The organism is Amycolatopsis sp. MtRt-6, assembly GCF_017308975.1.
Taxonomy (GTDB): domain Bacteria; phylum Actinomycetota; class Actinomycetes; order Mycobacteriales; family Pseudonocardiaceae; genus Amycolatopsis.
This window is the reverse complement of sequence record NZ_JADWPD010000029.1, coordinates 1-57,671: the sequence shown is the minus strand read 5'-3', so window position 1 is coordinate 57,671 and position 57,671 is coordinate 1. Positions and strand designations below refer to the sequence as shown.

Below are 57,671 nucleotides of genomic sequence, written 5' to 3'. Positions count from 1 at the left end.
GTTGGATGAGGACATCCGAGCAGAGGCATCCGAGTATTACGGGGTGGGTGGCATGAGCGAAGCGTGGCACGTCGCGTGCGTCGACGAAGCCTTCCGCGTGCTGACGGCCGAACCGGGGTTCGGCGAGCTGTTCGGCGCGTCGGCGTTCGAGCTGCGGCACCGGGGACTCCTCGACTTCCTGCACCCGGACTTCGCCGAAGGGCCGCGCCGCGCCTTGACCGCGCTCGCCGCGGGCGGCCGGCTCGAAGCGGCCGAACGCGTGGTGCTGCGCGGTCCGGGTGGCACGGTGGTCGCCGCCGAGCTGACCGCGCTGGCGCTGGCAGGCTCGCGGCGGGTCGTCGTGGCCGTCCGGCAGGCGGCGGACCGGCCGCAGCGGGCCCGGCAGCCGCTTTTGACGCCGCTCGAGGCCCTGGTCCTGGAGGGGCTCGCCGCGGGCGTTCCGACGACCGAGCTGGCGCGGCGGGCCCACCTGAGCCGTCAGGGCGTGGAATACCACGTCGGCGCGCTGGTCCGCCGGTTCGCGGTGCCCAACCGGACCGCACTGGTCGCCAAGGCCCACGCGACCGGCCTGTACACGGCGGAGGTGTGGCCACCGCGCGTGGACCCGCGGCTGCTGGACGGCTCGCGCAAAGCCACCGGTTCCTGATCAGCTCCCGGGCAGGAACCAGGCCGCCGAATCTGCCGCCGGACTCCCGAGCACGGCCGCACCCCAGTCGTCCGGTGCGGTGAACGGCGTGCTCCCGGTATTGACCGCGCACACCAACCTCCCGCGCCGGAAGGCCAGAACCGCGTCGTCGCCCGTGTCGAGCCACTCCACCGGGCCCGGCGCGCCGAGCCCGAGGTGCCGCCGCGCCTGGATCGCCCGGCGGTAGAAGTGCAGAGTCGACGCTTCGTCCGCCTCCTGGACGTCGACGGCGTACCGGCCGAACCACTCCGGTTGCGGCAGCCACGGCACCCCCGTGCCGAACCCGAACGCCGGGGCGTCCGCGGTCCACGGCAGCGGGACGCGGCAGCCGTCGCGGCCTTTCTCGCGGCCGCCCGTGCGGTGGAACACCGGGTCCTGGCGCGCTTCGGCGGGCAGGTCGAGGACTTCCGGCAGGCCCAGTTCTTCGCCCTGGTACAGGAAAACCGAACCGGGCAGGGCCAGCAGCAGGAGCAGCGCCGCGCGGGCCCGCCGTTCGCCGAGCTCGACGTCGACCTCGCCGCGGGGGCGCATCAGGGCCGCGAACGCGTCGTTGCTGGCGGGGGCCGGCTCGGGGCGGGTGATGCCGTAGCGGGTCACCGCCCGGTGGACGTCGTGGTTGGCCAGCGTCCACGCCCCCGGGGCGCCGGTCGCCGCGGTCCGGGCGGTGGCGCGCTCGACGGCCGCGCGCAGCGCCCGCGCGTCCCACGGCTGGACCAGCAGGTCGAACGAGAAGGCCTGGTGCAGCTCGTCCGGGCGCAGGTAGCCGTCCAGGTCGGCCGGGTCCGGCACCCAGACCTCGCCGACGAGCAGCAGGTCGCGGTCCGGGCCGTAGCCGGCCGCGAGCGCGTGCCAGCGGCGGAAGATCTCGTGCACCTCCGGCTGGTTCCAGCTGTGCGCGTTGTAGCCGCCGCCCGCCCAGTCGCGCAGGGCGGCGTCCTTGATCATCCCGTGGCAGACGTCGATGCGGAACCCGTCGACGCCGCGGTCGAACCAGAACCGCAGCACGTCGTCGAAGTACGCCAGGACCTCGGCGTTGCGCCAGTCGAAGTCCGGCTGCTCGCGGGCGAACAGGTGCAGGTACCACTGCCCGGGTGTGCCGTCGGGCTCGGTGACGCGGGTCCAGGCCGGGCCGCCGAAGACCGACTGCCAGTTGTTGGGCGGCTCGTCGCCCCGGCCGTCGCGGAAGACGAACCGCGCGCGCTCGGGGGAGCCCGGGCCGGCGGCCAGTGCCGCGGTGAACCACGGGTGCCGCTCCGAGCAGTGGTTGGGGACGAGGTCCATGAGGATCCGCAGGCCGCGGGCGTGGGCCTCGGCGACCAGGCGGTCGAACGTCTCGAGCGTGCCGTATTGCGGGTTGACGGCGTGGTAGTCGGCGATGTCGTAGCCGTGGTCCGCCTGCGGCGACGGGTAGCACGGGTTGAGCCAGACCGCGTCGGCGCCGAGGGCGGCGATGTGGCCGAGCCGCCGGATCACCCCGCCGAGGTCACCGACGCCGTCGCCGTCGCTGTCGGCGAACGACCGGACGTAGAGCTGGTACACCACCGCGTCGTCCCAGAAGGAGCGCGGGCGGGGAGAAGTCCGGGACACCCCGCGATCTTCGCACGCGCGTACCCCGGCATTCGGAGGAGCTATTCCCGCGACTTGCGCGTAGTGCCCGGCCGCGGCGCGGGGGACAATACGCAGTTGCCGCTTTCCCCGACCACTGGAGGCCCCATGTTCCCCCGACGCGGCCGGTCCGCCGCCGGCGCGATCCTGCTGGCGGGCGCGGCACTGGCCGGCTGCGCGCGGACCGAAGGCCTGACGATCAACCTGTACATCTCCCCGGAGGACCACCTCCAGACGGTCGTCGACCGGTGCACCGCGCAGGCCGCCGGGCGCTACCGGATCGTCTACAACAAGCTGCCGCGCGGCGCCGACGGCCAGCGCGAGCAGATGGCGCGCCGGCTGGCCGCCCGCGACGACTCGATGGACGTCCTCGGCCTCGACGTCACCTGGGTGCCGGAGTTCGCCGAAGCCGGCTGGGTCGACCCGTGGACCGGCGCGGCCGAAGCGCAGGCGACCCAGGGCGTGCTGCCCGGGCCGCTGGCCACCGCCCGCTGGAACGGCCGGCTCTACGGTGCCACGAAGAACACCAACGTCCAGCTGCTCTGGTACGACGACCGGATCACGGCCACGCCGCCGAAGACCTTCGACGAGCTGATCCGCACGGCGGAGCAGCTCAAGGCCGCGGGCAAGCCGTACCAGGTGCTGTTCACCGGCGCGCAGTACGAGGGCCTGGTCGTCTTCTACAACACGCTGGTCGCGTCCGCGGGCGGGCACATCCTGTCCGACGACGGCAAGTCCGTGGTGATGGACGACGGCGCCGTCCGCGCGCTGCAACTGCTGAAGACCCTGACCACCGCCGGCATCACCGATCCGTCGCTGACGAACTCGAAGGAGGACGACGTCCGGCAGGCCTTCCAGCGCGGCAGCGGCGCGTTCGAGCTGAACTGGCCCTACGTCTACGCGTCCTACGCCCAGGAGAAGCCCCAGGACCTGGCGCACCTCAAGTGGGCGCGCTACCCGTCGGTCGAGCCCGGCCGGCCCAGCCGCGTCACCATCGGCGGCTTCAACCTGGCGATCAGCTCGTACTCGCGGCACAAGCCGGAAGCGTTCGAGGCGGCGCTGTGCCTGCGCAACGCGGCGAACCAGAAGTACCAGGCCCTCGTCGACGGCATCCCGCCGAGCATCGCCGCCGTCTACGACGACACCCGGCCGCTGGACCCGGCGAAGCCGGCCGACGCGGGCACGAACCCGACGATGGCCGACCAGTACCCGATGAAGGCCGACATCCGGGCCGCGCTCGCCGACGCCGCGGTGCGCCCGCTGACCCCGGCGTACCAGAACCTGTCGACGGTGATCTCGAACGTGCTGTCGCCGCCGTCGGAGCTCGATCCGGCGGCCACCGCGCAGCAGCTGCGGGAGGCGCTCACCGACGCCCTGAACTCCCGCGGCATCATCCCGTGAGGCAGCGGGTCCTGCGACCGCCCGCTCCGGCCGGTCGCAGGACCCACCGTGTCACAGCGTGCCGAGCACGTTCAGCAGCTGGACGGCCGACATGCGGTCGCCGCCGGCCGGGCCTTCGGCGACCGGCGAAGCGGTCTGGTCGAACCCGTGCCGGAAGACGTGCACGGCGGCCTTCCACGCGTAGGTGAACGCGGTGACGCCGACGTAGACGGTGTCGAACTCCGCGGCGCAGGCCAGCGGCAGGACGGCCTCGGGAACTTCGAGCGGCTGCAAGGTGCCGGTGTCACGGGAGAAATGTGTGCTCGCGGCGGCTTCGACAACAGTCATCGGATTCGTCCGTTCTCGGTGGTTCGGCAGGTATGCCAAGGAATTTCCCCGGCCGTGCCGACCGGGGTAAGGCCATGATGACCGCCGTTCTCCGGAAGGCAACAGAATCGGCGGGTTGCGGTCGGAAATCCCCGAATGTTCGGACAACCGCGGAATGTCAACCACCCTGGTGTGTCGGTTGCCCGAATCCTCCGTCAATCGGTGGATGACCCGTTCCCGGCCGGTCGCTTATCTTGACCGAGGCTACGCGGTGCGTGGTACGGGAGCAGAGGAGAAGAGATGGAAGTGATCGAGGCCATGCAGGACCCGGTGACCCCGGGGATGGAGCCTCTTTCCTTTGGGGCGCAGGCGGTGGATCCCACTGCCTGCACCTGGGCGGTCGCCGCGGCGACCTTTTTCGGGGCTGCCGTCGGGGCGGGGGTGGGGTGGGTCAACTGCCACTACCACGGTTGCGTGCAGCAGGCCGACGACCTCGAAGTCCCGGAAGGGGTGGCGGGACTCCCCGTCGCGGAACTGCTCGGCATGCGCAACCAAGCCGCAGGCAAGGCCTGAACCGAACCGATGGAGGATGAGATGAGCAGGATTTCGACGGCTTCGTTCGCCGGATCGCTCGAGCCGCTGGAGTACGGCGGCCGGGAAGTCACCATCGCCTGCACCCCCGCCGCGGTGGACCTGGCCGCGGTCGGCCTCGGCGCGGCCGGCTTCGGCTACTTCGCGGCGAAAGCGTTCTACCACAAGCACGCCGGCCACTTCGACGACCGCGAGGACCTCCTCGACAGCGGCGTGGCGCACGACGAGCTGCTGTCCTCTTCGGACCTGCTGTCGGTCCGGGTGAGCGAGCTCACCCGCGGCTGATCCCGGCACGGCAGGGGGCGGAGGCACCCCTCCGCCCCCTGCCGTCGGGATCAGCCCGCAACCCGGAATTCCGTAGCGGCGAGCACATTCTGGCCGGCCTTGGTGACCACGGCGGGCACCAGCTCGCCCAGCCGCCCGGGCCCGTTCGCCGCAATAAGGCCGAGCCGGCCGAGGGTACGCGCGGTCGCCTGGTCACAGCAGGGGATACCGTCGACGTAGAGATCGGGCTCGCACCCGAGCGACAGCTGCGCCCGGCCATCGCGAACGGCCTTGAGCATGTTCACGGCGCGGCGGGTGAGCGAGCCGCTGTCCGGACGGGTGTCGTGATCCATGGTCGCTCCCGCTCTGATTCGCCGGAATGATCAGGAAACGGTAGAACGCGGTGGCGGGAATCACCATGCGCGGATGGGGAAACGCGGGTTCGCCACCGGCGGGTCACCGGAACGCGGGGTCGTTGTGCTTGCGGGCAAGGTGAAGGTGGCGGGGTCGGTGGGTGGTGCGGCCGGGAGCGGTCCAGTTCCCGGGCGGCCCGCGGCGGTACGCCCACCGGCAAACGTACGCGGAGAGCGCCACGATCGGAGCGGAAGATCATTCCGGTTCCGGTTGGTGCTGGGGCGACGGCGTTGTTCAGCGCCGGTACGCGGGTGATCGGCGGTTGTCCAGCCGGCGAATCGGCGGGAGCACAGGTCGATCACGTGGCCGGATACAGCCGGCGAAGAAGGCTGTCGCTCGGTTGCGGCGGTTCTCCCGTCGTAAGCGGGTCGGCTCGTTCGTTCGTCGTTGGTCAGGCCATCCCCGTAGCGCTGCGGGGTGGTGCGGAAGTCGGGCCCCTCATCCCCGGTGCGACGCTCGGCCAAAGCGTCAAGCAGGGCGCTGGCGCGGAAGGGCGGCGACCTGCTTGTGCCCGGCCTCCTCCGCGAAAGCCAGCAGGTTGGCCTCGGCACTCACGCAATGCTCGGGCGGAACCTGAGCCACAACCCGCGCTGCTCGATCTCCACCAGCAGGGCCCCGAGTTCGGCTTCGGCGGAGCGCATGCGCGCGACCAGCTCACCGAGGCAGTCGGCGAGAGCCACCGCCTCGGAGGAGAGAGCCGCGTTGCTGGTCATGTCTCCAAGCTAACGGCCATCGAACACGCCGATTTCCCACGCCACGGCGAAGCCGTGCCTGAAACCCGGCCAAAAGAAAGAGGCCCGCGGAGAAAGAATCTCCACGGGCCCCAGGGCAAGGATCAGCCCAGGACAGAGATCACATCCGCCTTGATCAGGCCGAGGATCGAGTTCAGGGTGACAACCTGCACCTTCACGTCCTTCTTCAGATCCCCGATGACCTTCGTCAGCGGAGTCCACTCGACCACGACCTTCCGACCGGAGCCGTCCAGGACGATGGTGACGTACTTGCCGTGGACGGCGACGACCTTGCCGGTCAGGGTCACGCTGCCGAGGCCCGGCACCGTGACGTCGGAGGCGGTCTGCGTGCCCGCAACCGCCGCGCCCGCCGTGCCCGTCGCGCCGAGCAGGCCCGCGCACACCAGCGCGGTCGCGGCGACGGCGGTCGTGATCTTCGTCAGAGTACGCATCTTCATTTCCCACGCGGCCTTTCGGTCGTTCCGATCCGGGCGAGTGGTTTCGCCCGTGCCGCGAAGATTAGGGGAGAACAACCGCCTCGCCGTATCCGCGAACGCCGAACGTCGATCCGGGATTTCCCTTGCCGGGCAAGGTGATCACGGGGTCGCGGTGCGGCCGGCGAGCCGGTAGCCCGCGCCGTGCGCGGTGCGGATCAGCACGTGGTGGCGGTCGCCCAGTTTCCGGCGCAGCCGGCCGACGTAGAACCGGACCTTCCGGCTGTCGCCGCCGCCGAGTGCGCGTTCGAGCAGCCAGCCCGGGCTGACGCGGTTCGGGTTGAGCATGAGCATCCGCAACAGCCGGAACTCGGTCGGCGTCAGGTGGACCGCTTCCCCCCGAAGGCGCACCTGGCCGGTCCGCAGGTTCATTTCGAGCCCTTGGACGCGCACCACGGGCTCCTGCGACGGAGTGCGCTCGATCACGTCGGTCATGATTCCTCGAATGGGTCAGGGGAATTCTTCGGCGCAGAGTGTGTATGACGCCGAAGACCGGGGACAAGGGCCGGGCGGCTGCGCATTCCACTGAAATCTCTTTCGGTGGATCCCGAGGTCCCCCGGACTCGGACGTGGGTCACACCGGGTGGTGGGCGGCGGGCGAAAAAGCCGCTCCGACCTGGGTGGTATCCGGTCTGTCCGGTTTGGTCCGGGTTGTTGAGGGATTCCCCTGCAAGCGTTGCTCGGTGCCGATCTTCGTCGATACGCTCACCGTGCGTGACGGCTTGGGGATGGGGCGTCGCCGAACGCGGTGAAGACACGGTCGAACAGGGTGGGGATCGCATGACGGTGCTGGACGACCGGCCGGACGGCCGGACGCAGCCACAGGACGGCTTCGTCGTCGACGGCATGGCGGTGCCGTCGGCCGACCTGCTCGACGGCGTCACGCCGCCGGCCGCCCGGTCCGTGGCGACGGCGCTGCTGGACGACGTGGCCGCGGTCTACCGCCGCGTCATCGAAGAAGACGCCACGGTCACGCCCGCGCAGCGCGCCCGCGTCCGGATCGCCGGCGAGGCGTTCGCGGAGGCGGGCGGGGCCCCCGGCGCGGCTGCCGACCTGCTCGGCCGGTTCGCGGCCCAGGTGACCGACGTCGTCGCCCGGCACCGGCCGCGCCGGGTCGTGTCCGTCGTGCAGGTCGCGCACCTGCTGGTCCAGGACCTGCTCGCGGGTGCCGGCCGGCCGGCGCCCGCCGCGCCGGCGCGGGATGCCCGGTGCGCCCTCGTCCAGCGCCTCCTCCGGCAGGAGCAGCTCACGCCGGCGCAGCTGGCCGGCCTGGAGGACGCCTACGTCGTGGTCGCGGCCCGGTTCCCGCGGGCAGTGCCGCACGACCGGCTGGCCGCGGTGCTCGACGAGCACCACGAAGACGGCCTGCTGGGCGCGCCGGGCGGCGACGGGGTCGTCGTGCTCGTCCCGGACCGGCTCGAACGGCGGATCTCCCCGTTGCTCGAGGCGCTGGCCGGCCGGTTCGACCAGCTGCCGTGGACGACGACCGTGCCCGCCACCCGGGCCGCGCTCGCCGCCGGCTGCAAGGAGGCGGTGGACGTCCTGGCGCTGGCCGCGGCGACCGGCCGCCCGGCCGGGGCGTACAGCCTCGACGACGTCCTGCTGGAGTACGCGGTGCTGCGGGACCCGGTGACGTCGGCGCGGTTGCGGGGGCTGATTTCCCCGCTGGCGGGCAACGAAGTCCTGTTCGGCACGCTCGAAGCGCTGATCCGCGCCGACTTCAACCGGACCGTGGCCGCGCGCGAGCTGTTCATCCACCGGTCCACTTTGGACTACCGGATCCGGCGCATCGAAGAGGTCACCGGGCAGAACCCGCTCACCGGCCGCGGCGCCTACGTGCTGTCGGCGGCGGTCGTCGTGCACGCCGTCTCCGGCTAGCTAGCCGGAGACGGCGAGCACGCCCGGGTTTTCCGTTCAGCTGCCCACCGGCACCCCGGCGGCCTGGAAGTCGCGGGCGGCGGGGTCGTACAGGTGGACCTGGGCCCGGCCGACGTCGAAGTACATCCCGGTCAGCCGCAGTCGTCCGGCCTGCTCGGCTTCGGCGACGAGCGGGTACTCGCGCAGATGGTCCAGCTGCTGCAACACGTTCTGCAGCGCGAGCCGGTCGCCTTCGCGGGCGGGGACGGTGCCGTCCACCGTGACCGGGCCCGACCTGCGGGCGCTCGGACCGGCGTGCGTCAGCCAGTCGGTGAGCGGACCGGGCGGTGGTCCGGCGGCCAGCGCGGCCATCGCTCCGCACGACGAATGCCCGCAGACGACGATCTCGCCCACCGCCAGCACACCCACCGCGTACTCGATCGACGCGTTCATCGACGCGTCGGCCTGTCCCGGCGGGACGAGGTTGCCGATGTTGCGGATGGTGAACAGGTCGCCCGGTCCGCTGGTGGTGATCAGGTTCGGCACGATCCGGGAGTCGCCGCAGGTGATGAACAGCGTGCGGGGCCGCTGGCCGTCCGCCAGTCCCGACAACGTGTCGCGCAACAGCGGTGCCGTGCGGCGCTGGAACTCCGCCGCGCCGCGGTGGGTGGGCTGGGCGGGGACTTCGGCGGCCTGCCAGGCCGACCACGGGGCCAGCCAGCGGGGCACGAACCCGGCACCGGCGCGACGGCTGCGCGTCGGGCGGCCTTCCTTGCCGTTGGCGAACCAGGGGTGGCCGATCTCGTCGACCTCCACCGTGCCGCCGGCGGCCTCGTGGGCGTGCTGCCAGGTGTGCAGGCTCTCGAACGCCGCGTGGTCGAGGTAGTCGACGACGAGGTCGAGCCGCACCCGCGCGCCGGCGGGGACGGTGGCGAGCACGCGGCTCAGCCGGGGCACGGACAGGAACGTGAGCACGCCTTCGACGACGACGTGCCAGAGCTCGCCGTCCGGCCCGGTGCTTTCCCGTTCGATGTGGATGCCGGACCAGAGCGTGCGGCGCAGCATGAGCACGACCGCCAGCCCGATGCCGGCCAGCACGCCGGTGAGCAGGTCGAACACGACGACCCCGCCGAGGGTCAGCAGGTACACCGGCAGGTCGCCGTGGGCCAGCACGGTCTTCAGGTGCCCGGGGTTGACCAGCTTGACCCCGACGTGGACGAGGAGACCGGCCAGCGCCGCGAGCGGGATGTCCTGGATCACCCCGGCGAGGGCGACGACGAACACCAGCACCCACACCCCGTGCAGCACGGCCGACGCCCGGCTCTTCGCGCCGGCGGCGACGTTGGTGGAGCTGCGGACGATGACCCCGGTGACCGGCAGGCCGCCGAGCGCGCCGGACACCATGTTCGCCGCGCCCTGCCCGACGAGCTCCCGGTTCAGGTTGGCGCGCGGCCCGGTGTGCAGCCGGTCCACCGCGACCGCCGACAGCAGGCTTTCCACCGACGCGATCACCGCGATGGTGAGCACCGCGACGGCGAACGCGCCCCAGCCGCCGCCGGGCAGCTGCGGGGTGAAGCGGATGTTCAGCAGGTCCGCGGGCAGCTCCACCCGCGGCAGGGTCATCCCGGCGAGCACGGACACCGCGGTGGCGACCGTGATCGCGGCCAGTGGACCGGGCACCCGCCGCAGCGCCTGCGGGAGCCGCGGCCACACCAGCAGGATCGCGATGACGAGCAGCCCGATCACGGTCGCCGCGTCGTGCCGGGCGACGATCTGGGCCGGCAGCTCGGCGATGTTCGCCAGTGCCGAGGAGTGGGGTTTGCCGCCGAGGATGACGTGGACCTGCCCGAGCACGATCGTCACGCCGATCCCGGCGAGCATGCCGTGCACGATGGCGGGCGAGATGGCCAGCGCGGCGCGCGCGACCCGGGAGGCGCCGAGCAGAATCTGCACCGCGCCGGCGGCCACGGTGATCGCGCAGGTGACGGCCCAGCCGAACGTCTGGATGGTTTCGGCCATCACCACCGTCAGGCCCGCGGCGGGCCCGCTGACCTGGAGCGCGGAGCCGCCGAGTATCCCGGCGACTGTCCCGCCGACGACGGCGGCGATCAGCCCGGCGACCACCGGGGCGCCCGAAGCGAGCGCGATCCCCAGCGAAAGGGGTACGGCGACGAGGAAAACGACCAACGAGGCTGGCAGGTCGTGGCGGAGCACGGCGAGTCGTCTCATGCGCACCATGCAACCGGACCAGCGGGTGTTTTGTCTTCTTTTGTGCGATTGTTGCGGGCAAATTCCGCGCTTTTCTCAAAAGAGCTCGGCGAAATTCAGCCGTAGCGGGACACGTCGGCGAAGAAACCGGGAACCGGCGTCAGCGCCGCTCCCGCGGCGAGCCGGTCGTGCACGTGCTTGCCCACGGCCAGATCCAGGATGCCCAGCCCGAACGGCGAGAACACCACCGGCCGGTCCGCGGGCAGCTCCACCGCGCCCGTCATGACGTCGAACAGCGTACCGTGCAGGAAATCGCGGTTTCCGGTCCGCTGCTCGGCCAGGTGGACGGAGGTGTCCGCCTTCAGGCAGTGCTCGACGTCGTCGACGATGTTGGCCGAGGCGAGCACGATCTCCGGCGCCAGATCGCGCAGGGAAACGTGCAGGACGACGGGGTTGTGCGCGAACCACGCCGGGTCCGTCACGTGCGGAACCCCCGCCACGGTGGCGAACACGACCAGGTCCGACGCCTTGATCAGCGCCTCGGCGTGCGCGTGCCGGACCACCTTCGCCGCCGTGCCGGTCCGGGCGAGGTAGCCCGCGAAACCGTCGGCCGACGACGCCGAAAGGTCGTGCAGCCCGATTTCGCCGAATTCCCAGCCGTTCGTGGCGAGGTAGGTGTGGATGTACCGGGCGATCAGCCCGGTGCCGAAGAAACCGACCCGCGCCGGCCGGCCGCGGTCGCGGGTCAGCCAGTCCGCGGCCAGCGCGGCCGACGCCGCCGTCCGCGACGCGCTGACGATCGAAGCCTCCATGACCGCGAAGGGGTAGCCGGTGTGCCGGTCGTTGAGGATCAGCACGGCGGAGGCCCGCGGGATACCGGCCCCGACGTTGCCCGGGAAGCTGGCGATCCACTTGAGACCGTCCACAGCGGACTCACCGCCGAGCGACGCGGGCAGCGCGATGATGCGGTCGGCCGCCCGGTCCGGGAACCGCAGGAAGTAGGACGGCGGGTTCACCGTGTCGCCGGCGCCGTGCGTGCGGTAGGCCCGCTCGACGACGGCGGTGACCGTCCGCTCGTCGCCGTCGAGCACCCGGCGCACCTCGGTGCCGGTGACGACGGTGAACGGCGGGATCGAGGGCGTTCCTGACACGACCGGTCCCTTCTACGCGGCGGAGCGGCGGAGCTCGGCCAGGCGGTGCATGGCCGAAGCGGTGGCCAGCAGGCGCAGCCCGCGGACCGTGCACGGCGAGTGCCCGGTGAGCTGGCCGATGCGCTGCAGCCGATAGTCCACGGTGCTGCGGTGCACGATCAGCCGTTCCGCCGCCTTGCCCCGGTTGCCGTCCTCGGCCAGCAGGACCTGCAGCGTCTCCCACAGCACCGGCTGGGCCAGCAGCGGCTGGATCACCTTCAGCAGGGCGTTGGACACCACCGGTTCGTGCGCGGCGGCGAACTCGAGCAGCACGTCGTCGAGGACGTGCACCGCGGGCGCGAACTCCAGCGACGTCGCCTCGGCGAGGATGTCGTCCGCCACCGACCGGCACGCGGACACGCTGCGGCTCCCGGGCCACACCAGTGCGGCGCGGGCGGTCCCGCCCAGCGCGTCCAGCACCTTGCCGGTGCGCTGGACGGCGTCCGCCTTGTCCCGCGCGGGCAGCAGGACGTGCCCGCCGCCGTCGGCCAGCAGGGTCAGGGTGTCCTCGCCCGCGTGGGTGCGGAACGCCTCGTCCACCACGGCCGGGTCCAGCTCGGCGGTGGCCACCGCGACGACGGCGTAGGTCCGGTCCGCCGCCGGGGCCACCGCGCCGCTCAGCAGGAGCTCCGCCTGCTTGCGCCGGGTGGGCTCCTCCTGGTCCGGCGCGGTCGTGCCGGCCTCGGCGAAGCCGCGGGTCAGCTCGACCAGGATCCGGTTGCCGAGCTCGCTGATCCGCTGGGCCGCGAGGCAGCGGGTGCCGCTGTCGCGCAGGTCCGGCCGGTTCAGCGCCTTGTCCACCAGGTCGGCGGTGAGCTTCTGCACCGCCTCCAGCAGCCGTTCGAGGCCGCGCCCGGACTCGGCCCACGCGTGGCCGACCCGGCGGGCCGCCAGCACGTCGAGGACGAAGCCGTCCGACAGCACGTCCGAAAACAGCGGGAGCACGTGCCGCACCACGGTTTTGCGGGGCGTCTGCACGTCTGTTCCGTGGCTCACCGCCGGCGCGGCGAACGGCCCAGCGGTCACCGGGGAAATCGTCTTGTTCACACTCATCCGGCCCTCACCCTTGTCGTCGTTTCGGCCTGACCCCGTGACATCTTCACCAGATCGGGTGGGTAGGTAGCTCAAAGTTTCCTCAGATTCGGGTTTTCCCTCGTCAGGTGGCCACGAACGCGCGGCGCGCGGAATCCGGTTCCGCGTTGTGCGGATTTCGACGCCGGAACACCCGTGTCAAACTCGGGTCAGGCGCGAGAACGCTCGGATTGGACGGTGCCGTGATCTGCCTCGGAACCATGAACTTCGGGACGGCGACCGCCCGCGCCGCGGCGTTCCGGATCCTGGACGTCTTCACCGAGCGGGGTGGGCGGGCCTTAGACACGGCGAACTGCTACGCCAGCTGGGACGGCACCGGCGACGAAAGCGAGCTCACGATCGGGGCCTGGCTCCGCGCGCGCGGCGGCCGCGACCGGATCCGGCTCGCCACCAAGGTCGGGGGCCGCCCGGTGCCCGGTGGCGCCCTGATGGACTTCGAAGGGCTGGCGCCGGCAGCGGTCCGGTCCGCGGTCGAGGACAGCCTGCGCCGCCTGGGCACCGACCACGTCGACGTCTGCTTCGCCCACCTCATGGACCCGGCGGTCCCGCTGGCGGACACGCTCGGCGCGTTCGAGGAGCTGGTCGAGGCGGGCAAGGTCCGCGAAATCGGGCTGAGCAACCAGGATCTCGCTTCCCTGCGGAGCGCGGGCACCCGGATCACGTGGCTCCAGCAGCGGCACAGCTACCTGCAGCCCTTCCCGGGAGCGCCGTTCGGTCCCCAGCAGCTGCTGACCCCGGAAATGGCCGCGTACGCGCGCGAAACCGGGTTGAGCGTCCAGGGGTATTCGCCGCTGCTGTCCGGTGCCTACACCCGGACCGACCGCGCGTTCTGGCCGCACTACGACCACCCCGGCACCGAGCCGCGGCTCGCCGCGCTGCGGAAGGTGGCGGGCGACCTCGGGGCGTCGGCGAACCAGGTGGTGCTGGCCTGGATGCTCGCCGGCACCCCCGCCGTCGAGCCGGTGATCGGCGTGAGCTCCGAAGCGCAGCTCGCCGAGTGCCTCGGTGCCGGCGAGCTGGTCCTGAGTGACGAGCACCTGCGTTGTCTCGAAGCCGCCTGAACGGAAAGGCCGGGGGGACGATGACGCGGCCGGATGTGGTCCTGGGGGTCGAGATCGGGACGGCGGTGATCACCGTCGCCGTCCTCGGCGAGGACCTGGACCTGCGGGAAACCGTCGCGTGGCCGCTGCCGCGGACCACGCACCACCCGGTCGACCCGGTGCAGGACCCCTGGCTGGTGCTGGACACCCTGGCCTCGGCGGTCCGCGAGGCGGCCGGGATCTGCGAGGTCTTCGGCAACCGCGTGCGCGGGCTGTCGCTGACGTCCCGCCTGCCCACCCTGCTGGCCCTGGACGCCGCGCACCTGCCGCTCACGCCGGTGCTCACCGCCACCGACGGCCGTTCCGTCGGCACCACGCGCCGGCTCGTCGCCGAACAGGGGAGCGCCCTGCACCGCCTGACCGGGGTGCCGCTGACCCCGGCGTCCCCGGTGGTCAAGCTGGCCTGGCTCGCCGGGCACGACCCCGGGCTGTTCGGGCACGCGGCGCACTGGGCCGGGCTGAAGGGCTTCCTGCTGTCGCGCCTCACCGGCCGGCTGGTGACCGACGTTTCGACGTCGTCGGCCGCCGGGTGGGTCGAGTCGGCCACCCTGGACTGGGCGCAGCCGGCGCTGGACGTGGCGGGCGTGCGCCGCGAGCAGCTGCCGGACCTGGTGGAGGTCACCACGGTGCTGCGGCTGACGGCCGCGGCGGGCGAGCTGCTCGGCCTGCCGCCCGGGACCCCGGTGGCCGTCGGCGCGTCCGGGGCGGCCACCGCGCAGCTCGGCGTCGGGGCGATGGACCGCGGGTGCGCCGCGCTGTCGATGGGGGCCGCGGCGGACCTGTGCGTGCTCGAGGACCGGCCGGTGGTGCCGGAGTCGGAGCTGGTGTCGTGCCACGCGTTCGCCGACGGGCTGTGGATCTCGCGGGGGACGTTCAGCAACGGGGACGCGGTGGCGCGCTGGGCGGCGGAGTCCTTCGGCGGCGTCGACATCGACGACCTGCTGGCCGAAGCCGAGCTGGTGCCGATCGGCGCGGAGGGCCTGATCGGGATCCCGCAGCCGGCGGCCGACGCGACGTCGTGGGGCAACCCGGACTTCCAGGCCGCCCTGGTCGGCCTGCGGGTCGAGCACGGCAGGGCGGCGATGACCCGGGCGATGGCGGAGGGGGTCGCCCGCGAGCTGGCGACGGTGCGCGCCGCGTTCGGGCCGGGAGCCATCACCCGGGTGCGCGCGGCCGGCTCGGCCCTGCGGTCGCCGTTGTGGGCCTCGCTGCTGGCGGCCGCGCTCGACGTGCCCCTGGAGGTCGTCGGCACGGACGAGGCCCCGGCGGTGGGCGCGGCACTCATGGCCTGGCGCGGGCTGGGTCGCCTGGGGTGCCTGTGCGACCGCCCGGACGTCCGCCTGCCGGCCCGCGAGGTGCTACCGGACCCCCTCGCCGCCGCGCACTTCGCCGCCACGCGCCGGCTGGGCGAGCAGCTCAGCAGGCTGCTGACCCAGCTCCGGACGGCTTCCTGAGCCGCCCCGCCCGCGCACGTACCGAACGGCCGGCCGGCGTGCCGGTCTGCCGCGACCAACGAGACCTAAACCGGCGAATCGGCGCCGGCGGGGAGCTCGGTCATCGCCATCGCCGGGAGGCTGACCCGGATCCAGCAGCCGGTGTCGGTGGGCAGCACGCGGATCGTGCCGTCGTGGTGGTGCACCAGCTCGGCCACGATGCTCAGGCCGAGCCCGCTGCCCGGCGTGCGCTGGGGGCCGGCGCGGAAGAACGGCTCGAAGACCCGCTCGTGCAGGGCGGGGTCGATGCCGGGGCCGTCGTCGAGGATGTCGATCACGTGCTCCGTGCCCGTCGTGGACAGCCACACCTGCGCCTTGGTGCCCTTCGGCGTGTGGGCCCTGATGTTGGCGAGCAGGTTCGTCACGATCTGGCGCAGCCGGAACGCGTCGCCGACGACGGGGTACTCGCGGCGGGGGTCGATGTCGTGCCGCAGCTCCCACTCGGGGGCGGCCGCCTGCGCGTCGTGCACCGCGTCGACGCACAGGGGGCCGAGGTCGACCGGTTCCGCCTCGGACGGGCGGCCCCGGTCGAGTTCCGCGAGCAGCAGCAGCTCGTCGATGAGCGCGGTCATCCGCTTCGTTTCCCCGCCCACGCGGCGCATGGCGGCGTGGAACTTCTCCGGCTCGTCCAGCGCGCCGAGCTGGGCCAGCTGCGCGTAGCCGGAGATCGCCGACAGCGGGGTGCGCAGCTCGTGCCCGGCCGCCGCGACGAACCGGCGCAACCGCAGCTCGGCGCACTCGCGCAGGTCGAACGAATCCTGCAGCCGGGACACCATGGTGTTGAACGACCGGGTGAGGCTGTAGGCCTCGAACGTCGAGTCGGCGACTTCGGCGCGTTGCGACAGGTCTCCGTCGGCGATCGACCGGGCCGTGCCGACGACGGACTCCAGTGGCCGCAGCCACCTCTTGCTCAGCTGGAGCAGGACGAGGGCGAGCACGGTCAGCACGATCAGCGCGACCAGGCAGCCGGCGAACACGATCCGGCGCGCGATCTGGTCGTAGTCCTCAGAGGACACCGCGCCGACGACGTAGCTGCCGTCCGGCAGCTGCCGGGCCATCCCGAGGAACGTCGAGCCGGGCAGCGGGACGATGGCGCCGTCGGCGGCCATGGAACGCAGGAGGCCGGCCGGCGGGGTGGGCACCTTGGCCGGCTGCGCGCCCCAGTACTGTTCGAGCTGCCCGGACGATGTGACGATCATGGCCGCGCACACGCCGCGCTGCGCCGGCCGCGGGGCCAGCTTGCGGGCTTCGGGCGGGATCGCCAGGTACTCGGAAAGCCCGGTCAGGTACTCGGTCACCTGCTTCTCCAGGCGGGACCGCATGAACGAGTGCACGCCGACGATCGTGATCACCAGCGCGGCGGCCAGCCCGATCGACGTCGCGGTCAGCACGGTCACCACCAGCTTGGTGCGCAGTGACCTCGGCGGCCGCTCGGCAGTCGTCACGGCGGGCCTTTCCGTCCAGGACAAAGTGTGTCCAGTGTAGACGTTCGGCCGACCGGGTGAACCACTCCGCGATGCGCGGATGTTCTTCCGCGGAACACCGAACACCGTGCCGCGCTTCGTGTTTTCGTGGAATCGGTTGCCGTTTGTTCGGAATGTCGACGAATGCGAATAGGTATTCCGGTGGATGTGACGTTTCCCGCCGGCGGGATAGTGTCGCGTTGTCGAGCAGGCGAGGAGCTCGGCTGCTTCCCCGAACAAAGCCCCTTTCGGCAGAACGTAAGGTGAATCGAATGACCCAGATCGAGTCCTTCGCCAACTCCGGCGGCTCGCCCGAGCCGCTGGAGGTGCTGACCCCGGCGATGGCGGTCGTCTGCACGCCCGCCGTCTTCGCCGGCGCCTTCGTCGGCATCGGCGTGAACTACGCCATCGACAAGGCGGTCGACTGGTACGTCGCGCGCCACGGCGGCGGCCACTTCGTCCCCGCCGTCGGCGGACCGGCCGGGGCCGGCGAGTCCTCGAGCGACGAGCTGCTCGACCTGCTCGCCGCGCGGTTCTGACCGGTTCCCGGGCAGGAATGGGAACACGGGCGAAACCCCGTGGTTCCGAGCCGATTGTCAATCATCGAAGAATGTGGAGAACGCAATGAACTCGGTCGAGTCCTTCGTCAACGTCGGTGACTCCCTCCAGCCGCTGGAGATGGTGGTCGGCGCCGCGCCGGTGTCCTGCTTCTGGGCCGCCTTCAACGGTGCCGGTGCCGCCTTCATCGCCAACTGGGCGGTGCAGAAGGGGGTCGACTACTACCGGGCCCACCACAACGGCGGTTCGTTCGCCGAGGGCGAGGCCCCGGCCGTCCCCGGCCAGGCGTCCGTGCTGTCGGGCGACGACCTCGTGGCACTGCGCGACGGCCGGTTCTGACCGGTACCGGCGCGAACGGACGGGCCCGGTGTGACGCCGGGCCCGTCTTCGTTCTCCGGTTCAGGCGCTGATCAGGTAGCCGAAGTTGCGCACCGTGCGGATCAGCTCCTGGCCGAGCTTGCGCCGCAGGTAGTACACGTAGGTTTCGACGACCCCGAAGTCGCCGGGGGCGCCGTGGCCCCACACCGCGGCCAGGATGTCCGCCTTGGACACGGGCTTGCCGGGGTTCGCCATGAGGTGGCACAGCAGGTCGAACTCCGTCGCCGACAGCTGGACCGGCGTCCCGTCCTTCCACACCTCGCGCGTCGCGCGGTCGAGCTCGAGCCTGCCGACCTGCAGCCGGGCGCCGGACGGTGCCGGGTGCGCGCTGCGGCGCAGCAGGACCTCCACCCGGGCGACCAGTTCCTTGATGTCGAACGGCTTGGCGACGTAGTCGTCGCCGCCCAGGGTGAGCCCGTGCACCTTGTCGTCGGTGGACTGGCGGGCGCTGAGGAACATGACCGGCGCCGTGACGTCGGCGGCGCGCAGCCGCCGGTAGACCTCGAACCCGTCGAAGTCCGGCAGCATCACGTCGAGCAGCACGACGTCCGGCGCGGCGGCGGCCGCGGCCCGCAGCGCCTCCCGGCCGGTGCCGGCCGTGACGACGTCGTAGCCGAGGAACTGGAACGTGGTGAACAGGATCGCGGCGATGCTCACCTCGTCGTCGGCCACCAGCAACCGGCCGCGCGGCGGTGCGGGAATCGCCGGTTCCGGGGACCATCCGGGCACCGGGGTCACCTCCTTCGGCCGTGCTCGCGGAAACCCGGGCGGAATCGGGAGTTCATCTTCGGCCGCGGGTCCCGCGCGAGACGTGAGAAGTATTCGGGAAATTGTGCGGGCCGGCCGTGGCGGCAATATGAATACTGCTCATGAATTGCCGCCGGCCCGGGGTTTCGGGGTGCCCGGCCGGTCGGCCTGCGCCGCCACGGCGTGCGCGGTCAAGGCCGCGCTGAGGACGTTGATCCCGCGGACGCTGCCGGGGTGCAGACCGGTCAGCTGCTCGATGCGCTGGATGCGGTAATCGAGCGTGCTGCGGTGGATGATGAGCCGTTCCGCGGCCTGGCTGCGGTTGCCGTCGGTCGCCACCAGGACCTTGAGCGTCTCGAGCAGGGCGGGGTGCTGCAGCAGCGGCTCGATGATCCGCACCAGGTTGTCGCTGACCGTCGGCTCGCGGGCGACGGCGAACTCGACGAGCAGGTCCTCCAGCAGGTAGACGCCGGGCTCGTGGTCGGCGGCCAGCGCGAGGGACAGCACCTTGCCCGCTTCCTGGCGGCCCCAGGCGACTTCGCCGCGCGGACGCCACGACACCGACATCCACACCCGGCCGGGCAACCCGGCGTGCGCGCGCCGGGCGAGCTGTGCCGCGCGGGCTTCGTCGCCGGCCGGCAGTAGCGCGAAGCCGCCCGCCGGGCCGAGTGCGGTCAGTGCCCCGTCCGGGGCGACCTGGTCGAACGTGCCGGTCAGCACGGCCGTGTCGAGCGGTTCGCCGCAGTGCACGGCGACCACCGCGTAGGCGGGGGCGAGGTCGTAGTCGTCGTCGGCTTCGGTGCGGATGCCGCGGAGCAGTTCCTGCGCGCGTTGCGACCGGCCCTTGGCGAGGGTGCCGCGGTGCTTCCGCGTCGTGGTGTGGTGGGCCCCGGCGAGCAGTTCGGCGACGAGCCTGCTGCCGGCCGCCGACACCGTCCGCGGCGAGGCGGCCGGGCGCGTGCCCGCCCCGGACATCACGACGTGGAGCACCCGGGAGGTCAGTTCGCTGACCATCCCGACGATGGGGGTGACGTCGGTGGTGGCGTCGGCGATCTTCGCGACGTGCTGGCGGATCCGGGTGGCCGTTTCCTCCGACCACCGGTCGTCGCCGTCCGCGGCCGACGTCATCAGCGGGATGACGGACCGCAGCAGCGAGTGCAGTGCCGCGTCGAGTGGTTCCGGTACGTCGCGCAGGATCGGCGCGACGTCCGCCCAGAGGGTTGCGGCGAGATCGGCTGGGGCGACGAGGCCCGGCTCGGGGCGCAGCGTTGTGGTCATGACATGACCCCCGGTTCTGACCTGTGGATTCGCGGATGGGTGTGCCGAATCTAGCGGGGGCCGATCGGCGGGGTAATCAGAGTCATCGGGAAAGGTTTCAGCGATTTGCGTAAGCGCCCCGCTCGTGCTGGAAATGGCTGTGCTTCTGGGCAAGAAGTGTGCCCGAATTCACCGGTGGCCGTGCGGTAGGTCAATTGAACCATTTCGAAAGTGGTGTGGTCCAGGGGATTCGTCGGCAAGTGCCCGAGGTGCGGGGTTCCGCGGCCACGTTCCGGCAATCGCCCGTACCGGACATTTCGTTCGGTAGCTCCGCGGTCCGCGGACGGCCGTCCGGCGAACGCGGCTCCGGCTGATTCCGGTGACTCGATTTCGTCGAAGAATGTTCCGGTGTCCGCGCAATGAACGGTCGGTCTCGAACCGATAACGTGGAGTGGATTTCGGCTCGTGGAGAAAGGCAGCAGGATGACCAGCACGTCGATCCGCGCCGAGGCGGCCTTCATGCCCGAAGGGACGTCCTGGGCGCGGACGGCCTTCCCGGCGGTCGCCGGGCTCCCGGCCGAGCTGCGGGCGGAGGTCGTGACCGCGATCGAGGAGCAGCCCCGGGAGACGCGGGCCGTCGTGCGGCGGCTGCTCGGCGCCACGGTCGCCGCCCTCGTTTCGGCCGACCAGCGGGCGTGGACGTCGGCCCGCGAGGCCGAGGAGACGGCCCGGGCCGGCAGCGCGCTGGCTGCCGCGGGCGTGCGGCCGGACCCGTTGCTCGTGCTCGTCGGCCGGCTGACGGCCTGGGCGGTCGAGCGCGCGGCCGGGACGCGACCGGTGTCCTCGGGCCGCCTCAAGGACGTCGTGCGGATCGGGCACGCCGTGACTCGCGGCCTGGCCGGCGGGTTCCATCGGCACGCCCGGTCACCGGCGGCGGCCCCGCTCGACGGCGAACAGCTCGCGGCGGCCCTGCTGTCCGGGCAGCGGGTACCGGGCGCGGCGGCCTCCTACCAGGTGCTCGCGGTGCGGTGCGGCCACGGCGTCCTCGACCGGCTGCCCACCCTGGGCGGGGTGGCTTTGGCGCGGGGGAGCGCGGGCTTCCTGCTTGTGCCGGAGGCGGGCCCGGGCCGGGGCCCGGAGCTGGCGGCCGGGCTGCGGGCCGCGCTCCCGGCGGCGTGGGTGGCGCCGTACTGGGCGCGGACGGCCGAGGTCCCGGCGGCCGCGGCCACCGCCGGTGACGTCGTGGCGCTGGCGGCGGGTTCGGGCGCGCCCGCCGGGGTCCACCGGCTGGAGGACTTCGCGGTCGAGTACGCGGCGCTGCGCCACCCGGCGATCGAGGCGGAGCTGCGCCGGCTGATCGAGCCGGTGCTCGCCGGGCCCGGGCTCGCCGGCACCCTGCGGGCGTTCGTCCGGGCCGACGGCAACCGCACCCGTGCGGCCGCGGAGCTGATCGTGCACCGCAGCACCCTCGACTACCGGCTGAAGCGGATCGGGCAGCTGACCGGGTACGACCCGGTGAAGCCGGCGGGCCTGCAGGTGCTGGCGATCGCGATGACGACGGCGCACGCGAGGGCGGTCCGGGCGCAGTTCGCGGCCGTGACGGGTCCGCGGTGACCGGTCCGGCATGATCGGGCACCGCCGCCGCCCGCGGTCGCCGCACCGTCGTCTGGTGCGCACCGGGGTACTGGTCGCGCTCGTCACCGTGTGCGCGATGAACCTTCTCGCCGTCGGCGGGCTGGTGGTCTACCAGCAGATCCGCAACCGCGAGCTGATCGACGCGAGCCGGATGTACCAGGTCGCCCGGCTCGGGGGTGGCGAAGCGACCCCGAATCCGGCCGACGGCGACGAGGAGGGCGTCGTCCTCCTCGTGCGGCCCGACGGCGCGGTGGCCGAGCGGATCGGCGTCCGCGCCGCCGGGTTCCCGGTGCCCGGCCCGGCGGCGTTGCGCGTGGCCGCCGCCGACGGGGAGCATCGGTTCTTCGGCCGCTTCTACGGCGTCGTCGACCGGGTCGGCGGCGGCGCGTTCGTGATCACGGCCCGCGCGCTGAGCGGGCAGATCGCGGTCGCGGTGCGGACGGCGGGCGCGATGCTCGCCGCCGGCGCGGTGGTGTGCGTGCTGGTGGCGGTGGTCGCGACCGCGCTGCTCCGGCGGACGTCGCGGGCGCCGGAGCCGGTCGCCCGGCTGTCCGAAACGGACGATCGGCTGCGGTGGTTCGTCTCCGACGCCGGCCACGAGCTCCGGACGCCACTGACCGTGATCATCGGCTACGCCCAGCTGCTGCGGCTGGGAGTGCTGGCCGACCGCGACGCCCGCGAACACGCGCTGGGGGAGGTCGAGCGGGAGGCACGGCGGCTGACCGCGCTGGCCGACCACCTGCTGCTGCTCGCGCGGATCGACGAAGGCCGTCCGGAGCACCCCGGCCCGGTCGAGCTGGACGCGCTGTGCCGGGAAGCGGTCGAAGCGAGCCGGGCGGCCCACCCCGGGCACCCGGTGCGCTACCGCTGCGAGGGCGAACCGCCCGTGGTGACGGGCGCCGAGCCGTGGCTGCGGGAGGCGGTGTCCTGCCTGCTGGCCAACGTCGGCAGGCACACGCCGGCCGGGACGCGCGCGGAAGTCGTGCTGCGCACCGAGGGAACGGACGCCGTGCTCGACGTCGTCGACGACGGGCCGGGGATCGCCGAGGCGGACCGCTCGCGCGTCTTCGAGCGGTTCTTCCGCTGCGACGAGGCGCGACAGCGGCCGCCGGAGGAGCGCGGTGCCGGCCTGGGGCTGAGCATCGTGCACTCCGTGGTCACCGCCTGCGCCGGGACGGTCTCGGTCCGGCCGGGCGAGCGCGGCACCTGGATCCGCGTCCGGCTCCCCGCCGAACGCCGGGAGACTTCCGCAGACCGTACATTGAAATGAAAATCATTATCATCTAGGGTGGCCGGGTGATCTCGGGAAGCGGGCACGCGGCGGGCGAACGCGCCGTCGCAGGTGCCGATCTGGACGGCCTCGCGGCCTTGGTGGACCGGCTCGACGCGGTGGCGCTGCTGGCGATCGTGTTCACGCTGGGGCGCCACGGCCTGACCGGCGCCCACGACCTCGACGAGGTCTACGCGGCCACGCGGGTCGCCCCGCGGCACCGGCGGATCGTCCGGCGCTGGCTGCGGGCACTGGTCGCCCACGACCTCGCGACGGTCGAAGCCGGCCGGTACCGGCTGCGTCGTCCGGTCACCGCCGCCGAGGTCGAGCGGGCTCGCGCCGAGCTGGACACCGCCGCGCGCGGGCTCGAGCACGGGGCCGGCCTCGCCCGGTTCTTCCAGCTCAGCGTGTCCTACCTGCCGGAGCTGCTGCGCGACGAGATTTCCCTGCAGGCCCTGCTGTTCGCCGACGCCGACCTCGACGTCGCCGACGACGTCTACCAGCGCAATGTGGCCAGCCGGTACGCCAACGCGGCGGCCGCCGAGGTCGTCGCGTCGCTGGCGCGGCCGGGGCTGCGCGTGCTGGAGATCGGCGCCGGCGTCGGGGGCACGAGCGCGGTGGTGCTGCCCGCGCTCGCCGCCTGCCGGCCGGATTACCTCTTCACCGACGTCTCGCGGTTCTTCCTGTCCTCGGCGAAGGACCGCTTCGCCGCCTACGACTGGGTCCGCTACGGCCTCTTCGACGTCAACGGCGACTTCGCCGCCCAAGGCCACGCCCCGGAATCCTTCGACGTGGTGCTCGCGGCGAACGTGCTGCACAACGCCCGGCACGCGACCGAAGCGCTGGCCGGGCTGCGGAAGCTGATCGCGCCCGGCGGCGCGCTGGTCTTCGTCGACACCACCGTCGAGCACCACCAGCTGATGACCTCCATGCAGTTCCTCATGTCGCCGCCGGCCACCGACCCGGACGCGGACTTCACCGACTTCCGCCGGGGCACCGACCGCATCTTCCCCAGCCGCGAGGAGTGGCTGGACTCCTTGCGGGCAGCGGGTTTCCACGCCGATTGCCTGCCGCCGCCCGGACACCCGCTCGGCCGGATCGGGCAGTACCTGTTCGTCGGCCGTGTCTGACGTTTCCCCTTCGTTGCCAAGGAATGGTTGATGACTGATCCCCTCGCCGTCGTCGGATTCGCCTGCCGGTACCCCGGTGCCCCCGACGCGGACGGTTTCTGGCGCCTGCTCGCCGAGGGCCGCGAAGCGCTGACCCGGTTCGACGACGCGGACCTCGCGGCGCGCGGGGTGCCGGAGACGTTGCGGCGCAACCCGGCCTACGTCCCGGTCGGCGGCCTGATCGACGACCAGGACCGGTTCGACCCGGCGCCGTTCGGCCTGTCCGGCGCCGAGGCCGAGCTGCTCGACCCGCAGCAGCGCGTGTTCCTCGAAACGGCGTGGCACGCCCTCGAACACGCCGGGCACGCCGGCGGCCGGGACGCGGGAGTCGTCGGCACCTTCGCCGGGGCCGCGCTCTCGGCCTACCTGGCGACGAACCTCGCGCACCGGTTCGACCCGCTCGGCGGCGCCGACCCGGCGGGCAGCCTGCAGCTGCACACCGGCAACGTCGCGGACTACCTGCCGCTGCGCACCGCGCACCGGTTCGGGTTCACCGGCCCGGCGATCGCGGTCGGCGCCACGTGCGCGACCTCCCTGGTCGCCGTGCACGTCGCCGCGCAGTCGCTGCTGGCCGGGGAGTGCGACACCGCGCTCGCCGGCGGGGTTTCGCTGCGGGTACCGCAGGGCCGCGGCTACCTGCACGTGCCGGACGGGCCCTTCTCGGCCGACGGCGTCACGCGGCCGTACTCCGCGGCCGCTCGCGGAACCGTGTTCACCCAGGGCGCGGGCGTCGTCGTGCTGCGGCGGCTCGCGGACGCGCTGGCGTCGGGCGACCACGTGCACGCCGTGCTCCTGGGCTCCGCGGTCGCCAACGACGGCGCCCGCCGGGCCGGGTTCACCGCACCGTCGGCGGAAGGGCAGGCCCGCACCATCGCCGAGGCCCTCGCCGTGGCGGGCGTCGACCCCACTGACGTGTCCTATGTGGAGGGACATGGCACGGGAACCGTACTGGGGGACCCGATCGAGGTGCAGGCGCTGCGGCGGGTGTTCGGCCCGGCCGGCGCGCCGTGGTGCGGGCTCGGCTCGGTGAAGGGCACCATCGGGCACGCCGACTCCGCGGCCGGCGTCGCCGGGCTCATCAAGACCGTCCTGGCACTGGCCCACCGCACGATCCCGGCGTCACTGCACGCCACGCCGGTCAACCCCGAGCTGGGGCTCGACGGCTCGCCGTTCCGGATCGTCACCGAGACCGAGCCGTGGACCGCCGACGGCCCGCGGCGGGCCGGGGTCAGCTCGTTCGGCATCGGCGGGACGAACTGCCACGTCGTCCTCGGCGAGGCGCCGGCACCGGTGGCGGCCGTCCCGGACCCGCGCGCCCAGCTGGTCGTCGTCTCGGCGGCCACGGCCGAAGCCTGCCGGGCGACCGCCGCGGCGCTGGCCGGCGGGCTCGCCGGCGACCCCGCCGACGTCGCCCACACCCTCGCCGTGGGACGCAAGGAGTTCCCGGTCCGGGCCGCCGTCGCGGTCGCGCCGGGCGAGGACCTCGCGGCGGCGCTGCGGGCCGCGCCGGTGACCTCGCCGGGCTCCCGCGCGCCCCGGATCGTGTTCGGCTTCCCCGGCGGCGGCGCGCAGTACGCGGGCATGGCCGCCGGGCTGCACCGCGACGAACCGGTGTTCGCCGAGGCGGTCGACGAGCTGGCCGCGTTCTTCCCCGCCGAGGTCCGGGCCGTGCTGCTCGACCCGGCGCACGGCGCGGCCCGCGACCCCGGCCTCGGGCTGCCCGCGCTGTTCACCGCGTCCGTCGCGATGGCGCGGCTGCTGGAAAGCTGGGGCGTGCGACCGGACGCCGTGCTGGGCCACAGCGTCGGCGAGTACGCCGCGGCGGTCGTCGCCGGGGTGCTGACGGCCGCGGACGCCGCCCGGCTGGTCGCCGAACGGTCGCGGCTGATGACCGGGCTCGACGGCGGCGGCATGCTGGCCGTCCCGCTCGGCGAGGCCGAGGTGCTCGGCCTGCTCGCCCGGCACCCGGGACTGGACCTCGCCGCCGTCAACGCCGCGGACGCCTGCGCGGTGTCCGGCGCCCGCGCGGACGTCGAGCGGCTGCACGCCGAGCTGGCGGCCGGCGGCGTGCGCGCGCGGTGGGTCGGCGTCGACGTCGCCGCCCATTCCCGGCTCGTCGAACCCGCCATGCCCGCGTTGCGCGCGGTGGCGGCCCGGCTTGCGCCGCGGCCGGCGGAGATTCCGCTGATCACGACGTTGCCCGGCAGCGACCCTGCCGACCCGGAGCACTGGGTGCGGCACCTGCGCGGGACCGTCCGGTTCGCATCGGCACTCGACACCGCATGCGGTGCGGACGCCGTGCTCGTGCAGGTCGGGCCGGGCGGGATGCTCGCGTCGCTGGCCGCGCGCCGCGGGCCGTCGGTCACGACGTTCCCGCGTCCGGACGAAGGCGGCGACGGCCGGGCCGCGGCACTCGACGCGCTCGGCCGCTTGTGGGCCCTCGGCGTCGACGTCTCGCCGGCCGCCCCGCACCGGCCGGGCCGCCGCCGCGTGCCGCTGCCCGGCTACGCGTTCCAGCGCGAACGGTACTGGGTCGAGCCGGCGCCGCGGGTGACCGACTTCGCGAGCCCGGGCGAGCCCCTGCAACTGCCGGTCTGGCGGCAGCTGCCGCCGCTGGCCGCGGCGGCGCCGAGCGTGCGGGTGGTCGGCGACGGCCCGTGGGCGGACGCGGTGCGCGCCGCTTCGGGCGACGGTGACCCGGTCGCCGTGGTCGTGGCCCCGCCGGCAGGGTCCAGGGCGACACCGGCGACCGGGGACGAGATGTGGCGGCTCGCCGAGGTCGTCGTCGGCTATCGGGAGCTGGGCGACCTGCCGGTGCTGCAGCTGACCGTGCACGGCGAGGCCGTCATCGGCACCGAGGACGTCGACCCGGTCGCGGCCGGGGTGCGCGGCCTGCCGCGGGTGCTCGGCCAGGAAACCGGCGTCCGGTGGCGCACCCTGGACGTCACGCCGGAACCCGACGCGCGGGCGGTGCTCGCCGAGGTCGCGGACCTGCTGGCCGGGGACAGCGCGCAGGAGCTGGCGGTGCGGGGCGGGAAGCGGTGGCTGCGGCAGTGGGAGCCGTGGCGGCCCGGCCCGGCGGGGTCGCTGCCGGCCGAACCGGTGGTCGTGGTGACGGGCGGGCTCGGCAACGTCGGCCGGGCGCTGGCCCGGCGGCTGCTGGACGACGGGCCGGCGCACGTCGTGCTGGCGTCGCGCAACCCGCGTCCGGTGCCCGGCGTGCGGGTCGAGGCCGTCGACGTGACCGACGCGGCGGCGCTGGCCGAGCTGGTGGACCGGGTGATCGAGGAGCACGGCCGGATCGACCTGCTCGTGCACGCCCCGGTCGTCGTCGAGCTGGCCACTCTGTCCGAAGTGGACGAAGAGACGGCACTGCGCTCGCTGGCGCCCAAGGTCGCGGGCGTGGTGGCGCTGCGGTCGGCGGTCGAGGGCCGGCCGGTGCGGCGGGTGCTGCTGATGTCCTCGGCGGCGGGCACGATCGGCGGCTTCGGCCTCGGCGCGTATGTGGCGGCGAGCCGGTTCGTGGACGGGTTCGCCCACGCGATGCGCGGCTCGGCGGCGACGTGGCTCGCGGTGGACTGGGACCGCTGGCGGTTCGGCACCGAGGCCGAGCGCGAATCGGCGGCGGAGCTGACGATGCGCCACGCACTGGACAGCACGGACGCGCTCGCCGCGCTGCTGCGCCTGGCGACGGTGGACTCTCCGGCGCAGGTGGCGGTGTCGCCGGCGGAGCTCAACAGCCGGTCGCGGGCGCTGGCGAGCCGGACGGTCCGCGCGTCGGCCGGGGGCGCGGCGGTGGCCAACGCGGCCGAGCGCCTGGTGGCCCAGGTGTGGAGCGAGGCACTGGGGCAGAAGGTGACCAGCCGCGAGGACGACTTCTTCGCGCTGGGCGGGCACTCGCTGCTGGCGACGAGGGTGCTCGCCCGCCTGCGCGACGACCACGGGATCACGCTGCGGCTGCGCGACCTGCTGGCCCGGCCGACGGTCGCGGGCCTGGCGGAGCTGGTCGCGGCGGCGGGGGACGAGGCCGGCTCTGCGGCGATCGCCCGCGCGGCCGAGGTGGGGTCGGCGGAGATCGTGCCGGCCGCCGACGGCGCGACGTCCGAAGAACCCGCCGCGGCGGTCGTGGGCCCGGCCGGCGGGCCGTTCCCGCTCACCCGCGTCCAGCACGCCTACTGGGTCGGCCGCTCGGCCGGGTACGGGCTCGGCGAGGTCGCCTGCCACTTCTACCTCGAACACCTGGCGCCCGGCCTCGACGTCGAACGCTACGAACGGGCCTGGAACCGCGTCATCGCGCGGCACGAGATGCTGCGGTCGGTCGTCACCGCCGACGGCGAAAACCTGGTGCTGCCCGAGGTGCCGGGCTATCGCGTGCCGGTCCACGACGTCACCGAAGCCGGCCTGGCCGAGCTGCGCGAACGGCTTTCGCGGCGGGTCGCCGACCCCGGCCGCTGGCCGCTGATCGAGGCGCACGTCGCGCGGCTGCCGGGTGGGGAACAGCGCGTGCTGCTGTCGGTCGACGTGCTGGTGTGCGACTCCGCGAGCTACCTGATCGTCGACCGCGAACTGCGGGCGCTCTACGCCGACCCGGACGCCGAGCTGCCCGTACCGGCGACGACGTTCGCCGAGTGCGTGGCCGCCCTCGAACAGCGGCGGGGGAGTGCCGGGCACCGCCGGGCCGCGGAGTACTGGCGGGCCCGCGAACTGCCGGCGGCACCGCCGTTGCCGGTCCGCGACGCGGGCGAGCGGCCGCGGTTCGGCCGGCGCCGCGCGATCCTTTCCCGGGACCGCTGGGCCGGCATCCGCGAGCGCGCGGCGGCCGCGGGCGTCACGCCGACCGCCGTCCTGCTGGCGGCGTACTCCGACGTGCTCGCCGAGTGGTCCGGCAGCGACCACTTCTGCTTGACGCTCACCGTGTTCGACCGCCCGGCCGGCCACGACGGGATCGTCGGGGAGTTCTCGTCGCTGCTGCTGTTCGAAGCCGACCGGCGCGGGCTGGCGGGGTTCGCCGCGCGGGCCGCCGCGGCGCAGGCCCGGCTGTTCGACGACCTCGACCACAGCGCGTTCTCGGGGCTGGAGGTGCTGGCCGAGCAAGCCCGCCGCACCGGTCGGCAGCGGAACGTCCCGGTGGTGTTCACGGGAATGCTCGGCCTGGACACCCTCGGCGGCGAGCCGCACGACACGGAGTGGCTCGGCCCGGTGGTGCACGGGGTCAGCCAGACACCGCAGGTGTGGCTCGACCACCAGGCCTACGAGCGGCACGGCGAGCTGATCCTGCAGTGGGACGTCGCGGAGACGTCCCTGGACGCGGCCGAGGCGGACCGCGCGTTCGCCGGGTACGTGGCCTGGCTGGAGAAGCTGGCCGACACGGACTGGACCACAGCCGAACCCGGCGAGGCCGACCCCAGCGCCCCAATGTGGCCTTCGGTGCGTTCAACGCAACCAAGGCCACATTGGGGCGCTTCGCCGGGCGAGGCCGAGGCCGAGTCCCTCGAACGGGCCCTCGCCGCGATCTGGGGCGAGCTGCTCGATCTCGACCCGGCCGGCATCGACCCGGACACCTCCTTCCTCGCCGCGGGCGGTGACTCCCTGCTCGCCGTGCGGATGGCGTCCTTCATCCGGCAGCGGCTCACGGTCGTCCTCGCGCCCGCCGAAATCCGGGCCGAGGCCACCCTCGCCGAGCTTGCCGCCGTCGTGCGGGTCCGCTCGGCCGACGGTCCCGCGCCGCGCGCGCTCGCCACCCGCGTCCAACGCCGGCTGGACGCGGCCGAACCGTTCGGTCTCCTCCCGCTCCAGCAGGCCTACTTCGTCGGCCAGCAGGGCGGCTGGGAGCTGTCCTACGACTCCGCGCACGTCTGCACCGACGTCGCCCTGTCCGAAGTGGACGCCGAACGCGCTCCCGCCGCGCTCGCCGATGCCCTGCGCCGCGTCACCGCGCACCAGCCGATGCTGCGGGCGCGGATCCTGCCCGACGGCACCCAGCGTCTCCAGCCGGACGCCGAGATCCACCTCGACGTCGTCGACCTGCGAGACAGCCCCGACGGCGAACACAGCGAACTCCGGACCATCCGCGACCGGATGGGCACCCACGGGCCGGACCCGGTGACCGGCCCGGGCCTGCACATGTGCCTGGTCCTGCTGCCCGGCGGCCGGGGCCGGCTGTTCACCTCCTTCAGCCTGCTCGTCATGGACGGCTGGTCGGCCGCGGTCTTCGAACGCGAGCTGCTGACCTACGTGGCCGAGCCCAACACCGTCCTGCCGCCCCTGCTCGTCGACTTCGGCGACTACGCGGCGGCGCTCGCCGAGATCCGCGCGGGCGACGAATGGGCCGCGGACCGCGACTGGTGGTGGCAGCGCCTCGACACGCTGCCCGCCGCCCCCGACGTGCCGCTGCGCACCGAACCACGGGCCGTCTCGGCGAGCCTCATGGCCGCCCGCGAAAAGCGGCTGCCCGAGTGGGAAGCGTTGCGTGCCGAGTGCGCCCGGCGCGAGCTGACCCCGACGGCGGTGCTGCTCGCGGCCTACGCGGTCGCGCTGGCGCGGGCCGCCGGGCAGAGCCGGTTCCTGCTCAACAGCCTGCAGGCCAACCGGCTGCCGCTGCACCCGGACGTCGACCGCACGATCGGCGCGTTCTCCTCGACCGCGCTGCTCGGCATCGACCTCGGCGACGGCGGCGCGTTCACCGACCTGGCGCGCGGCGTGCACGGCGAGCTCACGCAGTCGCTGGCGCACAACCTGGTCAGCGGCGTGGAGGTGGCCCGCGAACTCGCCCGGCGGCGCGGCAGCACCCGGCCGGTGGCGCCGTTCGTCTTCCAGAGCACCCTCGGCATGGCCGCCGCCGTCGGCGGGGAGCGCCCGGAGACCGCCGGGCCGCTGGGCCGCGTCGACGTCTCCGACTACGTCCAGCACATCCGGACCCCGCAGGTGTACTTCGAGCTGCGGGTGTTCGAGCTGGCCGGCGAGCTGGTGCTCAACGTCGCCGTCGTGGAGGACCTCTTCGGCGCCGACCTGGTGGACCGCGTGTTCCTCGACGTCGTGACGCGGGTGCGCGAGCTCGCCGCCGGCCGGGGCTGGGACGAGCACGTGAGCCTGTCCGGTGCCGCCGCGGTCGCCGCCGTCGAAGCCCGCGGTGGCCGCGAGGCCGGCGCCCCGGCGGGGGAGACGGAGCAGGCGATCGCCCGGCTCTGGACCGACCTCCTCGGAGTGTCCTCAGTGGACCGATCGGACGACTTCTTCGCCCTGGGCGGGGATTCCCTGCTGGCGGTCCGGATGCTCGGCAGGCTGGCCGGGCCGCCGGTGCCGCCGCGGGAGTTCCTCGCCGACCCGACCGTCGCCGGGCTGGCCCGCGTGCTGCGCGCCGACGACGCCGTCGCCGTCCCGCTCAAGCCGGGCACCGGCACGCCGCTGTTCCTCCTGCACCCCTCCGGCGGCGACATCCTCTGCTACACCGAACTGGCCCGGCGGCTCGACGCGCCGAACCCGGTCGTGGCGCTCACCGACCCCGGCCTGGTGGACGGCGCGGGGCCGGCGGACATCCCGGAAATGGTGCGGCGGTACCGGCGGGTCGTCCGGCGCCACCAGCCGCACGGCCCGTACCTGCTCGGCGGGTGGTCGATGGGCGGGACGGTCGGCCACGAGCTCGCCCGCGCCCTGCGGGCCGACGGCGAGGAAGTCGCGCTGCTGCTGATGATCGACGCCAACAGCCCGGAACGCATCGTCGCCCTCGAAGGCCTCGACGCCGGCGAGAGCGAGGAGGAGACCCGGCTGCGCTACCTGCGTTCGGTCGAGTCGTTCCTCGGGTTCGACTACGGCGACGGGCTCGGCGCCGACGCGCTGCGGCGGCGCCTCGAGGCCGACGGGCTGACCGTCGACGAACGGCGGTTCGAGGTGTTCGCCCGGCACCTGCGGGCCCTCGCCGACCACCACGCCGGCCCGCTCGACGAGACCGTGCCCGTGCTGCTCCTGCGCGCGGGCGTGGTGTCCCCGCGCAACAGCCGGATCGGCATGGGCGTCGACGACTCCTTCGACGAACCGGAGCTCGGCTGGCGGCCGTACGTCGAGGGCGAGCTGACGGTCGGGGAAATCGACGCCCACCACTACACGATCCTGCACGACCCCGCCGTGACCGAAGTCGCGGCGAGCATTTCCGCCGCGCTCGAGAAGACAGGACTCTGACTTGCTGCCCAACTGGCTCTACACCCAGAACCTCCTCCCGGCCGGGGTCGTCGCGGACGCGGCCAACCCCGCCGTGCCGCGGAAGGAGGTGCTCGAACAACTACTCGGCAGCCCGCTCAACGGTGCTCCGCGGCGCGGCGGAAACTGGGAGCAGACCGGCCGTGCGCTGGCCGCGCTCGGCACTGTGTGCCCGGAGACGGCCGTCGCGTTCGCCGGTCACCTGGCCGAGCAGCACCGCGAGGCCCGGTCGGCGCCAGAGCCCTACCTGGTCCAGGCCGCGCTGCTCGCGTCGGCGGCCGTCGGGATCGCCACGACGGCAGTGCGCGCGAAGCCGGACGGGGCCGCGGCCACCGCCGTGCTCACCGCCCAGGCGGGCATCCTGCGGGTGCTGAGCATGCTCGACGTGCTCGGCCGGTCCGGAAAGGACACCGGGGGCACGATCTCGGCGAGCTTCCACACGGTGGTGCGGGGTTCCGCGCGGCTGCTCGAAACGAACGTCGCGGACGTCCGGGTCGCGACCGACCACCCGGTGCTGCGCGACGAGCCGTGGCAGGAGCGGGTGACGGCGTCGCTGACCGGCGACTGGTCCGGGTTCGGGGGTGCCGCGTGAGCCGGGAGTTCTCACGCCGGGCCGCGCTGGCGCTGACCGGCGCGTTCGCGCTGGCGGCGTGCGGGAAGTCCACCGCGGCGCCGTCGGGTGGCGGCACCCTGCGGTACGGCACGGTCGCCGCGGGCGGCGCCACCGCGGTCGCCGATCCGCACGGCACGCTGTTCAACGAGTCCGACTGGGTTCGGATGGCCGCGCTCTACGACGTGCTGTGCGTGCCGGGGGAGAACGGCGCGGTGGCGCCGCGGCTGGCGACGGCGTGGAGCTCGTCGCCGGACGCCACCCGCTGGCGCTTCCAGCTGCGCACCGACGCGGCGTTCACCGACGGCCGCCCGGTCCGCGCCCGCGACGTGCTGTACTCGCTGCGCCGCATCGCGAGCAAGGCGGCGGCGAACGGCGCCCGGCTCGGCACCGTCGACATCGGACGGTCCACAGCGGACGGCAACGTCCTCGAACTCGTGACGAGCCAGCCGGATGCCGAGCTGCCGCGGACGCTGGCCGGGGTGACGTTCGTCGTCCCCGAGGGCACCGAGACGTTCGACAACCCGGTGGGGTCCGGGCCGTTCAAGCTCGCGCGGGCCGACGCCCAGGGCATCGCGCTGGTCCGCAACGACGGCTGGTGGGGGCCGCGGCCCGCGCTCGACGGGCTGGAGATCCGCGGGTTCGCCGACCCGCAGGCGCTTTCGGTCGCGGTGGTGTCGGGCGTGATCGACGTCGCCGCGAACGTCAGCCCGGCGACGGCCAAGGCCGCCGAGCGCACCGGGCGGCTCGCCGTGACGTCGCGGCCGGCCGCGCTCACGTACCCGCTGCTGATGCGGCTGGACAAGGCACCGTTCGACAGGCCGCAGGCGCGGCAGGCGGTGAAGCTGGCGGTCGACCGGCAGGCGCTGGTCGACACGGTCCTGCTCGGCTACGGCGCGGTGGGCAACGACGCGCCGGCCCCGGCCGACCCGTCGTACCCCCGCGACCTCGCCGCCCCGGCACGGGACGTCGCCAAGGCGCGGGCGCTCGCGGGTGGGCTTTCGGTCGTGCTGCACACCACCACCGCGTACCCGGGAATGGTGTCGACGGCCACCGCCGTGGCCGGCCAGCTGCGGGAGACGGGCATCACGGTCGAGGTGCGTCAGCACCCGCCCGAGACGTACTGGACGCAGGTCTACACGGTGGAGCCGTTCTGCGTCGGCTACACGACCGACCTGCCGTTCCCGGTCTGGGCCCGCCAGACCGCGCTCAGCACCGCCGGCTACAACGAAACCGGCTGGAAGGACCCGGCGACGGACCGCGACTTCGCGACGGCGATGGCCACGACGGACCCGGCCCGGCGCGCCGGCCTGCTGCGCGGCATCCAGCAGCGCATGGCGGCCGAGGGCGGCTGGGTGGTGTGGGGCAGCGGCGCGTCGCTGACGGTCGCGGCGCCGCAGGTGCGGAACCTGCCGGCCGGGACGGGCTTCGCCCGCGTCTTCCTGGACGGCGTGTGGCTGCAGCGCTGACCCGGGCCGCGGTCACCCTGGCCGCGGTGCTGACCTGCGTCTTCCTGCTCACGGCGTTGTTGCCGCAGGACGCGGCGCAGGTCCTGGCGGGACACCAGGCGGACCCGGCGCGGGTGGCGCGGCTGCGCGCGGAGCTGGGCCTGGACCGGCCGCTGTGGGAGCGGTTCGGTTCCTGGCTGGCCGGGCTTCTCCACGGCGACTTCGGCCGGTCCCTTGTGGACGGCCGCCCGGTCGGGCCGCTGCTGGCGGAGCGGCTCGGGGCGAGCGCGCTGATCGTGGTCCCGGCCTGGGTGCTGGCGGTGGTGCTCGGGGTGCTGGGCGCGGTCGTGGTGGCCCGCCGGGCGGCGGCTTCGGCGGCGGTGGCGGCGTTCGCGTCGGTGCCGGAGGTGGTGCTGGTGAGCGGGCTGGTCCTGGTGTTCGCGACGGGCCTCGGCTGGCTGCCGGCGGTGTCACTGCTGCCGGTGGGCGGCTCGGCGTGGGAGGAGCCGCCGGTGCTGGTGCTGCCGGTACTGGCGCTGGCGCTGCCGTCGGCGGCCTGGCTGGCCAGATCGATCCGCGGCCCGGCGGCGGACGTCATCGCCCGCCCGTTCGTGGTGGACGCCGAGTTGCGCGGAGTGCCGCCGGCGAGAGTGGTGGTGCGGCACGTGCTGCCGCACCTGGCGGGCCCGGCGGCCCAGGGGGCGGCGATCCTGACGGGCGCGCTCCTGGCCGGCACGACGGTCGTGGAGTCACTGCTGGCGTACCCGGGTTTCGGGCAGCTGCTGGCCACGGCGGTGGCGACCCGAGACGTGCCGGTGGTGCAGGCGGTGGCCCTGGTGGACGCGGTGGTGGTGCTCGTGGCGCTGTTCGTGGCGGACCGGATAGCGAAGGCGGGCGCGCGGTGAAGCGCCGCTGGCCCCTCACCGTTCTCCTCGTTCTCGTCGCCGCCGTCTTCGCCGGCGGCTTTCTCCCCGGCACCGCCGCCACCGTCGGACCTCCGTGGAGCCCGGCCGGCGCGGGACTGCTCGGCACCGATGTCCTCGGCCGGGACGTCCTCTCCCGGACCCTCGCCGGCGGGGCCGGGCTGCTCGCCCTTGCCCTGCCGTCCGGGGTGCTGACCACCGCCCTCGGCACCCTCGCCGGGCTCGCCGCCGCCTCGAGCGCTGCCGGGGAACGGCTTCTCGCGCTGCTCAGCGGTGCCGTCTTCATGGTTCCCGCCCTGCTGCTCGTCCTCGTCGGTGCCGTCGTGCTTCCGTACTGGGCCGCCGTGCCGGCCGTCGTCCTGCTGCTCGGCGTGCCGATGTCCGCGCGCGTCGTCCACGCCACCGCGCGGCCGCTGCGGCGGGCCGGGTTCGTCGAGGCCGCCGTCGCCCACGGGGAAAGCCCGCCGCGGGAACTGCTGCCCGCCGTCACCGGGACCGTGCTCGCCGATCTGGGCCTGCGGATCGGGACCGCGCTGCAGCTCGCCGTCGCCGTCACCGTGCTCGGGTTCGGCCCGCCGCCACCCGCCGCCGACTGGGCCTCGATGCTGCGGGAAAACCTGCCCGGCGCCGACCTCAACCCGTGGTCGGTGCTGGCTCCGGCGGGCGCCCTCGCCGCGCTGGCCGTCGCGGTGACCCTCGGCCTCGACCTCGCCGGCCGCCGCCGCACCCGGAAACCCGATGTCGTCCACAACGGACTGTCCACCAAAGACGGTCTGGTGCTGGAAGGTACCTGGCGCGGCGGAGATCGGGAGCTGCACCTGGACGTCCGCGTCGGAGACGGCACCGTGCTCGGCGTGACCGGCGCCTCCGGCGCGGGCAAGACCAGCCTGCTGCGCCTGCTGCTCGGCGACCTGCCGCCGGCCACGACGTCCTGGCACGGCTCGCTCGTCCACCGCGGCACGGCCATCCGCCCGGGGACCGCACGGGCCCGGCGGTGGCGCCGCAGGCACGTCGGCTTCCTCGGCCAGGACCCCGCGCTGGACCCGTTGCGGCGCATCGGCTCCAGCGTCGCCGACGGGCTGCGACGCCGCGACTCCCGCGCCGTGCGGGAGCTGCTGGACCGGATGGGCCTGCCCGACGGCGTCGCCCGCCGGTACCCGCACCAGATCTCCGGCGGCGAGGCGCAGCGGGTCGCGCTGGCGCGGGCGCTGGCCGGGGACCCGGAGCTCCTGGTGCTCGACGAGCCGACCAGCGCGCTGGACGGCGAGACCCTCGAACGCGTCACCGCCGCGCTCGCCGGGCGCACCGCGGTCGTGGTCAGCCACGACCGGGCCTGGCTGGCCCGGGTCGCCGGCGAAGTGCTCGATCTCGGGCAGGAACCGGCGCCGGTCGAGCGCCTGGTCGTCCGCGTGGGCGAGCCGGTGTTCCGCGGCGGCGGGCTGGAACTGCACGAGGGCGAACTCGTCGTCCTGCTCGGGAAGTCGGGCGCGGGCAAGACGACCCTGCTGCGGACCCTGGCGCGTACCGGCCTGATCAGGGGAGAAGGCTGGGGCCGGCCGCGGCCCGGCGAAGTGGAACTGCTCCCCCAAGACGCCTACGGCGCACTGAACCCGGCCCGCACGCTGGCCGACGCCGTGGGCCGCCCGCTGCGGGTGCTGCACGGGATCCGGCGGCCGCGCGCGGAAGCCGTCCGGTTGCTCGCCGAAACCGGGCTCGGCCCGGAGTTCGCCGGGCGGCGGCCGGACGAATGCTCGGGTGGGCAGCGCCAGCGCGCCGGACTGGCCAGGGCGCTGGCCGCGCGGCCGCGGGTCCTCCTGGCCGACGAGCCGACGTCGGCCCTGGACGCGGCCACCGCCGGTGCCGTCCTGGACGCACTGGACCGCCGCCGGGTCCGCGGCTTGGCGGTCCTGCTGGTGACGCACGACGAACGGCTCGCCGCGCGGGCCGACCGGGTACTGAAACTCGGAGAAGGGCAGCTGCGGTGAAGTTCGACGACGTCTGGATCCAGGGCACCGGCCGGTACGCGGGGGAACCGCGGCCGGCCCCGGCACACGTGACGGCGCACGCCGGGATCGTGTCCGTGGCGTGGTCCGGGCTCTCCGGTCCCGAGCTGGCGGAGCGGGCCGGGCGGCAGGCGCTGGCCGTGGCCGGTCCCGGCGCCGTCGGGCCGCACCTGCACGGCGCGATGGCCTACCCCGGGCTGGACATCTGGTCGGCGTCCTGCTGGGTCGCCGACCGGCTGCTGGCCGAGGCACCCGCGATGTCGATGCAGTTTTCGGCGCTGTGCAACACTTCCGCGGCCGGGATCGAAACGGCGGCAAGCCTGTTGACCGGACGCCCCGACTTCGCGCGCGTCCTGCTCACCGTGGGCGACCGCTTCCCCGAGAGTGCCATCGACCGCTTCGAAGTCGACCCCGAGATCGCGCTCGGCGACGCCGGTGTGGCGGCGGTCCTCGGCCGCGGGGGCGGGCAGGCGCGGGTGCTGTCCTGCGTGTCGCGGACGGATCCTGCGCTGGAAGGCCTCCAGCGCGGCGACGAGCCCTTCCGGGACCGTCCGGCCGAGGGCCCGGCGGTGGTGCGCAAGCGGACCCGCCAGTTCTTCGCCGCGGGCACGCGGACGCCGGCGTCGGTGGTGCAGGCGCACGTGGCCGGGGTGCGGGCAGTGGCGGAGACGGCGGTGGCGGAAGCCGGCACGAGCGTCGCCCAGGCGCGCTGGGTCGTCCCGCCGTTCGTCGGGGTCAACGCGTTCGAGCACGGGTACGAGCGCCCGCTCGGCCTGGACCGCGAGCGCACGCTGTTCGAGCTGGGCCTGCGGCTGGGCCACCTGGGCGGGAGCGATCACCTGTACGCCCTCGACCACCTGCTGCGCAACCGGCTGGTGGCGTCCGGCGACAAGGTCGTGCTCGTCGGGGTGGGCGGCGGGTTCACGTTCACCTGCGTGGTGCTGGAAATCGCCTGACGGCCTCCGGCCACCATCACCACAGTCCGTTGATTTCGCGGAAATATTCCCGGGATCGCGCCCTTAAGTTGATGGATTCGCGATGGCTCGACGGCCGCTAGCCTTTGTTCCTGTCGAACTCCCGACAATCACGAAGGAATGCACAATGAACGTTGTTGAGACCGCCGCGGCCAAGCTGTTCGCCGAGGGCCCCGCGGTGCGGACGCTCCAGGTCATCGAGGCCGAGAAGCCGGTGAGCTGCTTCATCGGCGACATCGCCCGGGTCGGCTGGGCGGCGCTGCGCGCCGCGGAAGCGGCGACGAACCACGCCGAGGCCAACCGCGCGGCCGCGGCGCTGATGCGCGCGCACGGCTTCGGCGGCTACGACGACGCCGCCGGCCTGCCCGCCCAGGGTGCCGTGTCGTTCGGTGAGCTGTCGACCACCGACCTGATCGCGCTGCGCACGTCGTTCGCCTGATCTCGGCTCGGCTGCCGGGCATCTCGCACCACGTCTCTTCGAGCGTGGCGTGGGATGCCCGGCTTTTTGCTTCCCGCACAACGAAAAAGGCCGCCCGGTGGGGAGGGCATCCACCGGGCGGCCGCTTGCGGGCGGGGTCAGCAGTGCGCGGAACGCGCCGCGATCAGGTCGGTGACCGCCACGCTGCCCGACGGGGCGCAGGCCACGCCGCTGTCGGCCACCGCGTTGCCGCCGAAGCCGCGGACCAGGTCGACCGCACGCTCGGCCCAGTGGGCCGCGGCGCGGTGGGCACCCGCCATGCGGGCGAGCTGCGCGGTCAGCTCCGCACCCTCGACGGTGGTGGCGCAGCTGGTCGGCGAGACGCTGCGGAACAGGTCCAGCGGCGCCAGCACGCCACCGTCGGCGGGAACCTGCTGGACGGCGGCGGTTTCGATGACACTCATCACGGGAAACGTCCTTTTCGGTGAGGGATTGCTACGCCTCGAAGGTAACCAGCGGAATGGCACCGCACCCGGTCGCGCGGGTGCTTTCCCCGGGCGGCGGAGACCCCGTTCGGCCACTGAGGAGGGATCTCCACCGGAATGCCGACGCGGGCGAGCTCACCCCGGGATCGGCACGTCGACGTCCGCTCGGAACAGTTCCTGCTCCAGCCAGATCGCCGCCTTCGCGCCGTCCGCCGCGCCGGTGATCACGAACGGCGTCGGGCCCGGCAGCTCGGCCTGCCGCGCCGTGTCGCCGGCCGCGTACACGCCCGGGACCGTCGTCCGCTGCGCCGGGTCGACCCGCACGCAGCCGTCCGGCAGCAGCTCGCAGCCCAGCCCGGTGGCCAGGTCCGTGTGCTGCCGCTGGGCGGGCCGGTGGAACACCGCCGAGCGCCACAGCGGCTCGCCCGCGGCGAAGTGGACCGTGACGTCGCCGTCGCCGCCCGCCAACCGGGTGACCGGCTCCTCCCGCACCGGAATTCCCGCGCGCTGCAGGGCATCCCGGAGCTCGGGGCTCACCTGCAGCGGCCCGTTCGCGCACAGGACGAGGTCCTTCGCGAACCGGTCCGCGAGGTAGAGCGCCAGCATCGCCTGGGAGAAGTCCCCGCCCAGCACGGCCAGTGGCCGGTCCGCGGCCTCGAAGCCGTGGCAGAACGGGCAGTGGAAGAGCCCCCGGCCGAACAGCTCGGCGACGCCGTCGATCTCGGGCAGCGCGTCCACCTGCCCGGTCGCCAGGATCACCCGGCGCGCCCGCGCGGTGGTGCCGTCGGCGAACTCCGCCGTGAAGTCGTCGGCCGTGCCGCTCAGCGCCGTGACGATCCCGTCGCGGACCTCCACGGTCGCGTATTCGGCGAGTTCGGCGCGGCCGATCCGGCGCAGGGCGGCCGGCGAAAAGCCGTCCCGGGACAGGAACATGTGCATTTCGGACGCGGGGGCGTTGCGCGGCCGGCCGCTGTCCACCAGCAGCGTCCGGCGCCGCTGGCGCCCCAGCGTCTGGGCCGCGTTGAGGCCGGCGGGACCGCCGCCGACGACCAGGACCTCGAACATTCAGTCTCCTTCGGTGTTCCGGCCGGCGGGGATCCGCCAGCCGCGGGCGTTCTCGCGCTGGGTGTGGAAAGCGGTGTAGCGGCCGCCGAGCCGCAGCAGTTCGTCGTGCTCGCCGGACTCGGTGATCCGGCCGCCGTCGAGCACGAGGATCCGGTCGGCGGCGCGGGCGGTGGCCGGCCGGTGGGTGACGACCAGGAGCGTGCGCTCGCCGCGGAGTTCTTCGAGGGCCCGGGTGACGGCCCGCTCGGCGGCGGCGTCCAGGGCCGCGGTCGGCTCGTCGAGCAGGACGATCGGCGCGTCCTTCAGCAGGGCGCGGGCGATCGAGACCCGTTGCCGTTCCCCGCCGGACAGCTGCCTGCCGCCCTCGCCGACGCACTCCCGCGTGATCAGCTCGCCGAGACCCGCGCGTTCGGCGGCCGAGCGCACCTCCTCGTCGGTGGCGTCCGGCCTGCCGAACCGGATGTTGTCGGCCACCGTGCCGCCGAAGAGGTAGGTGTCCTGGGAGACCAGGGAAATCCGCCGCAGCAGGTCCGCGCCGCGCAGGTCGCGGACGTCGGCCCCGCCGACCCGGACCGCGCCGCCGTCGACGTCGAAGAACCGCGGCACCAGCCGCAGGATTGTGCTCTTGCCCGCCCCCGACGTGCCGACCAGCGCCGTCATCGTGCCCGGCGGCACCGTGAAGCCGACGTCCTCGAGCACCGGTGGCCCGCCGTAGCCGAACCGCACGCCGTCGAACTCGATCGACGGCGTCCCGAACGCCTGCGGCACCTCGGGTTCCGGCAGCCGCGGCTCGGCCAGCACCCGCTCGACGCGGTCCAGCGCGCCGCCGGCCATCCGGAGCGCCGCGCCCAGCTCCGCGGCCACGAGCATCGGTTCGGTGAAGCGGACGGCCAGCACGAGCGCGACCACCGTGGTCGGTATGTCGACTTTCCCGCCCAGTGCCGCGAACACCGCGACGAGCACGAGCGCGGTGAAGGCGGCCTGCACCGTCACCACGAACACGGCCAGCCCCGGCAGCGCGGTCTTCAGCATCCGGCGGGCCGCGGTCCGGTGCGCGACGAGGGCGTCGTCGAGCAGGCGCAGCCCGGGCCCGCCGAGCCCGAAGGCACGCAGCAGCGGCTGGTTGCGCGCGAACTCGACGACGCGGGCGGCGGCCTCGCCGGCGGCGGCGTCCGCGGCTTCGTCGGTGCGGCGCACGAGCCGCCCCGACCACCGGCAGGCCGCCACGGCGAACGGCGCCGCGGCCAGCGCGGCGAGCCCCATCCGCCAGTCGACGGCGCACAGCGCGACCGCCGCGGCCGCGGGTGTCACGACCGCGCCGATCAGCGGGTCGAGCAGGTGCGCGGGCACGCCCATGACGCTCATGACGTGCTGCGTCGCCAGGCGTCCCAAAGAACCGGACCGGGCCGGGGTGAACCAGCCGAGCGGCAGCGTGACGACGTGGTCGCCGATCCGGCGGTGCAGGTGGGACGAGAGCGTGTACCCGGCCTCCCGGGCCGTGACGACGCCGCGGTGGTAGACGAGGCCGCACAACGCGGTCGCCACGACCACCGCGGTCAGCCACGGCCACGCGTCCTCCGGCGCGCGGAGGATCGGCAGCAGGAACGCGAACACGGCGCCCTGGAGGGCGGCGGCGAAGGCCAGCAGGGCCGCGGCGCGCTTCAGCGGCCGCGAGCGCTCGGGGCCGAGGAGGGCGATCAGCCGGCGGATCATGCCGCGCACGCCCACATCCGGGCGTACCCGCCGCCGGCCGCGACGAGTTCCCCGTGCGTGCCGCGTTCGGTGATCCGGCCCCGCTCCAGCACCACGATCCGGTCCACGCCGGTCACCGTGGCGAGGCGGTGCGCGATCACGAGCGTCGTCCGGCCGGCGATGAGCGCGGACAGCGCCTCCTGGATCGCGGCTTCGGACTCCGGGTCCACCGACGCCGTCGCCTCGTCGAGGATCAGCACCGGCGTGTCGGCGAGCAGGGCCCGCGCGATCGACAGCCGTTGCGCTTCGCCGGTCGAGAGGGTGGCTTCTTCGCCGAGGATCGTGTCGTAGCCGCGGGGGAGCGCCAGCAGCCGCTCGTGGATCCGGGCCGCGCGGGCGGCGGCGTGGACGTCTTCCAGCGGTGCGTCGGGACGGCCGAGCCGGAGGTTGTCCGCGACGCTGGTCCGCAGCACCCGCACGTCCTGCAGCACGAAGCCGACGTGCCGGTAGAGCTGCGACACCGGCAGGTCGCGCAGGTCGGTGCCGCCCAGCCGGACCGCGCCGCCGGTGACGTCGTGGAAGCGCGCGGCGAGGGCGGCGATCGTGGACTTGCCGGAGCCGGACGGCCCGACGAGCGCGGTCACCGTGCCGGGCTCCAGCGTCAGGTCGATGCCGTGCAGCACGTCCGTTTTGCCGTCGTAGGAGAAGCGCACCGACGCGAACTCCAGCCGGGCCCCGGCCACGGTGGCTTCGCCGGTGTCGGGCAGTTCCGGGGTGGCGAGGAGTCCGGCGATGTCCGTGGCGGCCGCCTGCCCGGCGCGGGTGTCCTGGACGCTGTAGCCCACGGCGAGCAGCGGCCCGGACAGCCCGGCGCCGACGAGGACGAACGGGATCGTGTCGGCGGGGGAGACCAGCACGCCGGTCAGCAGCAGGACGCACAGGACGACCACCGGCGACAGCGCGAACTGGCTCCAGGCCATCGCGGGCGTCACCGAGCGGGCCCAGCCCGCGACGAACTCGCCGTAGCGCCCGGCCGCCTCGGTGAACCGCCGGTGCGCGCGGCCGGTCTGGCCGAAGGCCTTCACCTCGGCGATGCCGTCGAAGAACTCCACGACGGCCGAGCCGAGCGCGGCCGTGGCCGCCTGGTACTCCCGCATCCGGGCGTGGACGTCCCGCATCGCCTTGCGGTGCAACGCCAGGCCCACGGCGAGCGGCAGGACGGTGACGAGCGAGAGCAGCGGGTCGAGCGTGGCCAGGTACGCCGCGGCGGCCAGCGGCGCGACCACCGCCGTGGTGAGGTCGAGCAGGGCGTGCGCGACGAGGTGGTGCAGCGCGCCGACGTCGTCGGAGACCGCGCGCTTGACGCGGCCCGAGTCGTGCGCGGCGAACCACCCCAGCGGCAGCCGGGTCAGGTGCCGGGCCAGCCGCCGCCGCAGCGACAGCTGCAGGTCGTTGTCGGCGAAGTGGGTCAGTGCCGAGGCCGCGACCAGCAGGGCGCCGCGGACCGGCAGGGCCACGAGCGCGACGGCGACCAGGGACCACAACGCGGTCATCGGGGTGCCGTCGAGCAGTCGCCGGCACAGCTCGGCCACGGCGACGAACGGGGCCGTGCCGGCGATCGCGGCGCCGGCCTGGCAGCCCAGGCCGGCGAGGAGCCGGACACGGACCGGAGCGAGCAGGGCGCGCAGAGGTGTCACTTCCGGGTGTCCCGTCCTTCCGATGGGCTTGGTCACTCTCGCGCAGCGTAGTTGACAATGGTTATCGTTGTCGACAAGGGTGGAGCGGCCGCTCACGTGAGTGGTGTTCGTGAATGCGAGGAGCGCGTCTGTGAAACACGATCCCACGGCCGGGGCCGCGTGGCTGCGTGAATGTGTTGCCGACCTCATCGGGGTGGCCCCCGGTGAAGTCGACCTTTCGCTGAGGTTCGCCGAACTCGGCGTGGAATCCCTCGGAGCGCTGAAACTGCGCCGCGCCTTGGCGGAAAAATGCGGAGCCGAGGTGCCGCTGACCGCGTTCCTCGGAGAAAATCCCGCGATGCGCGTCCTCGATTTCCTCGACGGCGCCGATGCCGGAGCCCTGCCGGACGCCGCGCCCGTGGTCGCGGTGCGGCCGGGTGAACCCGTTGCCCTCACGCCGGTCCAGGGCGCCTACTGGGCCGGGCGCGGGGACGACTTCGCGCTCGGCGGGGTCGCCACGTTCTGGTACCACGAATACGACCGGCCTTCGGTGGACCTCGACGCACTCGAATCCGCGTTCGCCCGCCTGGTCGCCCACCACCCGATGCTGCGGACGACGATCGGCCGCGACGGTTTCCAGCGCGAAAACGCCGAAGTGCCGCCGTTCCGCATCGAGTGCACGGATTTGCGCGAAATGCGCATCGAAGAAGCAGAAGGGGTGCTCGCGGAACTGCGGCACCGGCTTTCCCACCAGGTCCGCGCGCCGCACGAATGGCCCCTGTTCGACGTCCGGGCGGCACTGCTGCCCGGCGGCGGCGCCCGGCTGTTCGTCGGCTTCGACGTGCTCATCCTCGACTTCGCCAGCTGGCGGCTGCTGATGACGCAGTGGGGACGGCTGGTCACCGAACCGGGTTACGCCCTCCCGGCCCCGCCGGTGGCGTTCCTCGACATCGTCCGCCACCGCGAGACCGACCCCGCCTACCAGGCGCGGCGCGAGCGCGACCGCGCCTACTGGGCCGGCCGTGCGCTGCCCGCCGGGCCCCGGCTGCCGGTGGCCGACGACGTCGAGCCGCGGTTCCGCCGCCGTCAGTGCCGCCTCGACGCCGACCGCTGGGCGAAGCTGCGCGAGCGGGCCGCCGCGCGTGGCCTGAGCCCGACGTCGGTGCTGCTCGCGGCGTTCGGGCTGGTGCTGCACCGGTGGGGCGCGACCGAGCCGTTCGCGCTCAACGCCACCCTCTACGACCGGCCCGACGACGCGCGTGACCTGGTCGGCGACTTCACCACGACCGCGCTGGTCGCGATGCCCGCGCCGACGTCCTTCGTGGACTACGCCAGGGCGGCGAACGAGACGCTGTGGGAGGCGATCGACCACCGTTCGTACACCGGCGTCGAGGTGCGCCGCGAGCGCGGCCACGCCTACCCGGTGGTGTTCACCTCCGGGATCGGCATCGGCGACGGCACCGCCCCGGCCGGCTGGCTCGGCGAGGAGGTGTTCGGCGTTTCGCAGACACCGCAGGTGCTGCTCGACCACCTCGTCTGGGAGGAGGACGGCGCCGTCCGGCTCGTCTGGGACGCCGTCGAGGCCGCGTTTCCCGACGGCTACCTCGACGGCCTGACCGACGCCGAGCACACGCTGCTGACCCGCCTCGCCGAGGAGGACGCGGCCTGGACCGCCGCCGACCTGGGCTGGGACCCGACGTTCGCGGCCCCCGAGCCGCTCGACGTCACGCCGTTCGGGGACTGCGGGCCGCTGCTGGACGCGCCGCTGCGGCGCGCCGCGGACCGGACGCCGGACGCCCCGGCGGTGCTCGCGGGCGGGGCGGCGCTGTCGCACGGTGACCTGGCGGCCCGGGCGTCGGCGCTGGCGGGGGCCTTGGCGGCGGCCGGCGTGGCGGCGGGCGACCTCGTGCTGGTGGCGCTGCCGAAGTCGGCCGAGCAGATCGTCGCGGTGCTGGCCGTGCTGCGGTGCGGCGCGGGGTACGTCCCGGTCGACCCGGCGTGGCCCGCGGCCCGGATCGCCGCGGTGTGCGCGCGGGCCGGGATCGCCCACGCCGTCGCCGCACCGGACGTCCCGCTGCCTTCCGAGGTGACCACTGTGGACGGTGCCGCTTCGCCCGGTCCGGCCGTCGCCGAGCCGGCGGACCTCGCCTACGTCATCTTCACGTCGGGCTCGACGGGCGTCCCCAAGGGCGTGGCGATCGAACACCGGCAGGCGCGGACCACGATCGACGACATCACCGACCGGTTCGGGATCACCGCCGCGGACCGCGTGCTGGCGCTGTCGGCGTTGAGCTTCGACCTGTCGGTGTACGACATCTTCGGCGTCCTCGGCGCGGGCGGCGCGATGGTGCTGCCCGACCACGCCCGGCAGCGCGACCCGCAGCACTGGTGCGAGCTGATCGCCGCGCACGGCGTGACGGTGTGGAACACGGCACCGGCGTTGCTGGAGATGGTCGTCGAGTACGCGGAGTCCGACCCAGCGGCGAACCTCGGCTCCCTGCGGCTGGTGATGCTGTCCGGCGACTGGATCCCGGTGAGCCTGCCGGACCGGCTGCGCGCGCTGGTGCCGGGCGCGCGGGTGATGAGCCTGGGCGGGGCGACGGAGGCGTCGATCTGGTCGATCACGTACCCGATCGGCGAGGTCGACCCGGCGTGGCCGAGCATCCCGTACGGCAGGCCGTTGCGAGGTCAGGGCTTCTACGTGCTGGACGACGGCCGGCCGTGTCCGGTCGGGGAGCCGGGAGAGCTGTACATCGCGGGCGCCGGGGTGGCGCGGGGATACATCGGCGACCCGGCGCAGACGGCCGAGCGGTTCGCGGTGCACCCGCGGCTGGGCGAGCGGCTGTACCGGACGGGCGACCTCGGGCGGTGGCGGCCGGACGGGACGATCCAGTTCCTCGGCCGCACGGACCGCCAGGTGAAGATCCGCGGCCACCGCATCGAGCTGGGCGAGATCGAGTCGGCGCTGGATCGGTTGCCATCGGTCCGCCAGGCGGTGGCGGCGGCCACCCCGGGCCCGGACGGCCGGCCGCGCCTGGTGGGGTACGTGGTCTTGGCGGAGGCGTGTACGGAGCGCGAGCTGGCGGCGCGGTTGGCGGAGGTGGTCCCGGAGTACATGGTCCCGACGCGCTTCGTGCTGCTGGACGCGATGCCGGTGACGGACAACGGGAAGGTGGACCACAAGGCACTGCCGAACCCGTTCCGCCGCACGCCGGCGGGTGGGGGTGGCTCGCTCGGCGGGGCGGTGGAGGAGAGCCGGTCGGCCGGGCCCGCCGTCACGCTCGGCGATGCCGCTTCCGGCCCGGTGATTCCAGCGCGATCCAGCGCGGTCGCCCCCACCACCGCCGAGCCTCGGTCCACGATCTCCAAGCCCGCGACCACCGCCGGTTCGCTCGCCGACCTGGTCCGTTCCATCCTCGGCGATGTCGACTTCACCCTCGACCTCATCGCCGCCGGGGCCAGCTCGCTCGATGTCATCCGGCTGGCCAACGCCATCGAAGACCACACCGGCACCCGGCCCTCCTTCACCGAACTCGTCGCCCAGCCCTCCATCGACCACCTGCTGCGCGCCCACTCGGAAACGTCCGCGCCTCCGGTTGCCGGCCTGCCCGATCCCGGCGGTCTCGTCCTGGCCGTGCGGCTCGAACGCCCCGAAAACCGCCCCCTCGCCGACGCGCTCGTCGACGCCGGGCGGTGGCTGCGCGACCTGCACGACTGGGCCGGGCACACCGGCTACCGGATCGAAGAAGCCGTCCCCGGCGGCCGCGATCTCCTCGAGGTCCGGTTGCACACCGGCGAAACCGGCGACACCACCGATCCCTTCCCGCTCACCGAAATGCAGCTCGCCTACCTCGTCGGCCGCGTCGACACCTGGCTCGGGGACGCCGTCGCCCCGCACTACTACACCGAAGTCGACGTCCTCGACCTCGACCCGGCAAGGCTCGAAGCAGCCCTGCGCACCGTCGTCGCGCGGCACCCCATGCTGCGCGCGACGATCACGCCGGACACCCTCCAGACCGTCTCCGCGACCCCGCCGCCGTGCGAGGTCGAGGTGTTCGACCTGCGTGGCCGCCCGGACGAGGCCCGGAAGATCCGCGACGAACGCTCGCACCGGGTGCTCGATCCGGCGACCAGCCCGATGCTGCACCTGGCCGCGAGCCGGCTCGACGACCGGACCTGGCGGGTCCACTTCGGACTCGACCTGCTGTTCTGCGACGCGCAGAGCGCGGTCGTCCTCGCCGGCGAGCTCGTCGCCGCCTACCACGACCCCGCCCGGCTGCCCGCGCCGCCGCGCGTCACCTTCGGCCAGTGGGTCACCGGGCGCCCGGCCGTCCCGGAACGGTCGCGGGAGTACTGGCGGCGCGCCGCCGCCGCGATGGCCGACGGCCCGGCCCTGCCCGTCCGGGCGCCGGGCGCGGGGAAGGTCCGCTTCAGCCGGCGGCACGCGGAGATCCCGGCCGACCGGTGGGCGGCGTTGTGCGCCAACGCCCGCCGTCACGGCGTCACGCCGACCGGCCTGGTGCTCGCCGCGCTCGCCGACACCCTGCGGGCCGGGGGCGGCGGTGACCGGTTCACCCTGGTCGTGACGTCGTTCGACCGGCCTGCCGGGCACGAAGGCGTGATCGGCGACTACACCTCGACCGTGCTGCTGGACGTCGAACGCGTCCCGGGCAGCCACGCCGACCGGGCCCGGGCCGTGCAGCAGCGGCTGCTCGCCGACCTGGAACACGCCCAGGTGCACGGCAACGAGGTGCTGCGCGAGCTGACGGCGTTGCGCGGCCGCCAGGTGCTGCTGCCCGTCGTGTTCTCCAGCGGCCTCGGCAGCACGCGCACCGCGGACGGCGCGCCCGCCGACGCGTCGCGGCTGCTGTCCCGCTTCGGCCGCACGGAATACGCGATCAGCCAGACCCCGCACGTGGTGCTGGACTGCCAGGTGTTCGAGGCCGGGGGAGCGCTGCGGATCAACTGGGACGCGGTCGACGCCGCCTTCCCGGACGGCTACCTCGACGCCCTGTTCGCCGCGTTCGTCGCGGCGGCCGAGGCGACGGCGTGGGACGAGCCCGATCCGAGCGGGCTGGCCGCACTCGGCCTGGCACGCGAACCGGTCGTGGCGGACCGCGGCCTCCCGCGGCCGCGGACCGGCAGCGCGGACCCGGCCGTGGAGCAGCGGATCGCGCGGGTGCTCGGCGACCTGCTCGGCGTCCCGGCCGGGGAACTGGACCCGCTGCGGACGTTCTTCGAGCTGGGCGCGACGTCGCTGACGCTGGTGCGGGCCCATCGCGAGTTGTCCGCCGCGCTGGACCGGCCGCTCACCGTGCTCGACCTGTTCGCCCGGCCGAGCATCCGCGAGCTGGCCGCCCACCTCGCGCCGGGAACCGCGGAGCCCGAAGACGACGACGTGCTCGCGTCGGCGCGGTCCCGGGGCCGGGCGCGGCGGGTGGCGCGCCGCTGACCACCGCTCGCCAACGGCTGAGCCGAATGCGCGAAAGCTCCCCCGGACGTCCCCGGGGGAGCTTTCGCGCGTTTCCGGCCGGAACCCACGATTCCCGAAAGCCACCTCGCCGTCCTGCGGATTACGCGCGACGTGAGCGACGTGACACGTTACCGGGGTGACCGTCATCATCGGTTCCCCCCACGAGTTCAACAGCGACGACCTCTACGTCGACCTGCGCGGAAGCGCGGGTGTCCCGCTGTTCCTCAAGTGCGAAGGGTTCAACTTCGCGCGCTCGATCAAGCTGAAGGCGGCGACCGAAATGGTCGAGGGCGCCGAGCGGCGCGGCGTGCTGCGGCCGGGGATGACGATCGTGGAGTCTTCGTCGGGCAACCTGGGCGTGGCGCTGAGCATGCTCGCGGCCAGCCGCGGCTACCGGTTCGTCTGCGTCACCGACGCGCACTGCACGCCGTCCAGCCGCCGCATGATGCAGGCGCTGGGCGCGCAGGTCCACGTCGTCACCGAACCCAAGGCGGACGGCGGTTTCCTCGCCGCCCGCATCGAGCACGTGCGGGCGCTGTGCGCGGCCGAGCCGGGCACGGTGTGGCTCAACCAGTACAGCAGCCCGGACAACTGGGGCGCGCACTACCGCCGGACCGGCCCGGAGCTCCTGGCCGCGTTCCCCGGCCTGGAAGTCCTCTTCGTCGGCGCCGGGACCACCGGCACCCTGATGGGGTGCGCCCGCTACCTGCGCGACCAAGGGCACCGCGCCGAGGTGGTCGCCGTCGACGTCGCCGGCTCGGTGACGTTCGGCGGGCCGGCCGGGGTGCGGAAGATCCCCGGCCTGGGCACCGGGATCCGGCCCGCGCAGCTGGACGAGTCCTATGTGGACGACGTGGTCGTCGTCGAGGAGCGCGAGACCGTCGCGACCTGCCGCGAGCTCGCGGCGCACGGGTTCGTCTTCGGCGGATCGACCGGGACGGTCGTCAGCGGCGCCCGCCGCTGGCTGGCCCGGCACCGGCCGGGCGCGGACGTCGTCGCCGTGGCGATCGCGCCGGACCTCGGGGACGGCTACCTGGACTCGGTCTACAACGACGACTGGGAGCTCTGATACGCGCGCTGCTCGTCGCACAGCAGGACAGTGATCGCGTTGTCCGGCGTGAGGTACTTCCGCGCCGCCGCCGTCACCTCGTCCGGCGTCACCGCGGCGAGCCGGGCGTCGTGCCCGCCGAGCCACGTGACCGGCAGCCCGTGCAGGTCGAGCTCGCCCAGCGTCGCGGCCAGCCCGGTCAACGTCGCCAGCCGCAGCCGCAGCGTGCCGACGGAGTAGCGGCGCGCGCGGTCCAGTTCTTCGGCGGTCACCGGCCGTCCGGCCAGCCCGGCCAGCTCGGCGACGACCTCGTCGACGGCCGCGGCCGTGTTCGCCGTGACGACGTCCAGGGACACCGTGGCGAGGTGCGCTTCGTCGACGTGGAGCAGCGAACTGCGGGGTGAGTAGGAGAAACCCTTGTCCTCGCGGATGTTCTGCACGAGCCGGGAGGAGAAGTAGCCGCCGAACACCATGGCGGCGAGCGCCAGCGCGGGGTAGTCGGGGGCGTCGTAGCGGGGCACGGGCAAGGCCATCCGCAGCAGCGACTGCGACACGCCCGGTTCGTCGACGACCGACCGGCCGGGCACCCACGGGCCGGGCCGGCGCATGGGGACGACCGGTCCCGGCTGCCAGCTGCCGAGCGCGCGTTCGACGTCGTCGAGGGCGGCGGCAGGCTCGAAGTCGCCGACCAGCACGAGGCAGGCACCGGTGGGAACGACCCGTTCGGCGTGCAGTGCGCGGACGGTGTCCCGGCTGACCCGGGCGAGCTCGTCGGGGCGCGGGGCGGGACTGCCGTAGGGGTGATCGCCGAACATCCGCGTGTTGAGCGATTCGGCGACGTGCTGGGCCGGGCTCGCCAGGACGGCGATCGTGCCCTGCACCGCGTTGTCCACCGTGAGCGCGAAGTCGCCGGCCGGGTAGGCGGGACGGGTGACGATTTCGCCGAGCAGTTCCAGGAACGCGGGCAGCTGGTCGGCGAGAACGCTGCCGGCGACGCGGAGCCGATCGGCGTCGACGGCGGCGGAGAGGCCACCGCCCATCGCCCGCACGCGATCCTGGGTGCGCGAATCGTCGGCGAGCGCGGCGGCGAGGAGGACGGCCACCGGCGCTTCGGCGTGCGCGAAGGGAACACTGAGGCAGAGTTCGGCGAGCGGGGTGCTCGCGCGGCGGGAGGCCAGCACGCGCAGGCCGTTCGGCAGGGCGCGCTCGTCGACGGCGGGCACGCGCAGCGGGCCGGGGACGGGGACATCGAGCAGATCGAACGCGGTCATCGCGCGGCTCCCGGGTGGAGGTGGGTGGTGGTTGAGGCCCGGCCGGGCGGGCGCAGGTTGGTCACCGCGCCGCTCCCGGGTGCAGCTCGACCGTCGCCCGGCGCTCCGGGCGCAGGGCTGCCGCCGCTGCCCGGACGTCCGCCGTTGTCACCGTTCTGGCCAGCGGACCCAGCTCGTTGATCAGCCCGGCCTCGCCGTGCTGCAGCTCGAACACCGCCAGGTGACGGGCCCGGCCCGCCAGGCCGTCGAGCGTGCGGACCAGCTGGGCGCTGATCGTCCGGGTCGCCGCCGTCAGCTCGGCCGGCTCCGGCCCCGCCGCTGCCAGCCGTGCCGTCTCCTCGTCGATCGCCCGCAGGATCGCGTCGGTGCCCGGGCCGCCCGGTGCCGGGCTCGCCGTCAGGACCAGGCACGTCGGGTCGCGGACGCCGAACGCCTCTCCCGTCAGGCCCAGCGAACAGTCCACTGAGGACAGCCAGCGGTCCCGGCGCACCAGCCGGCGCGTCAGGCGGCCCAGCGCGTTGTCGGTGAGCAGCAGGCACAGCACCAGGAAAGCCAGATGACCCCGCAGATCGGCCGCGGGGTCGGGCACCCGCCAGGCCGATGCGAACACCGGCAACGGCGCCAGCGGGTCCACATAGGAGTCCCGGCGCTCGGCCGTGAGATCCGGCTCGGCGATGACCGGCCGCGGGGGCACCGGACGGCCCGGGATGTCCGAAAAGTACCGCTCGGCGAGCTCGATCCCGCGCTCGGCGGACACGTCGCCCGCCAGGCACAGGACCGCGTTGCCCGGCGCGTAGTACCGCGAGAAGAACGCCTGGGCCTGGTCCGTCGTCGCCGTCCGCAGCTCGTCGATCGCGCCGTACCCGTTGTGCGCGTTTTCGAACGTGTCGAACACCAGCGGCGCCAGCCGCAGCCACGGGAAGCCGCCGTACGGGCGGGACACGATCGCGCCCGTGATCTCCTCGGCCACCACGTCGATCTGGTTGGCCAGGCTCGCCTCGGTGAGCGACGGCGCGCGCATGCGGTCGGCCTCGAGGAACACCGCGTGCTCCAGCCCCGACGCCGGCAGCACCTGGTAGTACTCGGTGTAGTCCAGGTGGGTCGTGCCGTTGAAGACACCGCCGCAGCTCTGGACGTAGTGCGCGTGCGCCCCGCGCGGCAGGTTCGCCGACCCCTGGAACATCAGGTGCTCGAAGAGGTGCGCGAAGCCGCTGAAGCCCCGGGGCTCGGAGCGGCTGCCGACGTCGTAGGCCACCGTGACGGCGACGACCTCGGCGTCGTGGGCGGGCGCGACCAGGACCCGCAGCCCGTTCGGCAGGACGTGCGGGGTGAGCGGGTAGCGCCGATCGGCGCGCAACGTCGTATCCATGACGTCGCCACGCTAGCCGCCCGCGGAGCCGCCGGGGGCAAGGTCATCACTTCGGCGGATGCCGGTTCCGTTTTTCACGGAACAGCGGATCCACCGCATTGACGAGGCCGTTTCGGCCGTGTGAAAACGGTTTCGCCGCCGGTGAAGGTCATCGGGCGGGGCGTACGAACGACAACGGAGCGACGCATGGCACAGGCGGAAGTCATCCCGGGCGGGATGCTCGGCGTCGACAAGGCGCTGCGCGAGACCGAACTGCTCATTTCGGCGGGCATCATCCTCAGTTCGCTGGAATCACTGGTGCGGCCGCAGGACGTCGAGGACGACGGCCTGATCAGCTGGCGGATCGGGCGGACCCGGTCCAAGCGGATGGCCCGGGGCAAGACCGGCGAGATCTTCGACAAGGTGTTCACCAGCCCGGGCATCCAGGTGCTGACCTCGTTGCGGCTCACCGCCTCGACGCTGGTCGCGCTCCCCGGCACCAACCGGCAGACCAAGGCCGCGGCGATGACGTTCCTGGCCGTCTCGAACGTCCTCATGCAACTGCGGAGCAACTACGGCGCCGACGGTTCCGACCACGTGAACCTCGTCGTGTGCGCCGCGGTGGCGGCCAGCAAGTTCTTCCCGAACGACGAAAAGGCGCGCAAGGCCTGCACCGCCTTCATCGCCGGGCAGTCGGTCGTCTCCTACTTCGCCGCCGGGCTCGCCAAGGCGATTTCGCCGTACTGGCGCGACGGCAGCGCGATGCAGGGCATCTTCCGCACCAAGACCTACGGCCAGAAGCAGGTCGGCGAGATCCTGAAGAAGTACCCGTGGCTGGCCCGCCTCGGCGGCTGGGGCGTGTGGGTCGGCGAAATGCTCTTCCCGCTCGCGCTGGTCGCGCCGAAGCCGATCGCCGCCGGGCTGCTCGGCACCGGCGTCTCCTTCCACGCCGGCAACGCCGCCTTCATGGGCCTCAACCGGTTCCTGTGGGCGTTCAGCGCCACCTACCCGAGCGTCGTCCACCACTCCAAGCACCTCTCCAAGCGCATCACGGCGGGGCAGTAACGTGCCCACCGGAGAGAAGAGGTCCGGCACCCGGACCGTCCTGCGCCTGCTGGCCCCCTACCGGGGCCGCCTCGGCGCCGCCGGGATCGTCGGGCTGGCCAGCGCCATCGTGTCGCTGATCCAGCCGATGGTCGTCGGCGACGTCGTCGGAGCGCTCACCAGCCGCACGCTCGCGGCCGGGACGCTCGTCCTGCTCGTCTCGCTGTTCCTCGGCGACATCGTGCTGCGCGTGATCGAGATGTACCTGCTCGGCCGCTGCGGCGCGATGATGGTCCTCGACACCCGCCGCTCGGTCGTGCACCGGCTGCTGCGCGCCCCGATCAAGGCCCACCGGGAACGCCAGCGCGGCGACCTGTTCGTCGGCGCGGTCGCCGACACCGACCTGCTGCACGGGTCGCTGATGATGGGCATGATGAACATCGCCGCGAGCCTCGTGCTCGTCGTCGGCGGGGTCGCCTTCATGGTCTTCATCGACCCGCTGCTCACCCTGGTGACGGTCGCCTGCCTCACGGTCGCCGCGGTCGGCAGCGTCTTCGTCGCCCGCCAGGTGCGCAAGGCGATGGCGCAGAACCGCGAGGCCGTCGGCCGCTTCGGCGCAGCCCTGCAGCGGGCGCTGATCGCGATCGGCACGGTGAAGGTCAGCCGCGCCGAGGACCGCGAAGCCGAGCTGGTGCTGACCCACGCCGCGGACGCCACCGCCGCCGACATGAAGGCGGTGCGGCTGCAGGCCGCGATGACCCCGCTGGTCAACCTCGGCATCCATGGCTCGTTCGCCGTCGTCTTCACCTTCGGCGCGGCCCGGATCGCCACCGGCGCGCTCGACACCGCCGGGTTCGCCTCCTACCTGCTCTACCTCTTCTACATGCTGACGCCGCTCATCACGCTGTTCACCAGCTTCGCGCAGATCCAGCTGGGCGTGGCCGCGGGACAGCGGGTGGAGGGCCTGCTCGACCTGCCGGACGAGCGCGTGACATCCGCCGCGGCCGATCCGGTCTTCGCCTCTTCGGTGCTGGAGTACGAGTCCGTGTCGTTCGGGTACGCCGACGGCAAGCCGGTGCTCCGGGACGTGTCGTTCGCCGCGCTCGAGCGGGGTCTGACGGCGGTCGTCGGCCCGTCGGGCACCGGCAAGACGACGTTGTTCTCGCTCGCCGCGGGCCTGTGGCGGCCGGAGCAGGGCAAGATCCGGCTCGGCGGTGTCGACGTGGCTTCGGTGGACCTGGAAACCCTGCGCGGCCGGATCGGCTACGTCGAACAGGACGCCCCGGTCCTCGACGGCACGATCCGCGAAAACCTGCTCTATGCCAATCCCGACGCCACCGACGAGCAGATCCGGCACGCCGTCGAGCTGGCCCACCTCGCCGAATGGGTGGACGGCCTCGAAGACGGGCTGGAGACCAAGGTCGGCGAGTCGGGCGCGGCGATCTCCGGCGGCCAGCGGCAGCGGATCGCGATCGCGCGGATGCTGCTGCTGGAACCCGACGTGCTGCTGCTGGACGAAGCCACGTCCCAGCTGGACGCCGAAGCCGAGCTCGCGCTGCGCAAGGCCGTGGCCGAGGTGTCGCGGGACCGCGCGGTCGTCGCGGTCGCGCACCGGCTGTCCACTGTGGTCGAAGCCGATCGGATCGTCGTGCTCGACGCCGGGCGCGTCCGGGCGATCGGCGACCACCAGTCGCTGCTGGCCGGCGACGACCTGTACCAGCGTCTGGTGGCGACGCAGCTGCTGCCCGAAGCCACGGTGCTCACCGCAGGGAGGAACTCATGAACCGGCTCGCGCTGAAGTGCGGCCTGTCCGCGGCCGCCGGGGTGCTGACCGCCGTGCCGTTCGCGGCCGGCGCCGTCTACCAGGCCGTGCGGACCCGCCAGGACGACCGGGACCTGCCCGGGCTCGGCGAGCTCGTCGACGTCGACGGCCGCAAGGTGCACGTGCGCCGCATGGGCGCGCCGTCGCCCGGGCCCACCGTGGTGTTCGAGAGCGGCCTGTCCTCGCCGCTGGAGATGTGGAGCTGGGTGCAGACGGCCGTCTCGGAGTCCGTGCCGACGATCTCCTACGACCGCGCCGGCATCGGCTGGAGCGAGACCGGCGAGGGACCGCGGACGGCCGAGCGGATCTGCGGCGAGTTCGAGCGGCTCCTGGAAGTCCTCGACGTCCGCGGCCCGCTCGTCCTGGTTGGCCACTCCTACGGCGGCATGCTGCTGCGGGCCTTCGCCCAGCGCCACCCGGACCGGGTGGCGGGCGTGGTGCTGGTCGACGCGGCCCACCCCGAGCAGCTCGAACGCTCGGCCCGGCAGCGCCTCGGCCTGCCGCTGATGCGGGCGAGCGTGCGCAGCAGCCTGTTCTGGTCCCGCTTCGGCCGCAACCGGCTGCGCAAGATCGACAGCGGCAGCCAGCTCGCCGGCCTCGCGGAGCGGGAGAAGAACACGACCGTCGCGCGCATGCTGACCACCCGCAACTGGAGCGCCTCCGACGCGGAGATCGACGCGTGGCTCGAACACGTCGTCGACGAGATCCGCGCGACCACGTTCCCCGCCGACACCCCGCTGTTCGTGGTGACGGCGGAGGAAACCGAGAAGGCCGACCCGGTGCACGGCGAGCTGCAGCGCGAGCTGGCGGCGATGTCCGCGGTGTCGGTGCAGCAGACCCTGCCCGGGGCCACCCACCTCGGGATGCTGTGCTCGGCCGGGTCCGCCAAGGGCGTGACCGCGGCCGTCCTCGAAGTCGTCGACGCGGCCCGCACGGGCCGGGCCGTCAAACCCGTCGAAGCCGAACCCCCGGGAGACCAGCCGTGAGCACCTCGACCCGCACCCTCGCCGCGACCGGCGCCCGATACGCCCTCTACGGCGTCCTCGGCAGCTGGCTCGTCGCCACCACCCTCAGCCAGGACCCCACCCGCAAGTTCGACAAGATCCGCAAGTGGGACCCGACCGGCTCGCTCATCCCGGACTGGCGGTTCTTCGCGCCGCGGCCCGGCATGCACGACTACCACCTGCTGATCCGGGACGAGCTGCCCGAAGGCGAGGTCACGCCGTGGAAGGAGTACTGCCAGGTCGAGGAACGCAAGTGGCAGCACTTCTTCTGGTACCCGGGCCGCCGGGCGGAGAAGGTCGTCACCGACGCGGTGTCGGGACTGATCCAGATGCAGCCGGACCTCAAGGACCGCAAGGAGGACGTCCAGGTCTCCGTGCCGTACCTGACCCTGCTGAACTACGCGACCCACCAGGTGCCCCACCACCCGGAGGCCAAGCGCGTGCAGTTCCTGATCGCGACGTCGGCGGGGTACGACGAGTCGGAGGAGCCGATGATGCTCTTCCTGTCGAACCCGCACCCGCTGGCCTGACATGACGGGCGGCGACGGCGTCACGGTGCTCGTGACGGGTTCGTTCAGCGTCCCGGCGGACAACATCCGCTGGTTGCGGGCCAACGCGCCGGAAATCGCCGCGGTGGAGCTGGTGGTGGACCGCGACCAGCTGTGCGCCCGGGCGAGTGCCGCCGGCCGGGCGGTCGGCATCGTCGACGCGGCGACGCCGGAACTGCCGGTGCTCGCGGAGCGTTTCGGCACGGTCGCGGTCGGCGGGATCCTCGCGGTGACGGCCAACCCGGCCGAGGACCACGTCGTCGGGCTCTTCGCGCGGGGCGTGACGGGCGTGGTCCTCACGTCCAGCCCCGCCGAAGAGCTCGTCACGGCGATCCGCGGGGTGGCCTCGGGACACTGGTTCGCGCCGCCGCGGTACCTGGCGGCGCTGGCCGAGACGGTGGTCCGCAACCCGCGCGGGCCGCGAGCCCGGCACCTGCGGGAGCTGCTGACCGAGCGCGAGCTGGAGGTGTTGCTGCTGCTGGCCTCCGGGAGCGCGAACCAGGAGATCGCCGACGCGCTGGGGATTTCGGTGACGACGGTGCGCAGCCACGTGCTGAGCATCCTGCGGAAGCTGAACGTCCCCAACCGCACGGTGGCCGCGATCTGTGCCTACCGCTCGGGCCTGGCCGGGGTTTGAGCCGAGCCGGGGTGCCTTCTCGAAGGTGCCCCGGCTTCCGGCATGCCGAAAACCGGGGTGCGTTCGCGCGCGGCGAACGCA

At 73.7% G+C, this 57,671-nt stretch carries 44 protein-coding genes; 26 read left to right on the top strand and 18 right to left on the bottom strand.

All coding sequences use genetic code 11. From position 1 onward, the window contains the following. The first annotated feature begins 52 nt into the window (after positions 1-52). Positions 53-646: a LuxR C-terminal-related transcriptional regulator gene (locus I4Q55_RS36715; protein WP_206794689.1), complete on the top strand. Its 594-nt coding sequence runs from the start codon at positions 53-55 to the stop codon at positions 644-646. Here I4Q55_RS36715 and I4Q55_RS36710 read toward each other — a convergent pair whose 3' ends face one another. Then, positions 647-2,272: a glycoside hydrolase family 13 protein gene (locus I4Q55_RS36710; RefSeq protein ID WP_206794687.1), complete on the bottom strand. Its 1,626-nt coding sequence runs from the start codon at positions 2,270-2,272 to the stop codon at positions 647-649. A gap of 126 nt (positions 2,273-2,398) precedes the next feature. Here I4Q55_RS36710 and I4Q55_RS36705 point away from each other — a divergent pair, with 126 nt between their 5' ends. After that, positions 2,399-3,691 carry an ABC transporter substrate-binding protein gene (locus I4Q55_RS36705; protein WP_206794685.1) on the top strand — a complete coding sequence of 431 codons (1,293 nt, stop codon included), beginning with the start codon at positions 2,399-2,401 and terminating at the stop codon, positions 3,689-3,691. 51 nt (positions 3,692-3,742) lie between these two features. Here I4Q55_RS36705 and I4Q55_RS36700 read toward each other — a convergent pair whose 3' ends face one another. Further along, on the bottom strand, positions 3,743-4,018 hold the full coding sequence (locus tag I4Q55_RS36700; protein ID WP_206794683.1) for a hypothetical protein: 276 nt from the start codon (positions 4,016-4,018) through the stop codon (positions 3,743-3,745). A 279-nt stretch (positions 4,019-4,297) separates the two neighbouring features. Between I4Q55_RS36700 and I4Q55_RS36695 the strand changes: the two genes are divergently transcribed. Next, positions 4,298-4,570: a hypothetical protein gene (locus I4Q55_RS36695; protein ID WP_206794681.1), complete on the top strand. Its 273-nt coding sequence runs from the start codon at positions 4,298-4,300 to the stop codon at positions 4,568-4,570. A 21-nt stretch (positions 4,571-4,591) separates the two neighbouring features. Then, positions 4,592-4,873 carry a hypothetical protein gene (locus I4Q55_RS36690; protein ID WP_206794679.1) on the top strand — a complete coding sequence of 94 codons (282 nt, stop codon included), beginning with the start codon at positions 4,592-4,594 and terminating at the stop codon, positions 4,871-4,873. 50 nt (positions 4,874-4,923) lie between these two features. On the opposite strand, the gene I4Q55_RS36685 is transcribed toward I4Q55_RS36690, so the two are convergent. From I4Q55_RS36685 to I4Q55_RS36670, 4 genes are all read right to left on the bottom strand, one after another. Then, entirely contained in the window at positions 4,924-5,205 is a 282-nt protein-coding gene (locus I4Q55_RS36685; RefSeq protein WP_206794677.1) for a hypothetical protein, read from the bottom strand. A gap of 612 nt (positions 5,206-5,817) precedes the next feature. Next, positions 5,818-5,979 carry a hypothetical protein gene (locus tag I4Q55_RS49725; protein ID WP_242547401.1) on the bottom strand — a complete coding sequence of 54 codons (162 nt, stop codon included), beginning with the start codon at positions 5,977-5,979 and terminating at the stop codon, positions 5,818-5,820. A gap of 122 nt (positions 5,980-6,101) precedes the next feature. Next, positions 6,102-6,449, bottom strand: coding sequence for a hypothetical protein (locus tag I4Q55_RS36675; protein ID WP_206794675.1), 348 nt, complete (start codon positions 6,447-6,449; stop codon positions 6,102-6,104). A 144-nt stretch (positions 6,450-6,593) separates the two neighbouring features. Next, the gene (locus tag I4Q55_RS36670; RefSeq protein WP_206794673.1) at positions 6,594-6,926 is read right to left on the bottom strand and encodes a winged helix-turn-helix domain-containing protein; all 333 of its coding nucleotides are present in this window, start codon (positions 6,924-6,926) and stop codon (positions 6,594-6,596) included. Positions 6,927-7,205: 279 nt separating this feature from the next. Between I4Q55_RS36670 and I4Q55_RS36665 the strand changes: the two genes are divergently transcribed. Further along, positions 7,206-8,369 (top strand): CdaR family transcriptional regulator, encoded by a 1,164-nt coding sequence (locus tag I4Q55_RS36665; protein ID WP_206794670.1) that lies wholly within the window; start codon positions 7,206-7,208, stop codon positions 8,367-8,369. Between the two features lie 36 nt (positions 8,370-8,405). On the opposite strand, the gene I4Q55_RS36660 is transcribed toward I4Q55_RS36665, so the two are convergent. From I4Q55_RS36660 to I4Q55_RS36650, 3 genes are all read right to left on the bottom strand, one after another. Beyond that, a complete protein-coding gene (locus I4Q55_RS36660) occupies positions 8,406-10,586 on the bottom strand; it encodes a bifunctional SulP family inorganic anion transporter/carbonic anhydrase (protein WP_206794668.1) in 2,181 nt (726 codons plus the stop codon). Between the two features lie 86 nt (positions 10,587-10,672). Continuing rightward, positions 10,673-11,707 carry a 2,3-diaminopropionate biosynthesis protein SbnB gene (gene sbnB, locus I4Q55_RS36655; RefSeq protein WP_206794666.1) on the bottom strand — a complete coding sequence of 345 codons (1,035 nt, stop codon included), beginning with the start codon at positions 11,705-11,707 and terminating at the stop codon, positions 10,673-10,675. 12 nt (positions 11,708-11,719) lie between these two features. After that, the gene (locus I4Q55_RS36650) at positions 11,720-12,799 is read right to left on the bottom strand and encodes a helix-turn-helix domain-containing protein (RefSeq protein ID WP_206794664.1); all 1,080 of its coding nucleotides are present in this window, start codon (positions 12,797-12,799) and stop codon (positions 11,720-11,722) included. Between the two features lie 107 nt (positions 12,800-12,906). On the opposite strand from I4Q55_RS36650, the gene I4Q55_RS36645 reads away from it, so the two are divergent. Beyond that, the gene (locus tag I4Q55_RS36645) at positions 12,907-13,899 is read left to right on the top strand and encodes an aldo/keto reductase (RefSeq protein WP_307793410.1); all 993 of its coding nucleotides are present in this window, start codon (positions 12,907-12,909) and stop codon (positions 13,897-13,899) included. 20 nt (positions 13,900-13,919) lie between these two features. Beyond that, positions 13,920-15,392: an FGGY family carbohydrate kinase gene (locus I4Q55_RS36640; protein ID WP_206794660.1), complete on the top strand. Its 1,473-nt coding sequence runs from the start codon at positions 13,920-13,922 to the stop codon at positions 15,390-15,392. A gap of 65 nt (positions 15,393-15,457) precedes the next feature. On the opposite strand, the gene I4Q55_RS36635 is transcribed toward I4Q55_RS36640, so the two are convergent. Further along, positions 15,458-16,876 (bottom strand): cell wall metabolism sensor histidine kinase WalK, encoded by a 1,419-nt coding sequence (locus I4Q55_RS36635; RefSeq protein ID WP_206794658.1) that lies wholly within the window; start codon positions 16,874-16,876, stop codon positions 15,458-15,460. A 290-nt stretch (positions 16,877-17,166) separates the two neighbouring features. Between I4Q55_RS36635 and I4Q55_RS36630 the strand changes: the two genes are divergently transcribed. Then, on the top strand, positions 17,167-17,433 hold the full coding sequence (locus tag I4Q55_RS36630) for a hypothetical protein (protein ID WP_206794656.1): 267 nt from the start codon (positions 17,167-17,169) through the stop codon (positions 17,431-17,433). Positions 17,434-17,518: 85 nt separating this feature from the next. Further along, complete coding sequence (locus I4Q55_RS36625) at positions 17,519-17,791, top strand: hypothetical protein (RefSeq protein ID WP_206794654.1); 273 nt, start codon at positions 17,519-17,521, stop codon at positions 17,789-17,791. A 60-nt stretch (positions 17,792-17,851) separates the two neighbouring features. Here I4Q55_RS36625 and I4Q55_RS36620 read toward each other — a convergent pair whose 3' ends face one another. Together I4Q55_RS36620 and I4Q55_RS36615 are read right to left on the bottom strand one after the other, a co-directional pair. After that, on the bottom strand, positions 17,852-18,559 hold the full coding sequence (locus I4Q55_RS36620; protein WP_307793409.1) for a response regulator transcription factor: 708 nt from the start codon (positions 18,557-18,559) through the stop codon (positions 17,852-17,854). A 138-nt stretch (positions 18,560-18,697) separates the two neighbouring features. Next, positions 18,698-19,855 carry a CdaR family transcriptional regulator gene (locus I4Q55_RS36615; RefSeq protein WP_206794651.1) on the bottom strand — a complete coding sequence of 386 codons (1,158 nt, stop codon included), beginning with the start codon at positions 19,853-19,855 and terminating at the stop codon, positions 18,698-18,700. Between the two features lie 462 nt (positions 19,856-20,317). Here I4Q55_RS36615 and I4Q55_RS36610 point away from each other — a divergent pair, with 462 nt between their 5' ends. The 10 genes from I4Q55_RS36610 (at position 20,318) to I4Q55_RS36565 (ending at position 38,498) form a co-directional block, all read left to right on the top strand. Beyond that, entirely contained in the window at positions 20,318-21,448 is a 1,131-nt protein-coding gene (locus tag I4Q55_RS36610) for a helix-turn-helix domain-containing protein (RefSeq protein ID WP_206794649.1), read from the top strand. Between the two features lie 55 nt (positions 21,449-21,503). After that, positions 21,504-22,739 (top strand): cell wall metabolism sensor histidine kinase WalK, encoded by a 1,236-nt coding sequence (locus tag I4Q55_RS36605; RefSeq protein WP_206794647.1) that lies wholly within the window; start codon positions 21,504-21,506, stop codon positions 22,737-22,739. A 26-nt stretch (positions 22,740-22,765) separates the two neighbouring features. After that, entirely contained in the window at positions 22,766-23,869 is a 1,104-nt protein-coding gene (locus I4Q55_RS36600) for a class I SAM-dependent methyltransferase (RefSeq protein ID WP_206794645.1), read from the top strand. Positions 23,870-23,899: 30 nt separating this feature from the next. After that, positions 23,900-32,083, top strand: coding sequence for a type I polyketide synthase (locus tag I4Q55_RS36595; RefSeq protein ID WP_206794643.1), 8,184 nt, complete (start codon positions 23,900-23,902; stop codon positions 32,081-32,083). Between the two features lies 1 nt (position 32,084). After that, positions 32,085-32,693 carry a hypothetical protein gene (locus I4Q55_RS36590; protein WP_206794641.1) on the top strand — a complete coding sequence of 203 codons (609 nt, stop codon included), beginning with the start codon at positions 32,085-32,087 and terminating at the stop codon, positions 32,691-32,693. Then, entirely contained in the window at positions 32,690-34,180 is a 1,491-nt protein-coding gene (locus I4Q55_RS36585; RefSeq protein ID WP_206794639.1) for an ABC transporter substrate-binding protein, read from the top strand. Before I4Q55_RS36590 ends, I4Q55_RS36585 begins: the two co-directional genes overlap by 4 nt. Further along, positions 34,165-35,064 (top strand): ABC transporter permease, encoded by a 900-nt coding sequence (locus I4Q55_RS36580; RefSeq protein ID WP_206794637.1) that lies wholly within the window; start codon positions 34,165-34,167, stop codon positions 35,062-35,064. The genes I4Q55_RS36585 and I4Q55_RS36580 overlap by 16 nt, the downstream gene beginning before the upstream one ends. Continuing rightward, positions 35,061-37,067 carry an ATP-binding cassette domain-containing protein gene (locus tag I4Q55_RS36575; RefSeq protein WP_206794635.1) on the top strand — a complete coding sequence of 669 codons (2,007 nt, stop codon included), beginning with the start codon at positions 35,061-35,063 and terminating at the stop codon, positions 37,065-37,067. Before I4Q55_RS36580 ends, I4Q55_RS36575 begins: the two co-directional genes overlap by 4 nt. Then, entirely contained in the window at positions 37,064-38,041 is a 978-nt protein-coding gene (locus I4Q55_RS36570; RefSeq protein ID WP_206794633.1) for a 3-oxoacyl-[acyl-carrier-protein] synthase III C-terminal domain-containing protein, read from the top strand. The genes I4Q55_RS36575 and I4Q55_RS36570 overlap by 4 nt, the downstream gene beginning before the upstream one ends. A 145-nt stretch (positions 38,042-38,186) precedes the next feature. After that, positions 38,187-38,498, top strand: a complete 312-nt coding sequence (locus I4Q55_RS36565; RefSeq protein ID WP_206794631.1) for a hypothetical protein — start codon at positions 38,187-38,189, stop codon at positions 38,496-38,498. Between the two features lie 137 nt (positions 38,499-38,635). Here I4Q55_RS36565 and I4Q55_RS36560 read toward each other — a convergent pair whose 3' ends face one another. The 4 genes from I4Q55_RS36560 to I4Q55_RS36545 form a co-directional block, all read right to left on the bottom strand. Continuing rightward, the gene (locus I4Q55_RS36560; RefSeq protein ID WP_206794628.1) at positions 38,636-38,941 is read right to left on the bottom strand and encodes a hypothetical protein; all 306 of its coding nucleotides are present in this window, start codon (positions 38,939-38,941) and stop codon (positions 38,636-38,638) included. Positions 38,942-39,097: 156 nt separating this feature from the next. Continuing rightward, entirely contained in the window at positions 39,098-40,027 is a 930-nt protein-coding gene (locus tag I4Q55_RS36555) for an NAD(P)/FAD-dependent oxidoreductase (protein WP_206794627.1), read from the bottom strand. Next, a complete protein-coding gene (locus I4Q55_RS36550) occupies positions 40,028-41,740 on the bottom strand; it encodes an ABC transporter ATP-binding protein (RefSeq protein WP_242547408.1) in 1,713 nt (570 codons plus the stop codon). It abuts the gene before it with no gap. Beyond that, positions 41,737-43,452, bottom strand: a complete 1,716-nt coding sequence (locus I4Q55_RS36545; protein WP_307793408.1) for an ABC transporter ATP-binding protein — start codon at positions 43,450-43,452, stop codon at positions 41,737-41,739. Before I4Q55_RS36545 ends, I4Q55_RS36550 begins: the two co-directional genes overlap by 4 nt. 94 nt (positions 43,453-43,546) lie before the next feature. Here I4Q55_RS36545 and I4Q55_RS36540 point away from each other — a divergent pair, with 94 nt between their 5' ends. Continuing rightward, entirely contained in the window at positions 43,547-48,847 is a 5,301-nt protein-coding gene (locus I4Q55_RS36540; RefSeq protein WP_206794621.1) for a non-ribosomal peptide synthetase, read from the top strand. A 157-nt stretch (positions 48,848-49,004) separates the two neighbouring features. After that, positions 49,005-49,937: a 2,3-diaminopropionate biosynthesis protein SbnA gene (gene sbnA / locus I4Q55_RS36535; RefSeq protein ID WP_206794619.1), complete on the top strand. Its 933-nt coding sequence runs from the start codon at positions 49,005-49,007 to the stop codon at positions 49,935-49,937. Here the strand turns inward: sbnA and I4Q55_RS36530 are convergent. Next, positions 49,913-51,187: a pitrilysin family protein gene (locus I4Q55_RS36530; protein ID WP_206794617.1), complete on the bottom strand. Its 1,275-nt coding sequence runs from the start codon at positions 51,185-51,187 to the stop codon at positions 49,913-49,915. The genes sbnA and I4Q55_RS36530 overlap by 25 nt on opposite strands. Positions 51,188-51,248: 61 nt before the next feature. After that, positions 51,249-52,556: a pitrilysin family protein gene (locus I4Q55_RS36525; protein WP_206794615.1), complete on the bottom strand. Its 1,308-nt coding sequence runs from the start codon at positions 52,554-52,556 to the stop codon at positions 51,249-51,251. A 186-nt stretch (positions 52,557-52,742) separates the two neighbouring features. On the opposite strand from I4Q55_RS36525, the gene I4Q55_RS36520 reads away from it, so the two are divergent. From I4Q55_RS36520 to I4Q55_RS36500, 5 genes are read left to right on the top strand one after another with little or no spacing between them, the layout of a single operon-like run. Then, positions 52,743-53,600: a hypothetical protein gene (locus I4Q55_RS36520; RefSeq protein WP_206794613.1), complete on the top strand. Its 858-nt coding sequence runs from the start codon at positions 52,743-52,745 to the stop codon at positions 53,598-53,600. A 1-nt stretch (position 53,601) separates the two neighbouring features. Further along, positions 53,602-55,362 carry an ABC transporter ATP-binding protein gene (locus I4Q55_RS36515; protein WP_206794611.1) on the top strand — a complete coding sequence of 587 codons (1,761 nt, stop codon included), beginning with the start codon at positions 53,602-53,604 and terminating at the stop codon, positions 55,360-55,362. Next, entirely contained in the window at positions 55,359-56,387 is a 1,029-nt protein-coding gene (locus I4Q55_RS36510) for an alpha/beta fold hydrolase (protein WP_206794609.1), read from the top strand. Before I4Q55_RS36515 ends, I4Q55_RS36510 begins: the two co-directional genes overlap by 4 nt. Beyond that, positions 56,384-56,935 carry a hypothetical protein gene (locus I4Q55_RS36505; protein WP_206794607.1) on the top strand — a complete coding sequence of 184 codons (552 nt, stop codon included), beginning with the start codon at positions 56,384-56,386 and terminating at the stop codon, positions 56,933-56,935. Before I4Q55_RS36510 ends, I4Q55_RS36505 begins: the two co-directional genes overlap by 4 nt. 1 nt (position 56,936) lies before the next feature. Next, positions 56,937-57,590 carry a response regulator transcription factor gene (locus tag I4Q55_RS36500; RefSeq protein WP_206794605.1) on the top strand — a complete coding sequence of 218 codons (654 nt, stop codon included), beginning with the start codon at positions 56,937-56,939 and terminating at the stop codon, positions 57,588-57,590. The last annotated feature ends 81 nt before the right edge of the window (positions 57,591-57,671 follow it).

Coding starts and splice junctions, on each gene's coding strand:
- I4Q55_RS36715 (WP_206794689.1), top strand. CDS start 53: ATGAGCGAAGCGTGGCACGTCGCGTGCGTCGACGAAGCCTTCCGCGTG.
- I4Q55_RS36705 (WP_206794685.1), top strand. CDS start 2,399: ATGTTCCCCCGACGCGGCCGGTCCGCCGCCGGCGCGATCCTGCTGGCG.
- I4Q55_RS36700 (WP_206794683.1), bottom strand. CDS start 4,018: ATGACTGTTGTCGAAGCCGCCGCGAGCACACATTTCTCCCGTGACACC.
- I4Q55_RS36695 (WP_206794681.1), top strand. CDS start 4,298: ATGGAAGTGATCGAGGCCATGCAGGACCCGGTGACCCCGGGGATGGAG.
- I4Q55_RS36690 (WP_206794679.1), top strand. CDS start 4,592: ATGAGCAGGATTTCGACGGCTTCGTTCGCCGGATCGCTCGAGCCGCTG.
- I4Q55_RS36685 (WP_206794677.1), bottom strand. CDS start 5,205: ATGGATCACGACACCCGTCCGGACAGCGGCTCGCTCACCCGCCGCGCC.
- I4Q55_RS49725 (WP_242547401.1), bottom strand. CDS start 5,979: ATGACCAGCAACGCGGCTCTCTCCTCCGAGGCGGTGGCTCTCGCCGAC.
- I4Q55_RS36675 (WP_206794675.1), bottom strand. CDS start 6,449: ATGCGTACTCTGACGAAGATCACGACCGCCGTCGCCGCGACCGCGCTG.
- I4Q55_RS36670 (WP_206794673.1), bottom strand. CDS start 6,926: ATGACCGACGTGATCGAGCGCACTCCGTCGCAGGAGCCCGTGGTGCGC.
- I4Q55_RS36660 (WP_206794668.1), bottom strand. CDS start 10,586: ATGGTGCGCATGAGACGACTCGCCGTGCTCCGCCACGACCTGCCAGCC.
- I4Q55_RS36650 (WP_206794664.1), bottom strand. CDS start 12,799: ATGAGTGTGAACAAGACGATTTCCCCGGTGACCGCTGGGCCGTTCGCC.
- I4Q55_RS36640 (WP_206794660.1), top strand. CDS start 13,920: ATGACGCGGCCGGATGTGGTCCTGGGGGTCGAGATCGGGACGGCGGTG.
- I4Q55_RS36630 (WP_206794656.1), top strand. CDS start 17,167: ATGACCCAGATCGAGTCCTTCGCCAACTCCGGCGGCTCGCCCGAGCCG.
- I4Q55_RS36625 (WP_206794654.1), top strand. CDS start 17,519: ATGAACTCGGTCGAGTCCTTCGTCAACGTCGGTGACTCCCTCCAGCCG.
- I4Q55_RS36615 (WP_206794651.1), bottom strand. CDS start 19,855: ATGACCACAACGCTGCGCCCCGAGCCGGGCCTCGTCGCCCCAGCCGAT.
- I4Q55_RS36610 (WP_206794649.1), top strand. CDS start 20,318: ATGACCAGCACGTCGATCCGCGCCGAGGCGGCCTTCATGCCCGAAGGG.
- I4Q55_RS36595 (WP_206794643.1), top strand. CDS start 23,900: ATGACTGATCCCCTCGCCGTCGTCGGATTCGCCTGCCGGTACCCCGGT.
- I4Q55_RS36565 (WP_206794631.1), top strand. CDS start 38,187: ATGAACGTTGTTGAGACCGCCGCGGCCAAGCTGTTCGCCGAGGGCCCC.
- I4Q55_RS36560 (WP_206794628.1), bottom strand. CDS start 38,941: ATGAGTGTCATCGAAACCGCCGCCGTCCAGCAGGTTCCCGCCGACGGT.
- I4Q55_RS36555 (WP_206794627.1), bottom strand. CDS start 40,027: ATGTTCGAGGTCCTGGTCGTCGGCGGCGGTCCCGCCGGCCTCAACGCG.
- I4Q55_RS36550 (WP_242547408.1), bottom strand. CDS start 41,740: ATGATCCGCCGGCTGATCGCCCTCCTCGGCCCCGAGCGCTCGCGGCCG.
- I4Q55_RS36530 (WP_206794617.1), bottom strand. CDS start 51,187: ATGACCGCGTTCGATCTGCTCGATGTCCCCGTCCCCGGCCCGCTGCGC.
- I4Q55_RS36525 (WP_206794615.1), bottom strand. CDS start 52,556: ATGGATACGACGTTGCGCGCCGATCGGCGCTACCCGCTCACCCCGCAC.
- I4Q55_RS36520 (WP_206794613.1), top strand. CDS start 52,743: ATGGCACAGGCGGAAGTCATCCCGGGCGGGATGCTCGGCGTCGACAAG.
- I4Q55_RS36510 (WP_206794609.1), top strand. CDS start 55,359: ATGAACCGGCTCGCGCTGAAGTGCGGCCTGTCCGCGGCCGCCGGGGTG.
- I4Q55_RS36500 (WP_206794605.1), top strand. CDS start 56,937: ATGACGGGCGGCGACGGCGTCACGGTGCTCGTGACGGGTTCGTTCAGC.